We start from the raw sequence: 40,899 nt of genomic DNA, 5'->3' as shown, positions 1-40,899 counted from the left end.
TCGCTGTCGTTCTCAAAATCGGTGGAGCTGCATGACAAAGTCATCGGGCATTATCTGAACATAAAACACTATCAATAAGTTGGAGTCATTACCCACCATGCCTTCAAAACAGGCTTTGAATTGGGTCTCTTTGGAGGAGAAAGTACTTATTATTGGCAACTGCTGAGCTAAAAAACGTTTTGCATCACATAAGCACATAAATTTTTCATACTGACTATCACTGAAATCGAGCTGTTGGGCAGCCTCGTCGCGTTTCGGGATACTTCCCCTCCCCGCCAGCAGTGCCGATTGTCCATCAAGATCCTGCCACCCCCAGAACAATGCAGGGTATTTCAGTTGTTCCTGCTGCTCAGCATTCAGAATATCCGTAAAAAAATATGAAAAAATACGAGTATCCCAAAAACGAAAAATCCCTTCCCGTCCTTCTTGCCGGGCATTAGTGATTTGAGTCAGCCATTCTCCCAATCTGGATAATGGCCAAAGAGAACATAAGATCAGTAAAGGCGCCGTTGAGGACATCTCTTTTGCCAGCGCCTGAAGCCAGTTCCATTGTTGCAAATCGTTAAACATAATCCGCATCAGCAACGGTGCGTCCTCGGGATAAATATCCTCAGGCAAATCCTTATAGAGAGACTGCCATTTAATCTGCGGTGAAAAGCCAGATAACGCAGGGATCACGGAGTAATCCACACTGCACTGATCAACAATGACATCGATATAGTTCTGCCCAATCTGCTGGCAAAGCCGTTTAGCCCCCTCTAACCAGGCATCAGAGTATTCATTCTGCACTTGTTAACTCTCCCTTGGCACAAATCCTTTAGCCATCTCCTGCGCCCTTTTCAGGCACTCCTTACAGACAGAGGATGGAAGTTCCGGCATCGGAAAGTCTTCGCTCTGCGGTCCGAGCATTTCGTGCTGGCCCTTCAGGCTCAGCAGGCCAGGCCCGTGAATATGAATCTCTCCCTGCGGCGAAAGCCGTATATACGCTCCGCCACAGCTAAGCGTGATACCGTTTTTCGCCGTAAGCTGCAGATGGCCCTGAGTGGACTGCACAGTCACGTCTTTCAGAGAAGTCAGGGATAGAGTGTCTGCGTGTGATTCAAAAGTCATCGGGCCTTTTGCAGAAACAAGCCGTACTCCTTCCTGCTGAGCCAACATCGAAATCGCTTTGCTGGCATTGACAGAATGACGTTGTGCCGTAGCTATATTGACCTCACCCAGACTTTGCAGGTAAAGACCTTTTCCACTGTGCATTATCGTACTTTCAGGTGTCACGGCAGCTATTCCTTTTGGTGCCGCTATTAATAAGGCGGCCTCTTTCAGATTTTCTGCTCCGTTGACGAATTCCCTCAGCGAATCGGCATCCGGCGAAAAGTTGTGATGGGCACTGGTTATGCTCCCCCACTCGATTATCTGGTTCAGAGCCCCTTTTAGCAGGCTGATGGCCGGTGCCATCTCCAGCACTTCCCCCTGCGCCTGCGCCTGGCCGTCCGCCGTGATGAACAGCCCCTTCTGCGCCCGTATCGCGCCCCACGAGTCGGTACGCAGTTCAAAGCCCTCGCCGCGCTTCTGCTTTTCGCTGTCGACCAGGTGACCCAAATTCAGCTGGCTCTTGCCACCGTACTCCGTACTGACCTTGATGTGCTCTTTCCCGCGCTCGTCGTCGAGGCGGATTTTGTTGTTGGCCGGGGTGCGCAGGACGTTGCGTTTGTAGTTGCGGATGGTGACGTGGTCACCGTGCGCCGAGTCGTGCAGCACGCCGGCGATGTACGGCCGGTCCGGGTTGCCGTCCTCAAAGCCAATCGCCAACTCCGTGCCCGCCAGCAGCGGCAGGTGCAGGCCGTAAGTGTCGCCGGCATACGGGCGGGACTGCCGCACCCACAGGCTCTCAAAGCCCGTTTCCCGGTCTTCGCGGTCAAACATCATGTGAACGCGGTAGCGCCCGTCTTTATCGATATGGCCGTAGGTGTCGTTTTCGGTGGTACTGGTGACGCGTGCCGGCAATGTGCCGGCCATCACCGGGCGCGCGCCGGGCGCGGGGCGAAAACAAAAATCAGTGCTGTCCGGGATACCGTCAAAGCTGACGCTGAAGTCCTCATCACGTCGCGCATGGCTGTGCATCGCCGTGACGACCACGCCCTGCGCGAACACCTCTGCCACTTCTTAGCCGCCGGTGACTTTGAGCACCTGACCCGGCGAGAGGGTCGGACAGCCGGTGATGGCACGGGCCTGCGTCTGGCCGTTCAGGTAGCGCTCATGACGAATACGGGCATAAAACGCCCCGGACTCCGGTGCCGGATTACGGTCGTGAGCAACGCCCGGGGTCAGATAGTTGTCGGCATAGTGATAGGCATCGCCACAGGTGGTGGTATCCCCGCGGGTCGCATCCACCCGCGCGTTCATGTCCTCCGTGGCCTGGCGGTAGTTGTAGTCCCGGGTGCTGACCTGCTTCTGCACCACGCTGTGATGGCACGCCATCCCCCAGACCGAGTCTATGCCCTGAGAATGCTGGCCTGACGGCGGAACCGAGGGTAAGGTCAGGCCCTTCTCATAACCGTCCTGACCGTCGTAAAACGCCACTACGTCGATGTTCAGGCGCGTATCAGTGGTAAAGCGGAACCAGATACCCACCTCACCCAACAGGCGGGTAATAAAGTGCAGGTCATCCTCGCCGTACTGCATCACCTGCTCACGGCGCGGGTACTCCTGGCTCAGCGAGAACAGAAAATCCTGACCGCGCATGCTGTGACGCTCGCGCAGAATTTTCTCGACGATTTGCGGGACCGACATGTCCTGATAAATGACGTTCTGGTGCGAACGGTTAAGCAGCGCCAGGCGTGGCTGGAGCGTCAGGGCATAACGGGTTTCATCCTTTGAGGTGCTGAGGCGCTCAAAGCCGCTCACCACCCCCTGAAGAGTACGCACGGCCTGCTGCTCTTTAATGCCGTAACCCTGGTCAACCGGGGCCTGCAGCGTCAGGGAGGCCGCTTTCATCAGCATCATTTCTTTGCTGATGGCATGATCCGGACTGGTGAATTCAATACGGTAGCTGAACGGCGTGCTCAGGGCCTCGTCGCCCTCGAACGCCAGTACGTCAAGCTCTGCCTCGCAACCCTTCACCGCCAGCCGGTGATGGTTATGGCTGAATCTGATCGGAGGCTGACCACTCATGCGTGCACTCCTTGTGTACGGTCAAACGCCAGCCCGATACCCTCTTCCTCACTCCAGCTAAGGTGTAACCACTGCGGTTTCTGTTTCGCAGCCATGTAGGTCAGCAGCTGCTGACTCAGCACCGGCAGGATTTGCTGGTTGAGCAGACTGTCGGCATTACGCGCCCCGGTATCCGGCAGCAGGCAGGCGGCGGTCAGCGCGTCATACAGGCTCTCATCAATGTGCGTGGTCAGGCCGTAATGAAGATGTAAGCGCTTGCTGACCTGTGCGAGCTTCATTTCCACGATGGTGCGCATCGCCGTTTCATTCAGCGGGCGGTAAATCACCGTCTGGAAGCGGGCCAGCAGCGCCGGCTGGAAGTGGTCGCGCAATATCGGGCGCAGCAGTTCGTGCAGATCGCCTTCGGTGGCGTCCGGCTGCTCATCGAGCAGCTGCATCAGGTGGTCACTGCCGAGGTTCGAGGTCATCAGAATAACGGTGTTGCGGAAGTCGATTTCACGCCCTTCACCGTCGCGCATAAAGCCACGGTCGAACACCTGGTAGAACAGGTTCATTACGTCGCGGTGAGCTTTCTCTACTTCATCCAGCAACACCACGCTGTACGGACGCTTGCGCACCGCTTCGGTGAGAATGCCGCCCTGGCCGTAGCCGACGTAACCCGGCGGTGAGCCTTTCAGCTGAGAAACGGTATGCGGTTCCTGGTATTCCGACAGGTTGATAGTGATGAGTGACTTCTCGCCGCCGTACAGCACATCCGCCAGCGCCAGCGCGGTTTCGGTTTTACCCACACCACTCGGGCCGACCAGCAGGAACACGCCCTGCGGGCCGTTCTCTGACGTCAGTCCGGTTTTGGCTGCCCGCAGGCGCTGGGCGATGGCCTCAAGGGAAACATCCTGACCGACGACACGGCTGCCAATTTCGTTTTCCAGCGTCAGCAGTCCGGTCTGCTCGTCTTTCATTAATGAAGAGAGCGGCACGCCGGTCCAGTCAGCAATCACGTTTGCAACCGTGCGGGTGTCCACGTCCACCTGAACCAGCAGATCACCCTGCTGCGCCTGCGCCAGCTGCTGTTGCAGTACCGCAATCTCTGCCTGCTGGCTGTTGCCCTGGCGGCTGGCCATCAGTTGCTGTGCCAGCGCCTTTTCGTTGCTGAAACGCCCTTGCTGCTGCTGAAGAAGATCTTCCAGTTCATTCTGCTGCTGCTCAATGATGCTCAGACGGCCACCATGACGGCTACAGCCAGCGGCGATATCTGCCAGCAGCGCCTGCTTTTCCAGCGCCAGCGCGGTCAGTTGTGCTTTCAGGCACACCATGGCTTCCGGAATAGTATCGAGGCTCATACGTACCCGGGCGGCGGCCGTATCCAGCAGGTCAACCGCCTTGTCCGGCAACTGGCGACCCGTCAGATAACGCCGCGACAGGCTGACCGCTGCTTTTACTGCATCGTCGGTGATATGCACGCCATGGTGTTCTGCATAGCGGGACTTAAGCCCCCGCAGCATCAGGCAGGCGGTCTCGTCGTCCGGCTCGTCGACCAACACCCGCTGGAAGCGCCGCTCCAGTGCAGCGTCGCGCTCAAAATATTGTTTGTATTCGGACCAGGTTGTCGCAGCAATGGTGCGCAGTTCGCCGCGCGCCAGCGCCGGTTTCAGCAGGTTGGCCGCATCCGCGCCACCGGCCTGGTTACCGGCTCCGATGATGGTGTGGGCTTCGTCGATAAACAGCAAAATTGGTACCGGTGACTGCTGTACGGCGTCGATAACGTTTTTCAGCCGCTGTTCGAACTCACCTTTCACCCCTGCTCCCGCCTGCAACAGGCCGAGGTCAAGGGTGCGCAGGATGACCGGTTTGAGGGACTCAGGTACGTTACCTTCGGCAATACGTAGCGCCAGGCCTTCCACCAGTGCGGTTTTCCCGACGCCCGGTTCACCGACCAGAATCGGGTTGTTTTTACGGCGGCGGGAGAGAATATCCACCATCTGGCGGATTTCCGTGTCCCGACCGAACACCGGGTCAATCTGACCTTCTCTGGCTTTGGCGGTGACGTCGAGGGTGAATTTATCCAGCGCGTTCTGTAGCGCCGGGTTTAGCTCACCGTCTTTCAGTTCTGCACCAGCCGGGCGCCCCACAAACTCCACTTCACTGCCGTGTTCATGGGCAAGCCCGGCTTCCAGCTGCAGTTCCGGCCGCTCGTCAGATTGTGCGTCCAGCAACGGGCGCAGGCGGGAGAACTGGCTCATCCTGAGCGTCAGCAGTGGCCACAGACCATCACAGTGGATCAGTGGCGGGTTTTCAGTCAGCGCCATCAGCAGGTGGACGCTACGGATACGCTGTTCCCCGGCAAGCGAAGCCAGCAGCCAGGCTTCCTGCAGCAGTTTCTGGATATCGGCGGATAACTGCGGGCGGCTGCGTACCGAGCGCGGTTGATTATCCAGCCAGCCGAGCAAATCCTGCCACAGCGCATCCATCTCCCACTCGTAGCGGCGCGCCAGCACCGTCAGATCGCCTTCCCCCTGCTCCAGCAGTTTCAGCAGCCAGTGCTCAGGTAAAATTTCCGCATGGGCGCGGGTCTGACAGAGCGAAGCGGCCCCTTCCATCGCACGGGCACAGTAAGGGTTCAGACGTCGCAACAGGATGGCTGGATTTTCCATGAATCTCTCTCTTTGTCGGTTGCTGGACACGCTACCGCCCATCGCTGTTTCCCATGACGGAGACCAAAGCGCACAAGGTCGGGCGGGCAGATTGTGAGTTTCTTTGCTGAAAGCCCGCACAGGCAGACGCTCAGCAAAACAGCGGAAAGGTCATCCCCCTCCGCTTAAAAACGAGGATTACGCTAAAGAGTTCGTGTCGCAGGAAGGCGGCAAGTTCGTAAGTCTCCGGGAACATAGATAACTATGTGACCGGAGCGAGCGAACGCAGCCAACGCACCTGTGGCGCGAAATATGACGCGTAATCAGGCGGTGGCGCGTTCGTTCCAGCTATCGGAATGAATGATGTTGCCGTCTTTGTAGGTCCAGGTGATTTTTTCGTAACGCAGTTCGATGGTTTCGAGGTGGTTATGCTTCTCGTAGGATGGGTCTTTGATGTCGTGCATTTTCGGTGCGACTTTCACCAGCTTGACGTTTTCCAGCTTAGTGTTGAAGTACTCGACTTCCTGACCCGCGTCGTTGATTCTGTACCACTTAAACTCGGCGGACTTCAGGGTCTGACCGGTAGTCACCGCCTTGTACAGGTACGGGCTGGAGGAGTCGATTTCCTTGGTGAACAGGAATGGCGTGTGGATACGGGTACCGGTCAGCTTGCCGGTATTGTTATCGGTCGGGATATAGAGGCAGTGATCCTGAGCAACCACTTCGATACTGCCTTCACGATCATGGACGTCTACAGACCCTTTAATGTCCGCACCGCCGTCGTCTTTCAGCCACAGATAAACAGGAATAGCCATGGAATTACTCTCCATTGTGTTGTGATGCACCATCATCCTGAGATGGTGCCGGGTGTTTGTCGGGTATCTGACAGGCATTGGCCTGCGGTACCAGACTGATCTCGACACGGCGGTTGAGCGCACGCCCGCCCGTGGTGTCGTTGGTTGCGACAGGACGACTTTCGCCATAGCCCTGCACTGCAAAACAGCTTTCCGGCACGTCGCCGGTGTCACGCATCCAGTTGCGTACCGCTTCGGCACGGTTCAGAGACAGCGTCTGATTGAGTTGCGGATTGCCGGTGTTATCGGTATGGCCAGACACGACAATCAGCCAGCCCGGCTTCGCTTTGATGCCGACCAGTGAATTCACCAGCATTTTGGTGGAGCCCGCTTTCAGCACCGATTTGCCGGAATCGAACAGCGACATACTGTCGAGCTGCACAATTTTCGGTACCGGTTTGGGTTTCGGCTGTGGTTCAGGCGGCGGGGGTGGAGGTGGAGGCACATACGAGCGGATCGCATCCAGCACCGGCAATCGCAGACGCTCGCCCTGATACAACCCCAGGCTAAGCCGGGCCGGTACGCCATTGCGCGCCCAGTCATCCAGCAGAGCCGCATCGTCACGTAAGACGGCAACGGCGTCGGCTTTAGGTCCGAAATCCTTCATCGGTATGCGGTGATAGCGAGCAATATCGAAGCTCACACGCTGCAGCAGTTGGCGATTGTTCCAGCCACTGCTGAGCAGCGCGGCAATGGCCGCCAGCGTGAAAATCCCGAACGCATAACGCCAGGTGCGGCCTTGAGAAGTTAACCCCCGCCCTGCCGGCAGCAGCGGCAGGATAAAATCCGGGAATGGGGCGTTCACCGTCCTGTCCGTGCCTACCGGCTGCCAGCCAGCCACCTGTTGCAGGGCGGTGTGGCGGGACAACCATGCTGTCCAGGCCGATGCTGCCAGACTTCCGGCAAGAATCGGGCCTATTCCCCACAGCACCGCCGTGGGTGCGATGACCGGAATATCGGGATTCTCATCCATAAAGACGGCTTTGACGTGCTGATGGAACCAGCTCATCAGGCTGTTGATCAGCACCTGTTGCTGCATCGCTGGTGCACCGCCGGTGGTGACCCATGCGGCAATTGAGTTTGGTGCTGAAGACTCACGCCAGACCCTGACGCCTTCACCCGTCATAGCCGCCTGCCAGAGCAGGTCATTTGTCATCGCGCTACCGATCTGACCGTTCAGAACCAGCGGCACGGAGTGTCCGGTTTGCTTACGCAGCTGGCTGATTTGCCAGCGCAGGGTCAGCAGGCAACGGGAAAGTCGCTCGCTGTCAGCGTGCTTCTGCGGGCAAACACTGACCATCACCGACAACTGAGGTCCCCAGTCAGGACGCAGCCGCAGGACCTGACGAGCTGCCTGCTCCAGATTCTGAGGGTCCTCCACGCGAATCCAGCACCCCTGCGTGACCGTGAGCACCAGTGACTGATGAGGCCAGACCTGCGGCAGATCGCCACAGACCAGCACCACCGGCTGACGGTAAGTGGCTTCAGGTAGATCATCCAGAGGCAGGGTGTCATCGTGCTCAGCACGACGACTTTTGACATACCAGAACGCCAGGATAAGCCCCAATAGCGCCACCAGAATGAGCACAGAAACCAGTCGGGATACCGGCACAAAACCCAGGCAGACCACTGTACTCAGCAGGGCGGCCCACATCGCAAGCCCGCGCTGCTGTGCAGGGCTCATTTCACGGCCCCCGGCAACAGGGTCAGTAGCGTCTGATCCAGCCAGTGATCCAGTGCCCACCAGAGCGCGGCGATCACCACCACGCTCAAGCCAATACGAATGGGCCATGACGCCAGCCAGCCTCCCATCCCTCGTCCGGCACGGCTTTCCGCCAGTACCGGATGCGTTTGCGGATAGCTGTATGGCGTGACATGTTCACTGAGTATGTTGATGAGTTTCTGGCGTTCCGGGTCGTTCAGCGAGCGGAAACTACCGAGGAATCCCACCATCATGACTCGCTGGAAGCAGGTCACAACAGCGTGGTCAGGAACCGGTTCACGTAGCACATCACGCATCCGATCGCACAGTGTGTCGCCAGCGTCCATAGTGCCGAGGAAATACCCCTGCAGCGGAATGTCATACCATTGCACACAGGCGTCATCCTCCACACCGCGACCTTTGACCACCTCATCGATCAGCGCACACTGTGCTGTGAGAATATGATGACAACTGGCTTCATCGAGTTCACTCGCTTTAAGCTCACGCTGCACGCGCTCCACATCAGCAATACAGCGATCCCACAACATCCGGCCTTCACCGTCCTGAAACTCCGGGCCGTTACGCAGGCTGATCACCTGCAGTAAGGTGTCCTGAAGCAGCATATCGATATCAACAGATGCGGCAGTACTGCCTTGAGATGCACTCATGTTCTCAGTACCGCAAAGAGTTCAAGTTCAGGCTCGCCGAGCATTCCAGGAACGTAAAACATGCAGGTGCCACCCTGGAGCATTTCGGTGGCCAGTGGATGAGAGGCATCAAGGCTGAAATACTGGTTTTCCAGACGCAGTGGAATCGCTGCCGGCACATGGCGCAGCGGCGTCAGAGGTACACCCACCCGCGATGAATTAACGATACTCCTGACATGATCGGGACTGCCGGCCTTGCACTGACGCGGGAACTGCTCCTGCAACTGCGCCACGGGCAACGGCGATCGCACGGAGAGGTAGTAATCCGCCCCTTCGCGCAGGCGTGGGTCATGCAGACGAGCCTGCCAGAAGTGAAGTCGGGCATCATGCTCGAGCTGAATCGCCACCACTCGCGATGGCAGGCTGGCTTCCAGCAGGTCGCCCAGTAGATCAAACAGCGGCGGGAAGACGTTATTCAACTTCTCATGCTGCCAGACCGGGATGGCGCTCACCTGGTGCTCCAGCGAGAAGGTCAGCAGGCTGCCAGCCAGCCGGGCCAGCTCAGGATAAAGACGTTCAGGCGGGCTTTGCAGGTGGCGCTGAAACTGTCCCAGCACCGGCTCCGCACTGTTCAGGGCATTGAGCAGCCAGAACAGAGACACATCAGCCACGGCAAAATCGGCCATGCGCTCGTTACTTTCCCGGCGCATATCCATCAGCCGACTCAGACGAGCGCGCAGTTGCGTCATCAGCTGTTCCAGCTGTGTCACCAGCCATCGGCTGCCCTGCAGAGTCAGCAGTGGCGGAAGCCAGGTTTCATCGGGTTCCCAGTTCCCCTGTGAATCCTGCTGCAGACGAGCGACCGGACAGGTCAGGTAATCGCTGTTGTTCTGATGGGCGAAACGCAGAGTCAGCTCTGGCTGCATCACCGCAATCTGGCGGGTGTCGTCTCCAAAGGCATTGCGGACATCCCGCCAGCGCTGGCGATAACGAACAGGACGCTCGGCCACCTCATCAGGTTTGAGGCAGTTACCGCCATTCGATCGCAGCAGCGGAAGAGCCAGAACCACCCGCTCCTCATGTGAAGCGCTTTCAAGCGACAGTACCGGTGGCAGCTCGTCGGCATTGTCAGTATCAATCAGCGTACCGTCCTGAAAACGGACATGCAGATGACGAGCCTGCAGACGGCCCAATTTTAGTGCTTCCGGTTCGAAAGCGACATTTATCACTCCCCAGGGCTGTGATAAACCCAGTCGGGCGATACATTCCACAGACCAGGCCGCATAGGCAGCCTGTTGCTGGAAGTGCTGGGGAGAGACCATCTGGCCCCTGCCCCATAATGGTTGTTCCGTTTTCATTAGCTTCCTGCCTTAGCTTACGATTTGGCTTTCGGCATCTGGGAAACCAGCGACAGATTGACGTCCATGCCTTCCACCTGGAAATGCGGCACGGCGAACAGTTTTACGCGGAAGAAGCCGGGGTTGTCCTCGATATCTTCAACCACTACTTTTGCATCACGCAGCGGGTGTGACGCCTGCAACTCGTCGCCCGGATCGGTCATTTCAGTCACCAGACTGCGCACCCAGGTATTGAGCTCCAGCTCGAGTAAACGGCGATCCTTGGTGGTGCCGATGTTTTCGCGCTGAATGAGCTTCAGATAGTGCGCGATACGTGACAGCAGGAAGATATAGGGCAGACGGGCGTTGATGCGGCTGTTGGCCGTCGCATCTGCCGTGTCGTACAACGCCGGCTTTTGGGTGGAGTTGGCAGAGAAGAAGCAGGCGTAATCGCGGTTTTTGTAGTAGGACAGCGGGATGAAACCAAGGTTGGCGAACTCAAATTCACGGGTTTCCGGAATCATCACTTCAGAGGGGATCTTCACCTGATTACCGGTACCGAGATCGTACAGATGGATAGGCAGATCCTGCACAGCGCCGCCGGCCTGCGGACCCCGGATTTGCACACACCAGCCGTTGTTGATGAAGCTTTTCACCATGTTGGCAGCAAAAGCAAACGAAGCATTGGTCCACAGGTATTTATCGTGATCCGGCCCCTTTACTTCCTCAATGTAATTGAAGCTGCGCACCGGCACGGTATCAGGTCCGTAAGGCAGGCGCCCCAGCACGCGTGGCATCACCAGCCCGATATAGCGGCTGTCGTCCGTTTCACGGAAAGATTTCCATTTGATGTATTCTGCCCGGTCAAAGTAGTTGCCAATATCTTTAATGGCCGCCACCTCTTCCATTGAGCTTTTCAGGAAGAACTGCGGGCCGGCAGAGCCGATAAACGGCATATGTGCCGCTGCGGACACCTTCGAGATGTTGCGCAGCAGGGCGATATCCTGCGCCGAGGCATCAAATTCAAAGGCAGAAATCAGCGCGGCAATCGGCTCGCCACCCGGGCTGTCGTACTCTGCGGTATAGGTATGCTGGTATAATCCGCTCTGAATAATCTCCGGCGCGTCTTCAAAATCCTGACGCATATCCTCTTTAGACAGGTCAAGTAACTCAATTTTGACGTTCTGACGGAAGTCAGTTTTGTCCACCAGCGACTTCAGCCCACGCCAGGTACTTTCTGTTTTCTGAAATTCCTCATGATGCATCACCGCATCCAGCTGGCGGCTGATCTGGTAATCAAGCTCGGCGATATGGTGGTCAATCAGCGTCTTATCCAGCTTTTCAACTTTTGAACCCGATTTAGTCAGGCACTCAAGGAAAACCTGCATTCCGGCGGTCAGTCGCTCATCAGCGGTGGCATCAGACATCGCCTGGCTGTCCTGCCAGATATCCAGGGCGCTCAGTTCAGAGACCGGGTTCAGGTTGATTTTTTCAAACAAGGAGGCATACACGCCCCCGGCTTCCGGACGTTCCAGCACGATGCTTTCGCTACCCGCGGCATTCTCATTTTTTACAGACATCAGCATTTCCTTCATTAATCCGTTAAATCATCGGGACCGTTACGGCTGTTTCGGTGCCAGAGCAGATAACTCACCGCGCAATTCAGCGCTGAGCGCCGGGTCGAGCAGGATTTTTTCCAGCTCTTTACGGAAGGTCACGTTGTCCAGCAGGTTAGCTTTGAGGTCACGGAGCAGATTGCGCATGGCGAGCATGGCCCGGAGTTGCGGGATTTGACGCGCAATCTGTTCTGGCTCGAAATCTTTCATCTCACTGAAGGAAAGGCTGACACTTTCTTCGCTGCCATCGCCGGCCAGGGTGTTTTCGACTGACAGATGAACGGCAGGCAAGAATCCTGTCATTACGCTGTCGAAGTTGTTTTTATTGACGCTGACGGTCTCACGTTCCGACACCGGACGTTGCTCTGCGCCATTGCTGTAATCGCCGATTACCATCAGCTTGAGCGGGAGTTCGATTTTTTTCTGTGCGCCGCCGGTATGCAGGCTGAGCTGGATGTTAACGCGGGCCTTAGGGATCTCGGACTGATAGGAGTTAGACATGGCTGTCCCTGTTCTATGGAGTAATAGAAGCGGTTAATGCCACTGAAAAATTAATAAGAAAGACTTACCTTTAAACAACCACTTCCCCATTCACGCTACCCGAAAACACGAGTCTGTAATCGGGCAGATTCCATTCATCAGCGAGCATGACACCTGTTTTTAAGCCTTTCTCTGAAAATTTAAAATTTCAGATAAGTACTCATTGACGAAGTTTAGAAACATTGGTTGTGTGATTGGAAATGAAAAAATGTAACTAAAGCTTACAAGATGCAAGTTTAACAACAATAGATCATCAAATTGATTTATAAGAATTTTCTCAAGAAATACTCTACAAACCCCATGAGATAAGGGTGTGCGCTAATTGATCAATGTAACTCGCCGTTTAAAATCGTATAAAGCCTCATCACTTTCCTGTGGAATGTGATCCTCTGCTTTTTATGTAAATATGAGAGCCGGGTCGTAGGCCGGTAAACGAAATGTTCACCATTGTGTTGAAAGTGGATTTTTTGTTTTTACTTAAACATTGCTTAATATTATTTTTGTGCATAAAGAGAGGGAAATGTAACTGCTCGTCGTCTCTTATTGAGCAGAAGGCTGGCATCCGGCGCACGCTGAAGTGATGCTAAACTTTGGCGGCAGAGATGACCCGAATAAGAGACTGTCAGATTGAAAAAGCGGCTGACCGCAGTCATGCTGGATCAGGAGAGGATGCTCAGAGCGGTGAAGCGGTGTGCTGACAACAAATCCGCAGCGTAGAATGAGTAAAATCAGATGAGTTTTGACCCCGATTTATCAAAACGAGGACCAAAGGTGTGAAAAAGAAAATTACCCTGCCCCAGTTTGGTCAGCAGGCTGATGCAGAGGTGTTCGGCAATAAAATCACCATACGCTATGAGGGCAATGAATCCTTTCCCAGAGGCCTCAAAATAAATGAACAGTATTATGTGGTGATTGATGGCGAGGAAAAAACCATGACGCTGGTGCGCAAGCCAATGGGCTCATGGCAGTTCACTCTTCAGTAACGACCTGTCGCTGAAAACCACCTCGCTTCGGCGAGGTTTTTGTTGTCTGGCCGCCACCAGACGTTGCACCACAACGGCCAGTCGCTAAGCGCGTTGTAACGTTATCGCAGTCTGCGGTTATTGCCGCAAAACGCGGCGTCTATCAATCCGGCTGATGAGGCTTTGCCTTGCGGTAAGCCGAGGGCGTAACGCCGTGTACCTGACGAAAACGGTGGCTGAAGTGGCTGGAAGAGTGAAAACCGCACTGCAACGCGATGTCAGTAAGGGTTAATGCTGGCTGCGTCAACAGCATCCGGGCACGCAGCATACGGCGTCGCATCACAAACTGATGAGGGGCCTCACCCGCTGAGTGACGAAACATACGGGCAAAGTGATACTCACTCAGTGCCGCTTCGCTCGCCAGATCGGCCAGCGTTAACGGCTGATCGAGATGCGCATCGATAAATTCAAGAACCCGACGCAATACGGCAGGCGCCAGCCCGCCCCGCACCTGAGGCAGTTGCCACTGTACTTCGCTATATTCCTGCAGCAGATGAGTCAGTAATAACGTTGTCGCACTGCTCAGCGTGAGCTGGCTTGCAGGCTGTTGCCAGTCGCAGCTCAGCAAAAAATGCCGATAGAGCTGGGTAATGCGCGGGTCGGCAGAGAAGATTTTCTCGTGCAGATTTAGCTTCGCCGGACTGCGATCCCATACCTGCTCAGCCAGCTGGCGCAGCTGGGGCTCGCTGCAGTAAAGGTGAACAAAGGCGAGATCGGCACGCAGATCCCAGGTCGATTCTATCCCCGCCGGCATCAGGCAGAAACGATCCGGTCCGCCGCCATTACGCCAGCCCTGCGCGGTTTTATGCCAGGTATCGTAGCCCCCTTCCACATACAGACTCAGCGTATGGTGATCGCTGAGCGTCGTGACGCGATCGCCGCTGTTAAACCAGGCCGCCAGTTGCAGACCATTTCGCAGCTCCACCCGATCGCGCAGCTGCGCTTTATGGCGTTGCAGGGTTTCAAACGTCTGGTAAGTACGCATCCGGGTATCAGCTTCAGGGGAACAGAGTGCCAGTTTACGGATCTGACGGGACAGAGAACAGACCACATCGGGACGCATCATAAAAATGCGCAAGATTTTGCAAATCTGCCGCAGCCTGATGCAAGCGCCGCCTGCGCTAAAGCCGCACACTGCGGGCTTTAGGGTAAGGAACGCGACGATGAATCTGTTTTTATATCTCTCGGTGGTGCTGATCTGGGGCACCACCTGGATTGCCATTTATGCGCAACAGTCGGTTGGCACCAGTGCGGTGACCGTTGCCGTGTTCTGGCGCTTTTTACTGGCTTCAGTGGTGATGTTACTGCTGCTTAAAGCGGTGAAGCGCCTGCATCGCCTGAGCCTGCACGATCATCTGTTCTGCCTGCTGCAGGGCGGCTGCGTGTTTGGCTTCAACTTTGTCTGCTTCTATTACGCGTCCGGGTATATCAGTAGCGGGCTTGAGTCGGTCATTTTTTCCATGGCCGTGATGTATAACGCCATCAATAGCTGGATTTTCTTCGGCCAGCGCCCTTCGCCGCGTCTGATTCCGGCGGTGTTGCTGGGTATGGCAGGCATCGTGGCGCTGTTCTGGCATGACCTGCGTGAAACCCAGGCATCTGGTGAATTGTTGTGGGGAATGGGATTGAGCGCGCTCGGCACGCTGGGCTTTTCGTTCGGCAATATGATCAGTCAGCGCCATCAACGGCGGCAATGCGATGTGCTGACCACCAACAGTTATGGCATGTTGTATGGTGCGCTGCTGATGGCGCTGGTGTCACTGCTGCAGGGCGTTTCACTCTACCCTACCTGGAACGGGCAATGGCTGGCGGCATTGAGCTATCTGGCGATAGTTGGGTCGGTGATCGGTTTTGGCGCCTACTTCACGTTGGTGGGTCGCATCGGTGCCAGCCGGGCCGCCTATACCACGGTGCTGTTTCCGCTGGTTGCGCTGGCTTTCTCTACCCGTTACGAGGGGTATCAGTGGCATGCCAGCGCCATCCCTGGCCTTGTCATGATTTTGCTGGGCAACCTGGTGATGTTTGCCCGCTGGCCGGCAAGCCGTCGCCGGGCTATCGTCTGACGAGGAGGCGGGCTGTGGCCCACGTCCGGATGAGCGTCATGCCCATTGCTGCTGTTGAATGAGTTTTTGTGGTTGGTTGATTGCCTTACGTGCAATCCAGTAGAGCAGAACACGCTCATCGTCACTATCGCGATCGGCCATCGACAGCAGTTTGAGCGCCAGCGTCGATTTGGTCACAGGCTGTTGTTCAGCACTCAGTTCAATCACTGCCTGACCGATAATGCAGCAAACTTCATCCTCACTGGTGATGGATTCATATGTCCGGTCTTTCATATTTCCTCCTGATAAGTGAACCCTTAGCCTGGCAAAAAATCTGGAAAGCTGCAGGCATAATCGCCTGAGTGAAACATTATCTTACGGCTACTTACCCTTACTTATTAAACTGCCGCTTTGGTTATCTTGCAGCGGAGGCCGTTCATACCCTCTCAGCGGCATTTCATGCCGCGCCTGCTTCCGTTCATGCCGTTGTTCGCCACGCGCGCGTAAGGCTGCCCTATTCTGTCCGCAGTTTCCAGATTCCCGGACGGGAGAGAAAATCATGAACCAGACTCAACAGGCTTCGCACCAGCGCACCCGCTGGCTCACACTGATCGGAACGGTGATTACCCAGTTCGCACTGGGATCGGTTTATACATGGAGTTTATTCAACGGCCAGCTGTCGCAAAAGCTGGATGCCTCGATCAGTCAGGTGGCGTTTTCGTTTGGCCTGCTGAGTTTAGGCCTGGCTATCGCCTCGTCGCTGGCGGGAAAATTGCAGGAGCGTTTTGGTGTACGCCGCGTCACTATCGGTGCCGGTATCCTGATGGCATCAGGATTCTGGCTGACCGCCCATGCAGACAACCTGATGATGCTCTACCTCAGCGCTGGCCTGCTGGTCGGTCTGGCTGATGGCGCCGGTTATCTGATGACGCTGTCGAACTGTGTGAAGTGGTTCCCGGAGCGCAAAGGTATGATTTCGGCCTGCGCAATTGGTGCATACGGACTTGGCAGTCTGGGCTTCAAATTTATCTGCGGCGCGCTGCTGACCCGTGTCGGTCTGGAACAGACCTTTATTATCTGGGGCGTGCTGGCGATGACGATGATTATACTCGGAGCCCTGCTGATGCGTGATGCCCAGCCACAAAGTGCCGCCAGCGCCAGCCAGCAGCAGGCACGCGATTACACGCTGGCCCAGTCGGTACGTTTGCCACAGTACTGGATGCTGGCGCTGATGTTCCTGACTGCCTGCATGAGCGGTTTGTATGTGATTGGCGTGGCGAAGGATATCGGTGAAGGGCTGGTACATCTGAGCACGCAGACTGCTGCCAATGCCGTTACGGTGATTGCCATTGCTAACCTGAGCGGGCGTCTGGTGCTGGGTATCTTATCTGACAGGATGTTGCGTATCCGGGTGATTTCGCTGGCGCAGGTGGTTTCGCTGGCGGGAATGAGCGTACTGCTGTTTACCCACATGAATGAAACGACCTTCTTCCTATCGTTAGCCTGCATCGCCTTCAGCTTCGGCGGCACCATTACCGTATTTCCCTCGCTGGTCAGTGACTTTTTTGGCCTTAACAACCTGACCAAAAACTATGGCCTGCTCTATCTCGGCTTTGGTATTGGCAGCGTAATGGGCTCACTGGTGGCGTCGCTGTTTGGCGGCTTTACCGTCACCTTTAGCCTGATTATGACCCTGCTGGTGATCTCACTGTTACTGTCATTGACCATTCGCTTACCGCATCAGCCTGTGACGGGTAAAGCGGTGTTGCAGCGCCACTAATGTTTACGGGCCGCGTCCACGCGGCCCTTTCGGATCAGCCGCGGAAACGCGGCTCTGCGATGCCCGCCACGTCGACCTCAACCGCAAAAATATCGCCTGACTCAGGATAGCGTGCCAGTTCTTCTTCGGTGCGATCTTCACGCGAACTGGTGATAAACAGGGTTTTCAGATCCGCCCCGCCAAACGCCACCATGGTAGGCCATTTCACCGGCAGCAGGATTTCTTCCACAATTTCGCTGCTTTGCGGATCAATACGCACCACCCGCCCGCCGTCGAACTGGGCTGACCAGTAATAGCCCTCACTGTCGACCGCGGCGCCATCCGGTAAGCCGCCGGCGGCATCGAAGCGGCGGAAAACGCTGCGCTCGCCCGGTTCACCCTGGCTATCTAACGGATAGCGATAGAGCACCTCGTTGGGCGTGTCGCTGTGATACATCCAGCGACCATCGGGAGAGAACGCCACGCCGTTAGAGATTTTGATGTCCCGCGCTTTGACTTCCAGCGTCAGTTCCGGCGTAACCCGGCATAACAGTCCGCCGTTTTTATCCTGCGGTTCCCACAGGCTGCCACACCAGAAATTGCCCCAGGGATCGACACGGCCATCATTAAAGCGACTGCGCGCGGCTTCACCTGGATTATCCGCCACCTTCTGTTGCGGTTTACCCTGCGCATCCAACAGCCAGACGCCGCTGCGCAAGGCGGCAATCAGGCCGCCCTGTTCACGTAAGCCGATACAGCCCACCTCTTCAGGCTGGGGAAACGTCTGCAGTTCGCCACTGACCGGGTCAAAACGGTGAATCGCCGGTGCCAGAATATCGACGCACCACAGCACCTGCTCCTCTGTTGACCAGAGCGGGCATTCACCCAGTTCCGCCTGCAACGCCAGTACATTTTTCACTTCATGCGCCATGTTTCTCTCCTGTTGAAAACGTCTGCTAATAATGTAGCTATAATTTATTTTAAATGAGAATTATTTTCGCTTGCTTTTAAGATTATTCTCGCTGAGAATAATCGCTATTCAGCCCTTTCTTATTTCCTTCTCTTTTTGCGGCGTCATTTTTCGCAAACAGAAATATTCAGTAATATCTGCATAAATAACTCTACATTTCCTGCATCTTCACTCCACTTTTCCAGCGTAATGTCGTAGTCATTGGAAAAGAGGAGACGTTTCCTATGAAAAGATTAATTAAAGTCGCGTCGGTAGTCGGGCTGATAACATTATTAAGCGGCTGTATTATCGAACCTCGTCACGACAATGGCTGGCATCACGGGGGCGGCGGGTATCATGGAGGCTATCACGGTGGGTATCATGGCGGACATCATCACCGCTAACGGGCAAAGACGTCACACAGCATAATATAAAAATAGAAAAATTAAGGGCGGGATAATTATCCCGCCCATTTTATTTAGCTTTTGACCGCATAATTACACTGGAACCAGGCTTTCTTTAGCCCAGGAATATGACTGTCCTGGGCAGGTAGCGATTCCACTTTATCGAATCCTTTCTTATTACAGTAATTTGCCAGGTCAATTTCCATCGCATCCCGATTGACTTTTAACGGGTCAAACCGGTACTGGACAGTATTTGAGCTGGCATCTTCGTCAATACGTTCAAATGCCCCGGGTTTACTGGCGGTACAACCGCTCAGCAAAATAAGCGCCAGCGCGCCAATAATCTGTTTTTTCATTTATTTATCCTCACAGTGCTGCGCAGTGTAAATCGCAGCACCTCGCGCATCCATAAGACTAATGCGCGAAAACCAAAACTTGACAAGCTTTTACCGATTAATGCGATTCGATTAAACGGCTATCGCTATCATAGTGAGCATGACATGATGCATTCAGACAAAACGAAGTCTGCACCACACCAGGTAATAGCCAAAATAAGAACGTAATCCTGACCTTTGTGCCCGCGCTACGCGGGCTTTTTTACGTCGGTAACTAACCGGAAACCGCAAACATTCTACGTAACAGGTTGGCCGCGCGCTTGTCAGGTAATGCGAGAATCGCGCTGTAGAGATCGATCGACATGGCGCACATTGATGAGCGATCAACGGCGGTATCGGCTGGCATATTCAGCTGCTGCAGCTTATCGCCCCAGCGCTGATAAAGCTGCGCAACCACCTGTTTCAGATCGCGCTGCGCCAGCACGCTGTCCATTGGCTGCTGCTGAGGTGCGCTGTTAAGCAGTAATTGCTCCATCGCCTCGGCCTCTTTGTGATTAAGCGACGGCGGCAGGATTTTCACTAAATTGACGCCGCCATTGACCTGCGGATAGAGAAAACGGAAGCACAGGCCAGGATCGCGGGCATTGAGCGCCTGCATCTCCTCTACTGACACGCCAATGTAATTCACCACCGCCGCATCGGTTCCCCGCATCAGCCGCTGATTAATCACATCAAGCAGCCAGCCGCGCAGTTCGCCCGTCGCCTGTTCAACCGGTTCACCCGCGCGGACCCGGCGCGTCAGTTCCTGCGTCAGCAGCTGCCACAATGCCGGTTCCTGGGTTTGCAGTACCCGATATCCGGGCGTCTGTGCCAGGTAACTGGCCGCCTGATCATGCTGCCGTGCCTGCTGCTGCTGCGGCACGGCCCAGCTGAACCATAGCAGATTAGCCGCCACCAGCGGCAGCAGAAAAAGGATTAGCCCCTGCCACAGTCGCAATCGGGTGGTTTTAATCAGCACAATAATAATCAACGCCAGCAGCACAAAGGCGGCCAGCGTAATAACCAGCAGAGAGGTCATGCTACGGTATTAATCCTTACGCACATCAATCAGCACCGGACAGTGAGCACGCTCAATCACCGCCGCGCTGACCGAGCCTTTTAACAGTCGGTTAAAAGAAGAGAGATGGCGGCGTCCCATGATAATCATGCTGGCCTTGAGCTGGAGTGATTGCGCAATAATCGTGTCGGCTGCTTCACCGGCCAGAATCATACCGCGCGCATTAATGCCGGCCCGCAGCAGCGGTGCCAGAGCATGGCGCACCACCAGTTCCGCCGTGTTCTGCTCATCCTGCGCCGCGACAAAATCGGCCGGATCTTCACCGGCATCAATTTCCATCGGTTGATTGCAGGAAGAGTACGCCGGATCGACGCAGCACAGCACCACCACTTCTGCGTGGTGTGCCAGCGCCTCTTCAATGGTCAGCGCAACCACTTTTTCGGTTACCGGCGAATGATCAATGGCCATCAACAGGGTTTTCATCGAGTGCTTATCCTTCTACAGCGGCGATTTTGCCAATTTCACGCACCAGCGCGTCTTTACACTTCAGCATTTCATCACGAAAACGATCTTCGTGTCGGTGGAAGCGTGCAGAGGGCACCAGCAAAGAGACAGAGAAGCGGCCAAACAGCGTATCGAGGGCAAACGCCATGGTCGAGATGCCTTCCAGCGTTTCACCGCGATCGACGGCAATGCCGGTTTCGCGCACTTCATTGATCAGTTGCAGCAGCTGCGGCAGGGTTTTGACCGTCATCTCGGTTAACTCCCGCCAGGCTTCGCCGACAATCACCCGAACGTCTTTATCGCACTCTAACGCCAGCAGCGCTCGTCCGCCGGAGGTGCTGTAGAGCGGCAGGTTGAGTCCCATGTGCGGCACCACGCGCAGCTCACGCGAGGCGATCACACAGTGAACAATAGCCAGCTGAGTACCGCTGGCGCGCGCCAGCGAGACGGTTTCATTGGTATCGGCAGAGAGTTTCTCCAGCAGCGGCCGGACCAGATCGACCACGTCGGTGTGCACGCTGGAGATCAGCTTCAGCAACGCCGGGCCAAGCCGCAGGCCACCGGCACCGCTGCTGCGCACCAGTTCTGCACTGTCGAGTGCGGCGACAATCCGCTGCACGGTGGAGCGAGGCAGATCGACTGCCTGCGCGATCTCACCCAGGCTCATGCCGCCCGGCTGTTCGCCCAGCGCATTCAGAATTTTTGCCGCACGTGCGATCACCTGGATACCGCCCGTTTTTTCATCCTCACGGCTGGAGGGTTGATGTGCCATAGCGTCGTCCTTTTTAAGCTGCCCTACTGTAGCGCGATCGGCGCACTTTTTACAGCCTGTACCACATTGCAATACACCATACCGGGATGTAATATTACGCCCTGTACCACATTGCAATACACTGCATCAAAATAACGAGAACACTTACTATGAATGCTAAGCCAGCCACCGTGCCGGCACCCCATCCGTTTACGCTGCGCCTGGCGTTGGGGTTAGTCGGCGTGTTGATCGCCGCCCTGACATCAGGGCTGAACGATCGCGTCAGCGATATCGCTCTGGCCGATATCCGTGCTGCGATCGGTATCAGTTACGATCAGGGTAGCTGGATTATTTCCGCCTATCAGGCGGCAGAAGTAGCGGCGATGATGATCGCGCCATGGTTCGCCGTCACGCTATCGCTGCGGCGCTTTGCGCTCGGCGTGTCGGCGGGCTTTATGCTGACCGGGATCCTGCTGCCGCTGGTGCCAGATCCGACGCTGTTTATTGGCCTGCGGGTGCTGCAGGGACTGTTTGGCGGCGCGCTGCCGCCGATGCTGATGACCGTTGCCCTGCGCTTTTTACCACCGCCGATTAAACTGTTTGGCCTGGCCGGATATGCACTGACCGCCACCTTTGGCCCGAACATGGCGGCGTCCCTGGCATCATTATGGACCGATCACGTCAGCTGGATGATGGTGTTCTGGCAGGTGGTGCCGGGCATGCTGATCGCCATGCTGCTGATTGGCTGGGGTCTGCCGCAGGACCCGCTGCGTCCCGAACGTTTCCAGCAGATCGATCTGTTTGGCATGGCCACCGGCTGCAGTGCTATCGCCCTGCTGGTGCTGGTGCTGACCCAGGGCGAACGCCTCGACTGGCTCAACTCCCCGCTGATCGTCGGGATGCTGCTGACCGCACTGCCGCTGCTGCTGGTATTTCTGATTAACGAGTGGTTTCACCCGCTGCCGCTGTTTAAGTTGCAGATGCTGAAACGTCATAACCTGGCGCATGGCCTGCTGGCGCTGGCCTGCATACTGACCCTTTCGCTGTCAGGCTCGGCGCTGCCTTCCGCCTACTTTGCCCAGGTTGAGGGCTTTCGTACCCTGCAGTTTGCTCCGCTGGCGCTGACGGTTGGCCTGCCGCAACTGCTTATTGCACCACTGGTAGCGGCGTTGCTGAATATCCGCTGGATCGACTGCCGCTGGATGCTGGCAGCGGGAGTGGGTCTGCTGGTGACGTCCTGCTTGCTGGGTATGCAGGTCACCAGTGACTGGGCGCGACAAAACTTCTGGCTGCTGCAAGTTTTACAGGCATTCGGTCAACCGATGGTGATTGTGCCGATTCTGATGAGTGCCACCAGCGTTGTCGCGCCGCCAGAAGGCCCGTTCGCCTCAGCGATGTTTAACACGGTGCGCGGTTTTTCCAGCATCGCCGCCTCGACGCTGGTTGAAGTATTCCTCAGCCACCGCGAGCAGTTTCACTCCAATATTTTAATTAACCAGGCAGCCAGTCGTCCGTGGCTGATGACCGCATCCAGCAGCAGTCAGGCCAGTAGCAGTCAGCCGTTACTGCCGGACGGCAGCATCAGCGCCAGTGAAAATATCAGCGGTTTCGCCACGCTGGTGAAACATCAGGCGACGGTACTGAGCCTGAGCGACAGCTGGCTGATGCTGATTGGCTTTGCTGGCTGCCTGTTATTACTGACCGCCATCCTGCCTAAACGCGTCTGGCCGCCTCAAACCCTGATTCAACCCCCATCCCGGAATAACTGAATATGCGTACTTTAATAATGAGAAAAACAGTGCTGCTGAGTCTGCTGCTGTTGGTTTTACTGGCGATAGCGAGGGTGATCGGCTCGATGATGACCCGAAACGATCACCGCACCGACGATGCTTACGTCAATGCCGATTACACCCTGGTGGCACCGAAAGTGTCGGGCTACATCAACACCGTGCTGGTGCAGGACAATCAGCAGGTTAAGGCCGGAGAACTGCTGGCCACGCTCGACGATCGGGACTATCGCGTGGCGCTGGAGAGCGCCAGAGCCGACCTGCAGGTTAGCGAGGCAAAACTGCTGAGCAGTCAGGCGCAGCTGGAACAGCAGCAGTCGGTGATTGAGCAGCAGAAAGCCAGCGTGGCCGCCAGCCAGGCCTCAGCGCAGTACGCCGGCCAGAGCGCCGATCGCTATAACCGACTGTATAAGAGCGGCACCGTTGCTGCTGACGATCAGCAGAAAGCCAGCTCAACCCAGCGTTCGGCGCTGGCGGCAGTACGCCAGAATCAGGCGGCGCTGGCATCGGCAGTAAAACAGGTTGGCGTATTGCAGGCGGCGGTCCGCTCCGCAGAGGCTGATGTGGCTGCGGCGAAAGCCAGTGTCGATCAGGCCGGGCTGAATCTTTCCTATACCCGGATCGTCGCACCCGTGGCCGGCATGATCGGACAGCGCTCGGTACGCACCGGTGCCTACGTCTCGGCCGGCACCCGTCTGCTGGCGGTAGTCCCGCTGCAGCAGACCTACATCACCGCCAATTATCTTGAGACTCAGCTGAGCGACGTGCGGCCGGGACAGCGGGTGCGTATCCACATCGACGCCTTACCGGGCGAGACCTTTACCGGTCACGTGGACAGCATTGCGCCCGCCACCGGCGCTACTTTTTCGGCTATCTCCCCCGATAATGCCACAGGCAACTACACTAAAGTCGTTCAGCGTCTGCCGGTGAAAATTGTGCTGGAGAGTAACCAACCGCATCTGGCGCAATTACGTGTAGGCATGTCGGCGATCCCGGAAATTGAAGTGCCGTAAATTTGTGAGCAATATCTCAGAACGGACCTATTTCATTTAGGCAGGATTCCGCGTAAATTAGCGCTCGATCCTGTTCTGAATTATTCAGTTCGACCCGGAAAAGAGCAGACCGTTAATCCAGGCGGCGTTCTTTTTTCCAAATCTGTTCGCGTTGCACTGGCCTGGGATCGCCATCATCGTAACCGCTCAGAGGAGTTGCTTTGTGAAATATGCCTTGATGGGAATATCTTTTTTCGCGTTACTTTGGTTCGGAACCTTCGTTCTGCTGCTGAAGTAATGGCGTGACAGTGCCGCCAGGGGGCGACAAGCTTGTCGCCCCAGTTGGCTGTCAAATCTCTTCTTCCAGACTTTTTACGCTGCCCGGCAACACGCCATCGGCACGGAACATCGCTTTAATCCCCCGCACTGCCTGACGAATCCGGTCACTGTTTTCAATCAGTGCAAACCGCACATGCGTATCACCGTAATCACCGAAGCCGATGCCTGGCGAGACGCACACCTTGGCCTCCTGCAGCATATGTTTGGCAAACTCCAGCGATCCCATATGGGCATAATGGTCGGGAATTTTCGCCCAGACGTACATTGAGGCTTTAGGATTGTCGACCATCCAGCCCGCTTCATGCAGTCCTTTGACCAGCACATCACGGCGGCGTTTATACTGCTCAGCGATATCGCGCACGCATTGCTGATCGCCTTCCAGCGCCGCAATAGCCGCCACCTGCAGCGGCGTGAAGGTGCCGTAGTCGTGGTAACTTTTGATACGTGCCAGCGCAGCAACCAGCTCTTTGTTACCGACCATAAAGCCGATGCGCCAGCCCGCCATGTTGTAGCTTTTTGACAGGGTAAAGAATTCGACGGCGACGTCACGCGCGCCCGGCACCTGCATAATCGACGGGGCTTTCCAGCCGTCATAAACGATGTCGGCATAGGCCAGATCGTGGATCACCAGTACGTTGTACTGCTTCGCCAGCGCTATCACCCGTTCGAAGAAGTCCAGTTCCACGCACTGTGCGGTCGGATTAGACGGGAAGCCGAGGATCATCATTTTTGGCTTGGGATAACTTTCGCGGATGGCGCGTTCCAGCTCATTGAAGAAGTCGACTCCCGCCACCAGCGGCACCGAACGGACCTGAGCCCCGGCAATCACTGCGCCGTAGATATGAATCGGATAGCTTGGGTTCGGCACCAGCACGGTATCGCCATGATCCAGCGTCGCCAGCATCAGGTGCGCCAGGCCCTCTTTCGAGCCGATGGTAACAATCGCTTCTGACTCCGGGTCAATTTCCACCTGATAACGATCGGCGTACCAGCGTGAAATTGCCCGACGCAGGCGAGGAATGCCGCGCGAAGTAGAGTAACCGTGGGTATCGTCACGCTGAGCGACCTGACACAACTTTTCAACGATATGCGGCGGCGTTGCCCCATCCGGGTTGCCCATAGAAAAGTCGATAATATCTTCGCCGCGCCGACGCGCAGCCATTTTCAGTTCAGCGGTGATGTTGAAAACGTAAGGGGGCAGACGTTCGATACGCGAAAAACGACGGGGTGTGCTGTTATCAGCCATGATGTCCTCTGGAGTACGTGAGCGCCCGGACCGTCCGAGCGACGCTGGTCACTGCGGTGACCTCTCAAGAACATAACGTGCCGATAACAACTTTGTCGAGGGTGGCGGAAAATATTTTTATTTTTGCGGATTCAGCCGTCCCAGCAGCCAATCGTTTACCCAGCGACCGTTCAGCAGATAATTATCCCGTAGCGTCCCTTCGAGCTGAAAGCCATTTTTTTCAAGAATGCGCCGCGATGCCCAGTTGCCTTCAATCACCATGGCTTTGAGCTTATGAAAGTCGGCCTCAAATAAAAACTGGCACAGCGCCGCCAGCGCTTCGCTGCCAAATCCCTGACCACAGTGGCGATGCAGCAGCATGTAGCCCACTTCCGCCTGGCGGTAAGGCTCCCATTCCGGGCTGCACCCAAACAGGCCAATCGGTTCGCCAGTATCGAGCCGGCGCGCCACCAGGCAGAGCATGTGAAAACTGCTGGCCTGCCAGGGGGCCAGTCGCTCATTAAAGCGCTGGCGAATATCCGCCTCATCAGGAATTTCGCTCACCCAGGTCATGGTGTCGCGGTCCCGATGCACAGCGCGGAACAGTTGCCAGTCCTCTGGCTGGAGTTTACTCAGGGCTAATCTGGCGGTGACGAATTGCATGCTCTGCTCCTGATGAGCGTGGTTTAACGACAGTCTCTGGCTCACTTATTGCGCAACATAGCAAACTGCCCCGCTGGCGACCAGTCCCGGCAGCCTGGAAAATGTTCCCCTTTATAGCACTCAGGCTTTCCCCTTTTCTTTATTTGATCACCATCATTGATCTGAAACATAAACCGGCATGGCGGATCGCCAGGATGCTAGCGGATCGCGATCACATTTTTTATCATAGGCCCACATTCCTTTGCCGATGAGTCGCCTGTGTCCTCCCACTTCACGATGTTACTGGCAGTGTTTGATCGCGCCGCATTGATGCTGATCTGTCTTTTTTTCCTGACGCGTACCCGTCTGTTTCGCCAGCTGCTGCAAAAAGATGAACACACCCTCTATGAGAAAGCGGTCGTAACCGCCATCTTTTCACTGTTTGCCCTGTTCAGCACCTGGTCCGGCGTGGAGGTTGATGGTTCTTTGCTGAATGTACGGGTGATTGCAGTTATGGCGGGCGGCATTCTGTTCGGGCCGTGGGTCGGTATCGCCACCGGCGTGATTGCCGGTCTCCACCGCTTTTTGATTGATATTCACGGCGTCACCTCGGTGCCGTGTCTGATCACCAGCATCATTGCCGGTCTTGTGGCGGGCGGCATTAACCGGCGGGTGCTGAAAGAGCATCGCTGGCGGGTGGGCATCATCGCCGGCATGCTGTGTGAAAGCCTGACCATGCTGCTGATTATCCTCTGGGCGCGCCCGACCTCACTCGGGCTGGCAATCGTATCGGAAATTGCGCTGCCGATGATCCTCGGTGCCTCCAGCATCGGCCTGATTGTGCTGCTGGTGCAGAGCGTAGAAGGCGAAAAAGAGGCGATTGCTGCCCGTCAGGCCAAGCTGGCGCTGGAAATTGCCAATAAAACCCTGCCGCTGTTCCGTCAGGTCAACAGCGATTCGCTGCGCAATATCTGTGACATTATCCGGCGCGAAATCAAAGCCGACGCGGTGGCGATGACCAATAAAAAACAGATCCTCGCCTACGTGGGTTATGGCGAACAGAACTATCAGCATGGCGATGATGACATCAGCCCGACCACCGCCCAGGCACTGGCCAGCGGTAAAATCATCATCAGAAACAATGATGAAGCGCACCGGACCAAAGATATTCACTCAATGATCGTCATTCCGCTGTGGGAAAAAGGCCAGGTAACCGGCACGCTGAAGATCTACTACCGCCGGGCGCACCGCATAACCGGTTCGCTAAAAGAGATGGCGATTGGGCTGTCACAGATTATCTCCACCCAGCTTGAAGTCTCCCGCGCCGAGCAACTGCGCGAGATGGCCAATAAAGCGGAACTGCGCGCGCTGCAAAGTAAAATAAATCCTCATTTCCTGTTTAATGCGCTGAATGCGATCTCCTCCTCCATCCGCCTCAATCCCGATACCGCCCGCCAGCTGGTGATCAATCTGTCGCGTTATCTGCGCTACAACCTGGAGCTGAATGATGATGAGCTGATCGACATCCGCAAAGAGCTGTGGCAGGTGAAAGATTACATCGCCATTGAGCAGGCGCGTTTTGGCGATAAGCTGACGATGATTTATGACGTCGATGAAGATCTGCACTTTTTACTGCCCAGCCTGCTGATTCAGCCGCTGGTGGAGAACGCCATTGTGCACGGTATCCAGCCCTGTAAGGGCAAAGGCGTGGTGACGTTAAGCGTGCGGGATCTGGGCGATCGGGTGCGGATCGCGGTGCGCGATACCGGCCAGGGGATCAGCGATGAGGTGATGGCACGCGTTGCCCGCAACGAGATGCCCGGCAATAAGATCGGCCTGCTGAATGTGCATCATCGGGTCAAACTGTTATCGGGCCAGGGATTGTCTATCGTACGCCATCAGCCCGGCACCGAGATTGCGTTCATGCTGAGTAAAAACGGCCAGCGACTGGCGGAGAATCTGTTATGAAAGCGATTATTGTCGAAGACGAGTTTTTAGCCCAGCAGGAGCTGAGCTGGATGATTCAGCAGCACAGCACTATCCAGATTGAAGCCTGCTTTGATGACGGTCTCGACGTGCTGAAATATCTGCAGCAGCATCGGGTCGACGTGATTTTCCTCGACATCAATATTCCCTCGCTGGATGGCATGCTGCTGGCACAGAATATTAATCAGTTTGCCCACAAACCGTTGATTGTGTTCATTACCGCGTGGAAAGAGCATGCGGTCGAGGCGTTTGAACTGGAGGCGTTCGACTATATTCTCAAGCCTTACCACGAGTCACGCATTGTTACCATGCTCAACAAGCTTGAAGCCACCGCCCAGAGCCAGCAGGCCATCAGCAATCCTGCCGTCGCAGCAGCACCGCAGACGGTAAATCTGCTGAAAGATGAACGCATCATCGTCACCGACGTGAATGATATTTACTACGTGGAGGCCCACGAGAAGCTGACGTTTGTCTATACCCGACGCGAAGCCTATGTGATGTCGATGAATATCAGCGAGTTCTGTTCACGCCTGCCGGAACAGCTGTTCTTCCGCTGCCATCGCTCTTACTGCGTTAATCTGAATAAGGTTCGCGAAATCGAACCGTGGTTCAACAACACCTACCTGCTGAAACTGCGCGATCTGGTCTTTCAGGTGCCGGTCAGCCGCAGCAAAGTGAAGCTGTTTCGTCAGCTGATGCGTTTGTAATTACCGACAGGGGATGGCAAAAACCCACTTCCCGACCGATCTGCCTGATCGGCAGCCTGGTCGGGAAGCGGTATAGCGGATGAGGTGCAAATCAGATTTCGCGGCCCAGCGTCTGACGCAGATGCGCACCGGCACCCAGCAGGCCAGGCTGATCGTGGGTGATCATATAAACCGGGATGCTGGCAACATAATCGCGGAAACGGCCTTTATCTTCAAACGCAGCACGGAAACCCGAGGCTTTAAAGAATTCCAGGAAGCGTGGCACGATGCCACCCGCAATATAAACGCCACCAAAGGTGCCGAGGTTCAGCGCCAGGTTGCCGCCGAAGCGTCCCATGATGACGCAGAACAGCGAAAGTGCACGACGGCAATCGGTGCAGCTGTCATCCAGCGCCCGTTCACTGACATCTTTCGGCTTCAGGTTTTCCGGCACGCGATTATCCACTTTAACGATGGCGCGATAGAGGTTAACCAGCCCGGCACCGGAGAGCACGCGTTCTGCGGAGACGTGGCCCAGCTCTTCGCGCAGCACTTCCAGAATCTGATCTTCTTCTTCGCTGTTGGCGGCGAAGTCGACGTGACCGCCCTCGCCCGGCAGGCTCACCCAGCGCTTATCGACGTGAACCAGATGGCTGACGCCCAGCCCGGTACCGGCGCCGTAAATAGCGATAGGTTTATCTTTAACCGGCTCGCCGCCGCCGAACTGAATAACGTTATCGGCAGTCAGCATCGGGATCGCCATCGAAACCGCGGTGAAGTCGTTAATGATTTCCAGGTGTTCAAAACCGATGTTCTCTTTCAGCTTGCGCGTCGAAAACGCCCAATCGTGGTTGGTCATTTCAACCCAGTCATCGGTAATCGGGCAGGCGATGGCAATACAGCCATCTTTAATATCCTGCTGTTGTTCATCAAGATAATGGCGGATGACGGCTTCGAGGCTGTCGTACTCTGATGTTGAGAATGTTTTGGCCTGGGAGATGCTGCCGCTTTCCACCTCACACAGGGCGAGACGGGCGTTGGTGCCGCCGACATCGCCGACCAAGGCATAGGTTGTCATTCTTCTGTTGCTCCGCTTGGGGTCTTAAAGAGTTGGAGGACACTATAAAATCCTGCCCATAAAACAACAACGCTCACCGGTGCGATTGGTGAGCGTCTACTCAGGTGCGCTACAGCCTAACCGCGATAGCCTGACCTGCACAGCGGCAACTATCTGAATCTATCCACCGTTGCGTTGATTCAGGCAGGCAGTGACTTTTCGCAGCAGCGGAGGCAAGTCCTCTTTCTGCATCACCACCTCAACCAGCGTCAGACGTTGAGGTTGAGAAAGTCGCGCCATCACTTCCTGTAACTGGACCGTTTCACTGATGCGCCAGCTCTGTGCCTGGCCGTGCAGGCTAAGGGCTTGCGGCAACGCCGTCCAGTTCCACTGGGCGATATCATTGTAACGTTGTGTTGCGCCGTGAATGGCCCGCTCAACCGTATATCCTTCATTATTCAGCAGAAAGATGATTGGCTGCTGCTGGTCGCGCAACATTGACCCCAGCTCCTGGATGGTTAGCTGTGCCGAACCGTCGCCAATAATCAGGATCACCCGGCGAGCGGGATCGGCGGTCTGCGCGCCAAACGCTGCCGGTAGAGTATAGCCGATCGATCCCCATAATGGCTGAACCAGTAGCTGCGCCTGTGTCGGCAAGCGCAATGCTGCTGCACCAAAGGCCGCGGTGCCCTGCTCAGCCAGAATAATATCGCCTGGCTGCAGAAATTCCTGCATCGCCTGCCAGAAAGCCTGCTGGCTGATGGTCGCCGCCGCCTCAACCGGCGCGGCGGCGGTCGCTTGCGGCCCGAGCTGCCATTGCTGACCATAGCGGGCAAATAATCCATCAAGTTCGCTGAGCGCGTCAGCCATCGATAGCGGTGAAAACGTTTCCCCGGCCACAGTGGCGCAGTGTGGCTGCAGATCAATCAGACGTTCAGCAGCAAACTGCTGGGTAAAGCCGGCGGTAATGGTGTCGGTAAAGCGTACGCCCACGCAGAGGGTGACATCGACCTGTTCGATCTGCTCACGGACCTGGCCGGCGCTGCCCTCGCCCGCGTAGGTGCCGACAAATCCCGGTTGCTGTTCATCCAGCACCCCTTTGCCCATCAGTAAACTGGCGCAGGGGATTGCACGATGCTGGCGCAGCGCGGCCAGTGCCGGTTGCTGCTGCCAGCGCAATGCCAGAAAGTCCGCCAGTAACGAAACCCGCGCTGCCGGTGCCAGCAACCGTTCGGCGGCCTGCCTGAAGGCTTCGCGCACCTGGTGTGATGAAGCGTGGATCAGGTTTAAGGGCTGTGTTGGTGGCTCAGCGTCACAGGCGGCTACGTCCACCGCCAGCGACAGATAGCCGGGCTGGCGCATCTGTAGCGCGCTGACAATCACCCGGTCGATCTCCGCGCTGGCATTTTCCGCGGTTAACAGCGCGGTTGCGGCACTCACCTCTTCGGCCATGCGGATGAAATGACGAAAATCACCATCACCCAGTGAATGATGCACGCAGTCACCCTGCTGCTGGGCCTGGGTCGCGGGTGCGCCGACAATGTGGATCACCGGCAGATGTTCGGCATAACTGCCGGCAATGCCGTTGATGGCACTCAGTTCGCCCACGCCAAACGTCGTCAGCAGCGCCGCTGCCCCGCGGCAGCGGGCATAACCGTCTGCGGCGTAGGCGGCATTCAGCTCGTTAGCACAGCCGACCCAATGGATTACCGGATGGTCGATAACCCGATCCAGAAATTGCAGATTGTAGTCACCCGGCACACCGAACAGATGCTGCACGCCAATCTCCTGCAGACGTGCCAACAGGTAGTCACCAACAGTAAAAGCGGACATAGCAGATTCCTTTTATAGGAGAGTCGGCTTAAGTATCTGACAGCCTGCAAAATTGGCGAGAAAAGAGTCGCAGGTGCCAGCCACAATGGCTGGCAAGCCGCCGTTACGGCGGCGGATTACTCTGTAAATATGCGATCTGCGGCGCGTTGTCACTGAGTGTAACCGTATACACTGCTATCCTTTTGGCACAAATCCCCGTTTTTGACCCAGGAGCGTTGAATGTCGTCTTTCCCCCGTCCCGATCGATATCAGCAGATGGAATACCGCCGTAGCGGCCGCAGTGGCATTAAACTTCCCGCAATCTCACTTGGCCTGTGGCATAACTTTGGTGACAACACCCGGGTGGATAACAGCCGCGCCCTGCTGCGTCATGCGTTTGACCACGGCATAACCCACTTCGACTTAGCCAATAACTACGGTCCGCCGCCGGGCTCGGCAGAAGAAAACTTTGGCCGTATTCTGCGCGAAGATTTTCGTGCTCATCGCGATGAACTGATTATCTCGACCAAAGCGGGCTACACCATGTGGGACGGTCCGTATGGTGACTGGGGATCGCGTAAATATCTGGTGGCCAGTCTCGATCAAAGCCTGAAGCGTATGGGGCAGGAGTATGTCGATATCTTTTATCATCACCGTCCGGATCCGGAGACGCCGCTGGAAGAGACTATGCGCGCACTGGATCAGGTGGTGCGTCAGGGTAAAGCGTTATACGCCGCCATTTCGAATTATCCGGCCGATCGCGCAGCCGAGGCGATTGCCATTCTGCGCGATCTCGGCACGCCGTGTCTGATCCACCAGCCGCGCTATTCAATGTTCGAACGTACTCCGGAGCAGGGTCTGATTCAGACGCTGGGTGACGCGGGGGTCGGCTGTATCGCCTTTTCACCGCTGGCGGGCGGCGTGCTGACTGACCGCTATCTGCAAGGCATTCCGGAGGATTCACGGGTAGCAAGCGGCAGTAAATTCCTTAGCGAGAATCAGCTGACCGACGAGAAGATGGAAAAAGTCCGCAAGCTGAATGAGATTGCCCTGCAGCGTGGACAAAAACTGGCGCAGATGGCGCTGGCCTGGGTGTTGCGCGACGATCGGGTGACCTCAGTATTGATCGGGGCCAGCAAAACCGCCCAGATTGATGATGCAGTGGCGATGCTCGCCAGCCGTCAGTTTGATCAGGCAGAGTTAGCCGCAATTGAGGCTGCCCTGCAGTAACTTTTTTCGCCCGGCGCAGGCCGGGCATTTTCTGCGCCAGAATAGTCTCAATCCCCGTTTTCTCCCCAATTTCCTCACAATCTTCCGACACAATGATGCGGTAACAACAGCAATACGCAGGCATAATCGCTGCGCCGCAACAGCATCAGACTGTTGATGAGGAGAAAAAAATGAAAAGAGCCGTTTTGTTTGCCGCCTTGCTGGCAATGTTATCACCGCTGGCAATACACACCGCACACGCGTCCAGTGCCTCCATAACGCTGGCTCCCGGCGTGACTTTGCAACTGGGTGACCGCGACCGTCGTGGCTACTACTGGGATGGCGGCCACTGGCGCGAACCGCGCTGGTGGAACGATCGCTATTCCTGGAATGAGCGCCGCTGGTGGCGTCATGAAGAGTGGCGGCGTCATCAGGAGTGGGAACGTGAACGCCGCTGGCACCAGCGTGATCGGGATCGCCGCTGGGAACATCAGTATCGTCGCGACCATCATGACCGTCACGATCACCATGGCCGCGACCATCATGGACACGATCACCATTAATGCAAAACGCCCGGCAAAACCGGGCGTTTCTCGTTGCCTGCCGCCGTTATAGTCCCAGCGCTTGTCCCACCAGCAGATAGATATTCAGCGTAATCACCAGCGCCACAATGACCCAGCCGGTCAGCTGCATCAGGCGAGAATTCACCATCTCATCGCCCATCAGTTCACGGTTGCCGGTGAACGCCAGCAGCGGAATTAATGCCAGCGCAATACCAAAGCTGAGCAGCACCTGACTCATCACCAGAATACGGGTCGGATCCCAGCCTGCCCAGATGACAATAAAGGAGGGCAGCATGGTCACCGTGCGGCGCACCCAGAGCGGGATATGGAAACGGATAAAGCCCTGCATCACCACCTGTCCCGCCAGCGTACCGACCACCGTCGACGATAAACCGGCGGCCACCAGGCTCAGGCCAAACACGATGGCAGCGGCTTCGCCCAGTAACGGTTGCAGCGTCAGGTAGGCCTGATCGAGTTCGGCAATTTTACTGTGTCCACTAAAGTGGAAGGCCGCGGCTGCGGTTGCCATCATCGCCAGGTTAACGAATCCGGCAATGGTCATTGCAATCGCCACGTCCAGTTTGGTCGACGAGTAACGCTGACCTTTGCTGTCGCTGCTTTTGCCCTGCGTCAGTGCGGAGTGCAGATAGATCACGTGCGGCATAATGGTCGCGCCCAGCACCCCGGCGGCGAGGAACACCGCATCTGAGGTCGGCAAAGAGGGCAGCGCCATGCCGATCACCAGTTCACTGACCTTGGGTTGGGAGAAGAACAGCTCAACGATATAGGCTGCGGCGACAAACAGCAGCAGCCCGCCAATCACCAGCTCCAGCGGCTTTTGCCCGCGACTCTGTAACATCAGGATCAGGAAGGTAGCGATGCCGGTCAGCACCGCGCCCTGCATCAACGAGATGCCCAGCAGCAATTTGAAGCCCAGCGCCGCGCCGATAAATTCCGCCAGATCGGTGGCCATGGCGATAATTTCCGCCTGCACCCAATAGAACCACACCGCCGGCCGGGGGAAGCGGTCACGAATATGTTCAGCGAGGTTTTTGCCGGTGGCGATACCCAGTTTGGCCGACATCAGCTGGATCAGCATCGCCATGATGTTGGCCCACACCACCACCCACAGCAATTTATAGCCGTACGCCGCGCCCGCCTGAATATTTGTCGCAAAGTTGCCCGGATCGATATAGCCGATAGCGGCAATAAACGCGGGTCCCAACAGTGCGAGTTTGACTTTTCTTACTCCGCGAGCGGCGCGCTCGGCGGTACGACTTTCAAACATATACGGTACCCTGTCTGAACATGTGCCTACCCCGGCAAGCTTAGGAGGAAGCGGTTGCAAGTGAAATTCGGTTATTGTTATTGATAAAATAGATGCTGCTATAAAGTATAGCCATTGCTATATCTTACAGTAAAGGAAGTGAGTGCTAAAAATGTGAGCAACGATGTCACTCTACGCCCGGTGCAAAATATAGACAATAAATTTGTGGTTATCTACTGTGAACGTTTTGTAAACGAGACGTGATCGCTGAGAGTTTTCTGGAAAATAAGGTGATAGCGAATACTTATATTGTGGTTCAGATCTCGTTTTTAAGTAACGCGTTACATAGAATACGCAGCAAAATACAACCCTCCTCAAATTTGGAGCAACCATGTCCCATATTTTGCAGTTTCTTTTAGCACTGGTGGTGGTCGGCGTGTTGGCCTTGCTGGTCAGTCACGACCGAAAAAGTATTCGCATTCGCTACATTATACAGCTTCTGGTGATTGAAATTGTGCTCGCCTGGTTCTTCCTGAACTCCGAAGCGGGACTCGGATTCGTCAAAGGCTTTGCCGGCGTGTTTGACCATCTGCTGAAATATGCGGCTGAAGGCACCAACTTCGTCTTCGGCAATATGAATGATAAAGGCCTCGCCTTCTTCTTCCTCAACGTACTGTGCCCGATCGTCTTTATCTCTGCGCTGATCGGTATCCTGCAGCACTTCCGCATTCTGCCGTGGGTTATCCGTGGCATCGGCACCGTGCTGTCAAAAGTGAATGGCATGGGCAAGCTGGAATCGTTTAACGCCGTGAGTTCTCTGATACTGGGACAGTCAGAAAACTTCATTGCCTATAAAGATATCCTCGGCCAGATGTCACAGCGCCGGATGTACACCATGGCGGCCACCGCGATGTCGACCGTTTCGATGTCGATTGTCGGCGCTTACATGACTATGCTGCAGCCTAAATATGTGGTCGCGGCGCTGGTACTGAACATGTTCAGCACCTTTATCGTGCTGTCACTGATCAACCCTTACCGCGTCGACAGCGAAGAAGATCTGCAACTGCAGGATCTGCATAAAGGCCAGAGCTTCTTTGAAATGCTGGGCGAGTATATCCTGGCCGGTTTCCGCGTTGCCATCATTGTGGCCGCGATGCTGATTGGTTTTATCGCGCTGATTTCCGGCCTGAATGCACTGTTTGACGTGATTTTCGGTATCACCTTCCAGGGCGTGCTGGGTTATGTCTTCTATCCGTTTGCCTGGGTGATGGGCGTGCCGGCAGGTGAAGCGTTACAGGTTGGCAGTATTATGGCCACCAAGCTGGTGTCGAATGAGTTCGTTGCGATGATGGATCTGCAGAAACTCGCCGGTCAGCTGTCACCGCACGCCGAAGGCATCCTGTCGGTGTTCCTGGTTTCGTTCGCTAACTTCTCTTCTATCGGTATTGTGGCAGGCGCTATCAAAGGTCTGAACGAAGAGCAAGGCAACGTCGTTTCCCGCTTTGGTCTGAAACTGCTGTACGGCTCAACCCTGGTCAGCGTGCTTTCAGCCGCGATTGCCGGTCTGGTGCTGGCGTTCTGATTTAAAAGGGCGAGCAGGTCTCGCCCTTCTCTTCTGTCTCTTTGCCCTTTCTGCTTCATCCCTCTTCTGCTTCCTGTTATCACGGCTCAGCAACATGCTGACGCTGCGCATCACCGATCGCTAAGCACAGCGCAATCATCTCAGCAGCGTGCCGGGGCAGAATAGTCGTCTGGCAGACAAAGAGTGGCGGTATCGCCGCACAGCAGCGTTCTGAGCGTGATAGCAGGTGGCTACAACAGAAGGTTCAGATACAGGCCGATCGGGTGATAAACGGCAGAAATCACGCATTCGCGCGGTTAAGCGAGAAGTCACAATCAGAAAGGCGAGTTTGACAGAAATTGTCAGAAAATGGTGGAGATAAGCGGGATCGAACCGCTGACCTCTTGCATGCCATGCAAGCGCTCTCCCAGCTGAGCTATACCCCCACATCTGGAATCGTTTTTCAGTGCCAAACTTTTGGGAAGAAGTTTGGTGGAGCTAAGCGGGATCGAACCGCTGACCTCCTGCATGCCATGCAGGCGCTCTCCCAGCTGAGCTATAGCCCCGAACCGAAAAACTGTCGTGTTAAGCGACGGACGGCATAATATGAAACCCCCTCCAGGGTGTCAACGGCAAAATCACATTCTGCGTCTGATCGCTGAAAAAGGCGGCAACCTGAGCGGTTTCAGCAGCATGGCAACGCCAGAAAAGCGGCTGTAAAAGCCTGAGCGGTTTTTTCTGTTATTCAGACTGCGGCCAGGTTAAATCACGGTTAAATATGTTATAGGAATTTTCTTGTCTTCGTCTTTTCCGCATGCAAAACTTAGCGCGCTAATTAAGTGGTCAGCGGGACCCTCTCCCGTCAGCCACGCGTCCACCAGGCGTTTACCGTCCCATTAATCAAAAAAATATTGAGAAACTATGTCGCTGCATACACCAAAAGAAATCGCCCAACTGGCGATCCAGGCGGGCGTGGCCAAAAGCCGTGCGCCGGTCAGCATTCTTCTGATCCTCGGGTTTATGGCAGGAGCCTTTATTGCCACCGGCTTCCTGCTGGATCTGCACGTTATCAATTCCCTGCCTGCTGACTGGGGCTCGTTCGGCGGCCTGTTGGGCGCGGCGGTCTTCCCGGTCGGATTAATTCTGACGGTTCTGGCGGGCGGAGAGCTGCTGACCGGCAATATGATGACCTTACCGGTGGCGTGGTTTGCCCGTCGTATCTCGTTTTTCAGCGTTGCGCGTAACTGGTTTTGGGTGACGCTGGCTAACTTCCTCGGCAGCGTGGCGGTGGCCTGGTTCTTTGGCCACATGCTGGGCATGACCGAAGGAGATTACCTGAAGAAGACTGTCGCCATCGCCTCAGCGAAAGTACACGCCGATTTCCTGCACGCCTTTATTTCCGGCGTAGGCTGTAACTGGCTGGTCTGTCTGGCGGTGTGGCTGGCGTTTGCCAGTAAAGATGTGGTGGGCAAAATTTTCGGCATGTGGTTCCCGGTCATGGCCTTCGTGGCTATCGGCTTCCAGCACGTAGTGGCCAATATGTTTATCATTCCGGCCGCCATCTTCGCCGGTCAGATGAGCTGGACAGAATACTTCCCTAACTTTGTCGCGGTATTTTTAGGTAACGGCGTCGGCGGGGCAGTTTTCGTCGGTCTGGCCTACTTCCTCGCCTTCCGCCCGGCTGTTGAACCTGCCAGCAGCGTGCAATAAATGATTTCTTGCCTTTTGTCGAGTGGCAAAAGGCAATTTCACCTTCAGTTACTTTCACCCGTTACGTTTTGCTGTAATATGTAGTGCTAATGTATTTAACAGGGACAGCATTGTGAAAAAGGAATGGCTCACTCCCGAAGAGTTGGCAGCAGAAACGGGTTACAGTCGACAAACGGTGAACAAGTGGATCAAACGGGAAAACTGGACCACCACGCCAAAGCCCGGTGTACAAGGCGGTAAGGCTCGCCTGATCCATATTGATGAGCGTGTTAAAAATTTCATCCAGTCAACGCGCAACCTGAATGAACCCTCAGCGACCTACGGTACAGCCCCTCATTCATTGCCTGCGTTATTAATTAGTTCCGTGCAGCAAATGAGTCAGGCCGAGCAGGATCAGTTCACGGCATTAATATTACGTGAAGGGATTAAAGGCGTATTGCAGCGGCTGGGGATTAATGAAGAGTAAAAAAAACCGGAAGCGTGCTGCTTCCGGCAGATTTATTTAGGCCTGCGCTTCGCGCTCACTGATGAAGGCCAGCGCCTGATCGATGCGCGCGACGCTGCGGCTACGACCAATCGCTTCAACAGTCACGTCCAGACCGGGTGACTGACCGGCACCGGTCACCGCCACACGCAGCGGCATACCGACTTTGCCCATTCCGACTTCCAGCTCATCTGCAGTGCTCTGAATCGCCTGATGAACGTTTTCCGCAGTCCAGTCGCTGATTGCCGCCAGCTTATCACGCACCACTTCCAGCGGCTGACGCGCGACCGGACGAAGATGTTTCTTCGCAGCATCGGCGTCAAACTCATTAAAGTCTTCATAGAAATAACGGCAGGAAGCCGCCATCTCTTTCAGCGTCTTACAACGTTCCCCCAGCAGACCAACCAGCTTCGCCAGTTCCGGACCGGTACGGGTATCAATTTTTTGCTCTTCAATATGCCATTGCAGATGCGTCGCAACATATTCTGGCGGCAGGGCATTAATATAATGGTGATTCAGCCACTGCAATTTTTCGGTATTGAAGGCACTGGCAGACTTGCTGACCGCATCCAGCGTAAACAGCTCAGTCATCTCAGCAACGCTAAAGATCTCCTGATCGCCATGTGACCAGCCGAGGCGAACCAGGTAGTTCAGCAGCGCTTCCGGCAGATAACCATCATCACGATACTGCATAACGCCAACGGCACCGTGACGCTTGGACAGCTTCTTGCCATCATCGCCGAGGATCATCGACACATGGGCATAGACCGGCACCTGTGCGCCAATCGCTTTCAGAATGTTGATCTGGCGCGGGGTGTTGTTGATATGGTCTTCGCCACGAATGACGTGCGTAATACCCATATCCCAGTCATCAACCACTACGCAGAAGTTATAAGTCGGTGAGCCGTCGGTGCGGCGGATGATCAAATCATCCAGCTCCTGGTTGCTGAATTCAATCGGACCGCGGATCTGGTCATCAAAAATGACCGAGCCGTCCTGTGGGTTGCGAAAACGCACCACGCAAGGCTCATCCGCTGCGTGATGATCGTGGCTGTCACGGCAGCGACCGTCGTAACGTGGCTTTTCGCCATCCGCCATCTGCTGTTCACGCAGGGCTTCGAGACGTTCTTTCGAGCAGTAGCATTTATAGGCTGTGCCCGCCGCCAGCATTTCATCAATCACCGCGTTATAGCGATCGAAACGTTTAGTCTGGTAGTAAGGGCCTTCATTCCAGTCGAGGCTCAGCCAGTTCATGCCATCCATAATAGCTTCGATGGCTTCTGGCGTTGAGCGCTCCAGATCGGTGTCTTCAATACGCAGCACGAACTCGCCCTGATTGTGGCGGGCGAAGAGCCAGGAATAGAGTGCGGTACGGGCGCCGCCCACATGTAAATAGCCGGTAGGACTGGGCGCGAAGCGAGTTTTGATTTTCATTCAGTATTGCCTTAGATGCGCGGGTTCTCTGTCTGGATGACAAAAAACAGGTTAGACGCGAAATAGTGGCCACATTCTAGCATCTGGTGGTGAATCCTCAATGCGTGCCCGCTGGCTGCGCCCGAGGAAAAGGGCCTTTTCTGCCAGTAAAACCAGCACATTGGCTAAAAGCGCCACAGGATGTTTAAAAATAAACCGAACGCACATTTATGTTTTAAAAAGCGTTGACTCAAAATCAACTATCCCTATAATGCGACTCCACACAGCGGGGGTGATTAGCTCAGTTGGTAGAGCATCTCCCTTACAAGGAGGGGGTCGGCGGTTCGAACCCGTCATCACCCACCACTCTAACCCGGTGGCCCGCAGTGAACAGGTTATAAGATATGGGTGATTAGCTCAGTTGGTAGAGCATCTCCCTTACAAGGAGGGGGTCGGCGGTTCGAGCCCGTCATCACCCACCATATCTTAGTGTGATACACACCTGTTAAGCAGTACGAAGTGGGTGATTAGCTCAGTTGGTAGAGCATCTCCCTTACAAGGAGGGGGTCGGCGGTTCGAACCCGTCATCACCCACCACTTCGGGTCGTTAGCTCAGTTGGTAGAGCAGTTGACTTTTAATCAATTGGTCGCAGGTTCGAATCCTGCACGACCCACCAATTCAGAATAAAGCGCCTTAAAGGCGCTTTTTTCGTTTCTGCTGCACAGAGTTGAACGTGCCGGATGAGAACCTGCGCAGGTTCGACTGAAGCGCCGGGAGCGGTTCAGGCTGATGCGCCAGCATCACCCGCAGGGCGTGGCCCCGGACGGGCCGCGGCTTATCCTGCA

Annotated in this window: 34 protein-coding genes, 6 tRNA genes and 2 pseudogenes; 18 read left to right on the top strand and 24 right to left on the bottom strand. The window is 55.6% G+C overall.

What is annotated here, in order from left to right; all coding sequences use genetic code 11:
- Positions 1-78, top strand: a 78-nt coding sequence (locus FHW04_RS15730; RefSeq protein WP_001401901.1) for an IS1 family transposase, incomplete at its 5' end; no start/stop codon positions are given.
- 273 nt (positions 79-351) lie between these two features.
- On the opposite strand, the pseudogene FHW04_RS15725 reads toward FHW04_RS15730, so the two are convergent.
- The 9 genes and pseudogenes from FHW04_RS15725 to tssB all read right to left on the bottom strand — a co-directional run.
- A pseudogene (locus tag FHW04_RS15725) lies at positions 352-789 on the bottom strand (DUF4123 domain-containing protein); the annotation flags it as partial.
- A gap of 3 nt (positions 790-792) precedes the next feature.
- Positions 793-3,171 (bottom strand): annotated as a pseudogene (locus tag FHW04_RS15720) (type VI secretion system Vgr family protein).
- Positions 3,168-5,822 carry a type VI secretion system ATPase TssH gene (tssH, locus tag FHW04_RS15715; protein WP_089561708.1) on the bottom strand — a complete coding sequence of 885 codons (2,655 nt, stop codon included), beginning with the start codon at positions 5,820-5,822 and terminating at the stop codon, positions 3,168-3,170. The pseudogene FHW04_RS15720 and the gene tssH overlap by 4 nt, the downstream one beginning before the upstream one ends.
- A 302-nt stretch (positions 5,823-6,124) precedes the next feature.
- Positions 6,125-6,616: a type VI secretion system effector Hcp gene (gene hcp / locus FHW04_RS15710; RefSeq protein WP_089561707.1), complete on the bottom strand. Its 492-nt coding sequence runs from the start codon at positions 6,614-6,616 to the stop codon at positions 6,125-6,127.
- A 4-nt stretch (positions 6,617-6,620) separates the two neighbouring features.
- Positions 6,621-8,339, bottom strand: a complete 1,719-nt coding sequence (locus FHW04_RS15705) for an OmpA family protein (RefSeq protein ID WP_089561706.1) — start codon at positions 8,337-8,339, stop codon at positions 6,621-6,623.
- Positions 8,336-9,025: a type VI secretion system protein TssL, short form gene (gene tssL, locus FHW04_RS15700; RefSeq protein WP_089561705.1), complete on the bottom strand. Its 690-nt coding sequence runs from the start codon at positions 9,023-9,025 to the stop codon at positions 8,336-8,338. The genes FHW04_RS15705 and tssL overlap by 4 nt, the downstream gene beginning before the upstream one ends.
- A complete protein-coding gene (gene tssK, locus FHW04_RS15695; RefSeq protein ID WP_069728750.1) occupies positions 9,022-10,362 on the bottom strand; it encodes a type VI secretion system baseplate subunit TssK in 1,341 nt (446 codons plus the stop codon). Before tssK ends, tssL begins: the two co-directional genes overlap by 4 nt.
- 17 nt (positions 10,363-10,379) lie before the next feature.
- A complete protein-coding gene (gene tssC, locus FHW04_RS15690; protein ID WP_031375893.1) occupies positions 10,380-11,927 on the bottom strand; it encodes a type VI secretion system contractile sheath large subunit in 1,548 nt (515 codons plus the stop codon).
- 33 nt (positions 11,928-11,960) lie between these two features.
- Positions 11,961-12,458, bottom strand: a complete 498-nt coding sequence (gene tssB, locus FHW04_RS15685; RefSeq protein ID WP_031375892.1) for a type VI secretion system contractile sheath small subunit — start codon at positions 12,456-12,458, stop codon at positions 11,961-11,963.
- A gap of 812 nt (positions 12,459-13,270) precedes the next feature.
- On the opposite strand from tssB, the gene FHW04_RS15680 reads away from it, so the two are divergent.
- Positions 13,271-13,480 carry a hypothetical protein gene (locus tag FHW04_RS15680; RefSeq protein ID WP_089561704.1) on the top strand — a complete coding sequence of 70 codons (210 nt, stop codon included), beginning with the start codon at positions 13,271-13,273 and terminating at the stop codon, positions 13,478-13,480.
- 142 nt (positions 13,481-13,622) lie between these two features.
- On the opposite strand, the gene FHW04_RS15675 is transcribed toward FHW04_RS15680, so the two are convergent.
- Complete coding sequence (locus tag FHW04_RS15675) at positions 13,623-14,504, bottom strand: helix-turn-helix domain-containing protein (RefSeq protein WP_031375890.1); 882 nt, start codon at positions 14,502-14,504, stop codon at positions 13,623-13,625.
- A gap of 178 nt (positions 14,505-14,682) precedes the next feature.
- Between FHW04_RS15675 and FHW04_RS15670 the strand changes: the two genes are divergently transcribed.
- Complete coding sequence (locus FHW04_RS15670; RefSeq protein ID WP_031375889.1) at positions 14,683-15,582, top strand: DMT family transporter; 900 nt, start codon at positions 14,683-14,685, stop codon at positions 15,580-15,582.
- Between the two features lie 36 nt (positions 15,583-15,618).
- Here FHW04_RS15670 and FHW04_RS15665 read toward each other — a convergent pair whose 3' ends face one another.
- Positions 15,619-15,855 carry a hypothetical protein gene (locus tag FHW04_RS15665; RefSeq protein ID WP_031375888.1) on the bottom strand — a complete coding sequence of 79 codons (237 nt, stop codon included), beginning with the start codon at positions 15,853-15,855 and terminating at the stop codon, positions 15,619-15,621.
- Between the two features lie 265 nt (positions 15,856-16,120).
- Between FHW04_RS15665 and FHW04_RS15660 the strand changes: the two genes are divergently transcribed.
- Positions 16,121-17,341, top strand: coding sequence for an L-lactate MFS transporter (locus FHW04_RS15660; protein ID WP_031375887.1), 1,221 nt, complete (start codon positions 16,121-16,123; stop codon positions 17,339-17,341).
- 34 nt (positions 17,342-17,375) lie between these two features.
- On the opposite strand, the gene FHW04_RS15655 is transcribed toward FHW04_RS15660, so the two are convergent.
- From FHW04_RS15655 to FHW04_RS15635, 5 genes are all read right to left on the bottom strand, one after another.
- Complete coding sequence (locus FHW04_RS15655; protein WP_031375886.1) at positions 17,376-18,251, bottom strand: SMP-30/gluconolactonase/LRE family protein; 876 nt, start codon at positions 18,249-18,251, stop codon at positions 17,376-17,378.
- Between the two features lie 496 nt (positions 18,252-18,747).
- On the bottom strand, positions 18,748-19,029 hold the full coding sequence (locus FHW04_RS15650; protein WP_031375885.1) for a hypothetical protein: 282 nt from the start codon (positions 19,027-19,029) through the stop codon (positions 18,748-18,750).
- A 253-nt stretch (positions 19,030-19,282) separates the two neighbouring features.
- Positions 19,283-20,086: a hypothetical protein gene (locus FHW04_RS15645; protein WP_031375884.1), complete on the bottom strand. Its 804-nt coding sequence runs from the start codon at positions 20,084-20,086 to the stop codon at positions 19,283-19,285.
- A 9-nt stretch (positions 20,087-20,095) separates the two neighbouring features.
- Complete coding sequence (locus FHW04_RS15640) at positions 20,096-20,548, bottom strand: universal stress protein (protein WP_031375883.1); 453 nt, start codon at positions 20,546-20,548, stop codon at positions 20,096-20,098.
- 7 nt (positions 20,549-20,555) lie between these two features.
- Positions 20,556-21,341 carry an IclR family transcriptional regulator gene (locus tag FHW04_RS15635; protein WP_031375882.1) on the bottom strand — a complete coding sequence of 262 codons (786 nt, stop codon included), beginning with the start codon at positions 21,339-21,341 and terminating at the stop codon, positions 20,556-20,558.
- A gap of 149 nt (positions 21,342-21,490) precedes the next feature.
- Between FHW04_RS15635 and FHW04_RS15630 the strand changes: the two genes are divergently transcribed.
- The 3 genes from FHW04_RS15630 to ypdK all read left to right on the top strand — a co-directional run bounded on the left by FHW04_RS15630 (position 21,491) and on the right by ypdK (position 24,397).
- Positions 21,491-23,089 carry an MFS transporter gene (locus FHW04_RS15630; protein ID WP_089561703.1) on the top strand — a complete coding sequence of 533 codons (1,599 nt, stop codon included), beginning with the start codon at positions 21,491-21,493 and terminating at the stop codon, positions 23,087-23,089.
- 2 nt (positions 23,090-23,091) lie between these two features.
- Entirely contained in the window at positions 23,092-24,120 is a 1,029-nt protein-coding gene (locus FHW04_RS15625) for an HlyD family secretion protein (RefSeq protein ID WP_089561702.1), read from the top strand.
- A gap of 202 nt (positions 24,121-24,322) precedes the next feature.
- A complete protein-coding gene (gene ypdK, locus FHW04_RS15620; protein WP_099257831.1) occupies positions 24,323-24,397 on the top strand; it encodes a membrane protein YpdK in 75 nt (24 codons plus the stop codon).
- A gap of 51 nt (positions 24,398-24,448) precedes the next feature.
- Here the strand turns inward: ypdK and alaC are convergent, their stop codons facing one another.
- Complete coding sequence (gene alaC, locus FHW04_RS15615; protein ID WP_031375879.1) at positions 24,449-25,684, bottom strand: alanine transaminase; 1,236 nt, start codon at positions 25,682-25,684, stop codon at positions 24,449-24,451.
- 117 nt (positions 25,685-25,801) lie between these two features.
- Positions 25,802-26,326 (bottom strand): GNAT family N-acetyltransferase, encoded by a 525-nt coding sequence (locus FHW04_RS15610; protein ID WP_031375878.1) that lies wholly within the window; start codon positions 26,324-26,326, stop codon positions 25,802-25,804.
- 276 nt (positions 26,327-26,602) lie between these two features.
- Between FHW04_RS15610 and FHW04_RS15605 the strand changes: the two genes are divergently transcribed.
- On the top strand, positions 26,603-28,273 hold the full coding sequence (locus tag FHW04_RS15605; protein ID WP_069728744.1) for a sensor histidine kinase: 1,671 nt from the start codon (positions 26,603-26,605) through the stop codon (positions 28,271-28,273).
- Complete coding sequence (locus FHW04_RS15600) at positions 28,270-28,998, top strand: LytR/AlgR family response regulator transcription factor (RefSeq protein WP_089561701.1); 729 nt, start codon at positions 28,270-28,272, stop codon at positions 28,996-28,998. Before FHW04_RS15605 ends, FHW04_RS15600 begins: the two co-directional genes overlap by 4 nt.
- A gap of 91 nt (positions 28,999-29,089) precedes the next feature.
- Here the strand turns inward: FHW04_RS15600 and glk are convergent, their stop codons facing one another.
- Together glk and ipdC are read right to left on the bottom strand one after the other, a co-directional pair.
- Positions 29,090-30,055 carry a glucokinase gene (gene glk, locus FHW04_RS15595; protein WP_031375875.1) on the bottom strand — a complete coding sequence of 322 codons (966 nt, stop codon included), beginning with the start codon at positions 30,053-30,055 and terminating at the stop codon, positions 29,090-29,092.
- A 159-nt stretch (positions 30,056-30,214) separates the two neighbouring features.
- Positions 30,215-31,867 (bottom strand): indolepyruvate decarboxylase, encoded by a 1,653-nt coding sequence (gene ipdC, locus FHW04_RS15590; RefSeq protein ID WP_089561700.1) that lies wholly within the window; start codon positions 31,865-31,867, stop codon positions 30,215-30,217.
- A 219-nt stretch (positions 31,868-32,086) separates the two neighbouring features.
- Here ipdC and mgrA point away from each other — a divergent pair, with 219 nt between their 5' ends.
- Together mgrA and FHW04_RS15580 are read left to right on the top strand one after the other, a co-directional pair.
- Complete coding sequence (gene mgrA, locus FHW04_RS15585) at positions 32,087-33,076, top strand: L-glyceraldehyde 3-phosphate reductase (RefSeq protein ID WP_089561699.1); 990 nt, start codon at positions 32,087-32,089, stop codon at positions 33,074-33,076.
- A gap of 170 nt (positions 33,077-33,246) precedes the next feature.
- Complete coding sequence (locus FHW04_RS15580; protein ID WP_031375872.1) at positions 33,247-33,618, top strand: DUF2502 domain-containing protein; 372 nt, start codon at positions 33,247-33,249, stop codon at positions 33,616-33,618.
- Between the two features lie 46 nt (positions 33,619-33,664).
- Here FHW04_RS15580 and FHW04_RS15575 read toward each other — a convergent pair whose 3' ends face one another.
- Positions 33,665-34,906 carry an Nramp family divalent metal transporter gene (locus FHW04_RS15575; protein WP_089561698.1) on the bottom strand — a complete coding sequence of 414 codons (1,242 nt, stop codon included), beginning with the start codon at positions 34,904-34,906 and terminating at the stop codon, positions 33,665-33,667.
- A gap of 370 nt (positions 34,907-35,276) precedes the next feature.
- Between FHW04_RS15575 and FHW04_RS15570 the strand changes: the two genes are divergently transcribed.
- On the top strand, positions 35,277-36,467 hold the full coding sequence (locus tag FHW04_RS15570) for a NupC/NupG family nucleoside CNT transporter (RefSeq protein WP_031375870.1): 1,191 nt from the start codon (positions 35,277-35,279) through the stop codon (positions 36,465-36,467).
- A gap of 349 nt (positions 36,468-36,816) precedes the next feature.
- Here the strand turns inward: FHW04_RS15570 and FHW04_RS15565 are convergent.
- A tRNA-Ala gene (locus tag FHW04_RS15565) sits at positions 36,817-36,892 on the bottom strand.
- Between the two features lie 44 nt (positions 36,893-36,936).
- Positions 36,937-37,012, bottom strand: a tRNA-Ala gene (locus FHW04_RS15560).
- 355 nt (positions 37,013-37,367) lie between these two features.
- Between FHW04_RS15560 and FHW04_RS15555 the strand changes: the two genes are divergently transcribed.
- Together FHW04_RS15555 and FHW04_RS15550 are read left to right on the top strand one after the other, a co-directional pair.
- Entirely contained in the window at positions 37,368-38,156 is a 789-nt protein-coding gene (locus tag FHW04_RS15555; RefSeq protein ID WP_089561697.1) for a formate/nitrite transporter family protein, read from the top strand.
- A 112-nt stretch (positions 38,157-38,268) separates the two neighbouring features.
- The gene (locus tag FHW04_RS15550) at positions 38,269-38,622 is read left to right on the top strand and encodes a YfeC-like transcriptional regulator (RefSeq protein WP_031375868.1); all 354 of its coding nucleotides are present in this window, start codon (positions 38,269-38,271) and stop codon (positions 38,620-38,622) included.
- Between the two features lie 36 nt (positions 38,623-38,658).
- Here FHW04_RS15550 and gltX read toward each other — a convergent pair whose 3' ends face one another.
- Positions 38,659-40,074, bottom strand: a complete 1,416-nt coding sequence (gene gltX, locus FHW04_RS15545; protein WP_089561696.1) for a glutamate--tRNA ligase — start codon at positions 40,072-40,074, stop codon at positions 38,659-38,661.
- 269 nt (positions 40,075-40,343) lie between these two features.
- Between gltX and FHW04_RS15540 the strand changes: the two genes are divergently transcribed.
- The 4 genes from FHW04_RS15540 to FHW04_RS15525 all read left to right on the top strand — a co-directional run bounded on the left by FHW04_RS15540 (position 40,344) and on the right by FHW04_RS15525 (position 40,730).
- Positions 40,344-40,419, top strand: a tRNA-Val gene (locus FHW04_RS15540).
- A gap of 40 nt (positions 40,420-40,459) precedes the next feature.
- A tRNA-Val gene (locus FHW04_RS15535) sits at positions 40,460-40,535 on the top strand.
- A gap of 39 nt (positions 40,536-40,574) precedes the next feature.
- A tRNA-Val gene (locus FHW04_RS15530) sits at positions 40,575-40,650 on the top strand.
- 4 nt (positions 40,651-40,654) lie between these two features.
- Positions 40,655-40,730: transfer RNA gene (locus tag FHW04_RS15525), tRNA-Lys, on the top strand.
- Positions 40,731-40,899 lie beyond the last annotated feature (169 nt).

This window comes from Pantoea sp. AN62 (assembly GCF_050432985.1).
Lineage (GTDB): Bacteria > Pseudomonadota > Gammaproteobacteria > Enterobacterales > Enterobacteriaceae > Pantoea > Pantoea brenneri.
The sequence above is the reverse complement of the archived record's forward strand: the minus strand, read 5'-3'. Positions and strand labels throughout refer to the sequence as shown.

Coding starts and splice junctions, on each gene's coding strand:
- FHW04_RS15580 (WP_031375872.1), top strand. CDS start 33,247: ATGAAAAGAGCCGTTTTGTTTGCCGCCTTGCTGGCAATGTTATCACCG.
- alaC (WP_031375879.1), bottom strand. CDS start 25,684: ATGGCTGATAACAGCACACCCCGTCGTTTTTCGCGTATCGAACGTCTG.
- tssK (WP_069728750.1), bottom strand. CDS start 10,362: ATGAAAACGGAACAACCATTATGGGGCAGGGGCCAGATGGTCTCTCCC.
- tssB (WP_031375892.1), bottom strand. CDS start 12,458: ATGTCTAACTCCTATCAGTCCGAGATCCCTAAGGCCCGCGTTAACATC.
- tssH (WP_089561708.1), bottom strand. CDS start 5,822: ATGGAAAATCCAGCCATCCTGTTGCGACGTCTGAACCCTTACTGTGCC.
- hcp (WP_089561707.1), bottom strand. CDS start 6,616: ATGGCTATTCCTGTTTATCTGTGGCTGAAAGACGACGGCGGTGCGGAC.
- tssC (WP_031375893.1), bottom strand. CDS start 11,927: ATGCTGATGTCTGTAAAAAATGAGAATGCCGCGGGTAGCGAAAGCATC.
- FHW04_RS15650 (WP_031375885.1), bottom strand. CDS start 19,029: ATGAAAAAACAGATTATTGGCGCGCTGGCGCTTATTTTGCTGAGCGGT.
- FHW04_RS15610 (WP_031375878.1), bottom strand. CDS start 26,326: ATGCAATTCGTCACCGCCAGATTAGCCCTGAGTAAACTCCAGCCAGAG.
- FHW04_RS15675 (WP_031375890.1), bottom strand. CDS start 14,504: ATGCGTACTTACCAGACGTTTGAAACCCTGCAACGCCATAAAGCGCAG.
- FHW04_RS15660 (WP_031375887.1), top strand. CDS start 16,121: ATGAACCAGACTCAACAGGCTTCGCACCAGCGCACCCGCTGGCTCACA.
- tssL (WP_089561705.1), bottom strand. CDS start 9,025: ATGAGTGCATCTCAAGGCAGTACTGCCGCATCTGTTGATATCGATATG.
- mgrA (WP_089561699.1), top strand. CDS start 32,087: ATGTCGTCTTTCCCCCGTCCCGATCGATATCAGCAGATGGAATACCGC.
- FHW04_RS15635 (WP_031375882.1), bottom strand. CDS start 21,341: ATGGCACATCAACCCTCCAGCCGTGAGGATGAAAAAACGGGCGGTATC.
- FHW04_RS15625 (WP_089561702.1), top strand. CDS start 23,092: ATGCGTACTTTAATAATGAGAAAAACAGTGCTGCTGAGTCTGCTGCTG.
- FHW04_RS15555 (WP_089561697.1), top strand. CDS start 37,368: ATGTCGCTGCATACACCAAAAGAAATCGCCCAACTGGCGATCCAGGCG.
- FHW04_RS15570 (WP_031375870.1), top strand. CDS start 35,277: ATGTCCCATATTTTGCAGTTTCTTTTAGCACTGGTGGTGGTCGGCGTG.
- FHW04_RS15665 (WP_031375888.1), bottom strand. CDS start 15,855: ATGAAAGACCGGACATATGAATCCATCACCAGTGAGGATGAAGTTTGC.
- glk (WP_031375875.1), bottom strand. CDS start 30,055: ATGACAACCTATGCCTTGGTCGGCGATGTCGGCGGCACCAACGCCCGT.
- FHW04_RS15640 (WP_031375883.1), bottom strand. CDS start 20,548: ATGAAAACCCTGTTGATGGCCATTGATCATTCGCCGGTAACCGAAAAA.
- FHW04_RS15670 (WP_031375889.1), top strand. CDS start 14,683: ATGAATCTGTTTTTATATCTCTCGGTGGTGCTGATCTGGGGCACCACC.
- FHW04_RS15600 (WP_089561701.1), top strand. CDS start 28,270: ATGAAAGCGATTATTGTCGAAGACGAGTTTTTAGCCCAGCAGGAGCTG.
- gltX (WP_089561696.1), bottom strand. CDS start 40,074: ATGAAAATCAAAACTCGCTTCGCGCCCAGTCCTACCGGCTATTTACAT.
- FHW04_RS15630 (WP_089561703.1), top strand. CDS start 21,491: ATGAATGCTAAGCCAGCCACCGTGCCGGCACCCCATCCGTTTACGCTG.
- FHW04_RS15605 (WP_069728744.1), top strand. CDS start 26,603: ATGTTACTGGCAGTGTTTGATCGCGCCGCATTGATGCTGATCTGTCTT.
- FHW04_RS15575 (WP_089561698.1), bottom strand. CDS start 34,906: ATGTTTGAAAGTCGTACCGCCGAGCGCGCCGCTCGCGGAGTAAGAAAA.
- ipdC (WP_089561700.1), bottom strand. CDS start 31,867: ATGTCCGCTTTTACTGTTGGTGACTACCTGTTGGCACGTCTGCAGGAG.
- FHW04_RS15645 (WP_031375884.1), bottom strand. CDS start 20,086: ATGACCTCTCTGCTGGTTATTACGCTGGCCGCCTTTGTGCTGCTGGCG.
- FHW04_RS15705 (WP_089561706.1), bottom strand. CDS start 8,339: ATGAGCCCTGCACAGCAGCGCGGGCTTGCGATGTGGGCCGCCCTGCTG.
- FHW04_RS15655 (WP_031375886.1), bottom strand. CDS start 18,251: ATGGCGCATGAAGTGAAAAATGTACTGGCGTTGCAGGCGGAACTGGGT.